The following is a 57671-nucleotide window of genomic DNA, read 5'->3' on the forward strand; positions in this document are numbered from 1 at the left end:
CTCTTCCGGGGAAATTTCGTAGAAGCGCTGTTCGATCTGGGTGTCGTCGTGGAACGCCTCGGCTTTCACCGTTTGCGGATCGCGCATGAACTTCGACGCCAGCTGCTTGATGCCCACCGGGTAGGTGGCCGAGAACAGCAGGGTCTGACGGCGGGCCGGGGTCTGTTCGATGATGTCTTCGATGGCGTCGTAGAAACCCATGTCGAGCATGCGGTCGGCTTCGTCGAGGATCAGCGTGTTGAGGCCGTCGAGAACCAGCGAACCCTTGCGCAGGTGCTGCTGGATGCGGCCCGGCGTACCGACGATGATGTGCGCGCCGTGCTCCAGCGAGCCGATCTGCGGGCCGAAGGATACGCCGCCGCACAGGGTCAGGACCTTGATGTTGTCTTCGGCGCGGGCCAGACGACGGATTTCCTTGGCGACCTGGTCGGCCAGCTCGCGGGTCGGGCAGATCACCAGCGCCTGGCAACCGAAGTAGCGCGGATTGATCGGGTTCAGCAGGCCGATGCCGAACGCGGCGGTCTTGCCGCTGCCGGTCTTGGCCTGGGCGATCAGGTCCATCCCCTTGAGGATCACCGGCAAGCTCTGCGCCTGGATCGGCGTCATCTGGGCATAACCGAGGGAGTCGAGGTTAGCCAGCATGGCGGCGGACAGCGGCAAAGTATTAAAAGCGGTGGCGATGGTGGTCACGGGACTGGCCTGCAAAACAAAATGTCGCGCAGTGTAGCAGCCTCTGGCCACTTTCCTCGAAAGTTCTGGACGAACGCAAAGCCTGTGACGAGGGCCGGTCCCCTCGCCACGCAGACCCCGGTCAATGCTCGATGTGTTCCTCCCGGCGCTTGGCGCGCCGTCCGTCCTCTTTCGAGAGCTGCGAGAAAATCGTCGCCGCCAGCATCGCCATGATCCCGACGGTCACGAACGTGAGCTGGAAAGCGCCCAATACGGTCTCGACGCCATCGTTGCCGATCTCCGCCGTAAAGCCGCCGAGCAGCGCACCGGCACACGCCACGCCAAGGCTCAGCGACAACTGCGCCACCACCGACAGCAAACTGTTGCCGCTGCTGGCGCTGGCGTCGTCGAGGTCGATCAGGGTCACGGTGTTCATCGCGGTGAATTGCAGCGAGTTGATCGCCCCGAGAACCGCCAGCAGGCACAGCAGCAGCCAGTACGGCGTCTGCTCGCTGACCAGCCCCATGCTCGCCAGCATGATCCCCAGAAACAGCGTGTTGCCGGTCAGCACGATGCGATAGCCCAGACGCTCGATCAGCGGCCGCGCGCCCCATTTGGCGACCATCGCGGCCGCCGCCAGCGGCAGCATGCTCATCCCGGCCTGGGACGGCGAATAACCCAGCGCCACTTGCAGCAGCAACGGCACCAGAAACGGCAGGGCGCCGCTGCCCAGGCGGGCGAACAGGTTGCCGAGGATGCCGACCGCGAAGGTGCGGGTCTTGAACAGCGACGGCGCGAACAGCGGGTTTTCAATGTGCCCGGCGCGCAACCAGTACGCTGCCAGACACGCCATGCCGCCGAACAGCAACAGCATCACCCGTAGGTGCGGCAGGTGCAGTTCGCCGAGGCCTTCCATGGCGATGGTGATCAGTACCATCGCCGCGCCGAACAGCAGGAACCCCAGGCTATCGAAACGCGTGCGCTCGGTACCGCGCAGGTCGGGGATGAACTTCCACACCGCATAGCAACCGATGACGCCGACCGGCAGGTTGATCAGGAAGATCCAGTGCCACGTCAGGTATTCCACCATCCAGCCGCCCATGGTCGGGCCGATCAGCGGGCCGAGCAGGCCGGGAATGGTGATGAAGCCCATGATCCGCACCAGTTCCGAGCGCGGGTAGGCGCGCAGCACCACCAAACGTCCGACCGGCAGCATCAGGGCACCGCCGAGGCCCTGGATCACGCGCGCGCCGATCAGCATGCTCAGGCTGCTCGACAAGGCGCAGAGCAGCGAGCCCAGGCTGAACAGCAGGATCGCGCCGAAGAAGATTTTCTTGGTGCCGAAGCGGTCGGCGATCCAGCCCGACGCCGGGATCAGCAAGGCCACGGTGAGCATGTAGGCGATGATCACGCCCTGCATGCGCAGCGGGTCTTCGGCCAGGTCCCGGGCCATGGCCGGCAGGGCGGTGTTGAGGATGGTCCCGTCGAGGGACTGCATGAAGAAAGCGATGGCGACGACCCATGGCAACCAGCGGGCGGTGATGGCGTCGAGAGGCGGGCGGTTGGGCATGGAACCTCTTGTGGGTTGTTGGATGATCGTTCCCACGTCGAACCGTCCGCGTGGGAATGCCGCCATGGACGCTGTGCGTCCGCTGTAAAGTGACGCGGAGCGTCACGGGATGCATTCCCACGCAGAGCGTGGGAACGATCAGGTCCGGGATTTACAGGGTCAAGGTCAATCGGCTCACCAGCGCCCCCGGCAACAACGCCGACGAGGTATTGCGCTGGCTATAGGTGCTCGCCGACAGCAGCAACTCACGCTCGGCAGTCAACGCTTCCAGCTGCGAACCCAGCAGGCTGTAGGCGCTGTCGTCGAAGCGCATGGTGCTGACCGGCGCCTGAATCTCGCCGTTTTCCACCCAGAACGTGGCAAACCGGGTCATGCCGGTCAGGCGCGCCGCCGGTTGATCCGAGAAGTTCAGGTACCAAAGGTTGCTGATATACAACCCGGTACCCAACTGCTTGAGGATCTCGGCCTGGGACAAGTCGCCGGCGGCCATGTTCAGCGCGCTGGGCGATTCACCGCCGCCGGCGCCGTTGGCGGTGAGGCCGTATTCGGCTGCGCTGCGCGAGCCGACCAGTTGCTCGCCGGCCTGGCCTTCGATGATCAGCCGCAGATCGCTGCGCGGGTAACCCTCGCCGGAAAACGCCGGACTCAGCGAACCACTGACTTTTTCGTCGAGGGACACCAGCGGGCTGAACGCCTGATCGCCGGCATACAGCTTCTGCAACGGGCTGCTCTTGCTGGCAATCGACTGCGCCGAGAAACCGCCCCAGCACAACATGCCCATGATTTCTTCCAGAGCGGCCGGCGCCAGATAGGCGCGGTATTGGCCGGGCGGCAGGGTGCGCAGCGGGCGACCGAGAAACTCGAGTTGTTCGCGGGCCTGCTGGATACGTTTGGCGAAGTCTTCGCTGTTCCAGTCATGCCCGGCGTAGCTGGCCTTCACCGCTTCGCCGTTCTCGTGGAACAGGCTGAAGTCGAAGTTGAAGCTGTTGGCCTGATGCCAGCCGAACGCCCCGGAAGAACTGGCAAAACCACGGCTGATCGGGCCGGCGGCATAGAAGCCGACCAGATCCAGACCTTCGGCCGCTTGAGCGATTTCAGCGACAACTTGCTCGGTGTCCGGCAGCGGATGCTCCTGTACACTCTGGCTCTGCCAGCCGTTGTGGTTGAGCAACAGGTACGGATCCTGCGGCAGCAGCGGCAGGGTTTCACGCAGCTGTTGCAGGCCTTCGGCAAGGCGTTGCAGGTCGGCTTCCTGATCGCCGGACAAGGTGATCTGCAGGTCGGCATGGCGACCGTCGTCGATCAGTTTCAGACCGATACCGGCTTGCTGAACTTGCCCGGCCTGACGCACCTTGGCGTGGTTGAAGCGCACGAAGGCCGATGATTCGGCGTCGTAACTCAGGGTGAACTGTTCCGGCTCGCGCACGGCATCGCGCAGCCAGTTGACCAGCAGCTTGAACGCCTCGGACTGGCTCTTGGAAATACTCATCAGGCGTCTCCCCCAAACACATCAACATTGCTGAACACGCAGGCCGGTGAAGCGTGGCCGACGCGGATCACCTGGTTCGGTTCGCCCTTGCCGCAGTTCGGCGTGCCCAGCACCTGGGTGGTGGCGGCGTTGCCGACGGCGCGCAGACTCTTCCAGAAGTGCGCGGAAATGCCCCGGTAGTTCGGGTTTTTCACCACGCCCTTGAGTTCGCCGTTTTCAATCAACTGGCCCCATTCGCAGCCGAACTGGAATTTGTTGCGTGCATCGTCGATCGACCATGAGCGGTTGGTGCTCATCAGAATGCCGTTTTCGATACCGCCAATCAGTTGCTCCAGTGGCTGGTCGCCCGGCTCGATGTTGAGGTTGGCCATGCGGTCGATCGGCGGTCGGTTCCAGCTGCAGGCGCGGCTGTTGGCAACGCCGTCCAGACCTGCGCGGAACTGTGACAGGGCTCCGCCCAATGGCCGGACCAGCAGGCCTTCGCGAATCAGGAATTGTTTGCTGGCCTTGGAGCCGTCGTCATCGTGACCGTAACTCGCCAGTTCTTCGGGAATGCCCGGATCGAACGTCACGTTGAGCATTTTCGAGCCGTATTGCAGGCTGCCGAAATCCGCGGCTTTGACGAAACTGGTGCCGGCGTAATTGCGCTCGTCGCCGAGAATCCGGTCGAGCTCCAGCGGGTGGCCGATGGATTCGTGGATCTGCAGCATCATCTGGTCGGGCATCAGCAGCAGGTCGCGCGGGCCTTGCGGGGTGTTCGGCGCGAGCAGCAATTGCAGCGCCTGATCGGCGACTTGCGGGCCGGCACCGATCAGGCCGCAACGGTTGATTACGTCGGCGCCGCCCTGCTGGCCGAAGTTCTCGCGGCCGAGGCTGCGGGTCTGGCTGTCGTTACCGTCGTAGGCAGTAACGTCAAGGCCCGGGTAGACGAAGCGTTGAGCCTGACGCAATTCAGCGCCGGCGCTGCTCAGGTAGATCTGTTCGACGTGGGTGATGCCGATGCTCACTTCCCAATTCACCAGGCGCTCATCCTTGGGCACAGAGGCGGATTCCGCGCCGAGCAGCTCGAAGCATTCGCTCAGGGACGGGAAGGGTTGTTCCAGATTGGGTGAAAAGTAATCGGCGCGGTCGCTGGACACCGGCTGCTGGCTCAGGTCGAGCAGGGCGTGCGGTTTGATCCGCCGGGCCTGCTGTTCGGCGCGCTCGAGGGCGGCTTGCAGGCCTTGTTGCGACAGGTCATTGGTCGCGGCGTAGGCTTCGACGCCGTTGATGCGAACGGTGAGCATCGCGCCTTCGTCGCGGCTCAGGCTCGGCGGTTCGGCGACGTTCTTGCGCACCGACAGGTACTGGCCGGATTCGCGCACATACCGCAGTGAAAAAAATTCGGCGCCCGTGCGCAAGGCAGCGAAGCGCTGCTTGAGCTGGGGGTGGAAATCGAACATCAGGGAACCTCCTTGTCATGGGAGCAGCGGCGAAGCGGATTCGGCGGGGAGGGATGAAGCGATCAGGCGAGGACTAGAGTAGGCCTGCGTGGGGTGTAGGATCAAGTGAAGAGGGGGTGTAGGGGGATTTACTCTGATAACAGCAGATCGTTCCCATGCTCCGCGTGGGAACGCCGCCATGGACGCTCCGCGTCCGCTTTGTGACGCGGAGCGTCACGGGATGCATTCCCACGCAGACGGTTCGACGCCTCGACGTGGGAACGATCCGAAGAGGTATTACGGCTTACTGAGCAACAGCACTCACATCACGCATCGGCTTGCCTTTCACCGGCGCATCGCCAGCGACGTAGTAAGGTGCGTTGCTGCGCGGCAACGGCTTGCGGCCACGGATCTTGTCGGCGATTTTCTCGGCGATCATGATCGTCGGCGCGTTCAGGTTGCCGGTGGTGATGATCGGCATGATCGAGGCATCGACCACACGCAGACCCTGCATGCCATGCACGCGGCCTTCGCCATCCACTACCGCCATGTCGTCGGTGCCCATCTTGCACGAGCAGGACGGGTGGAACGCGGTTTCGGCGTGCTCGCGGATGAACTTGTCCAGCTGCTCATCGGTTTGCACTTCGATGCCCGGGCTGATTTCACGGCCACGGAACGCGTCCAGTGCAGGCTGTTGCATGATTTCACGGGTCAGGCGGATGCCGTCGCGGAATTCCTGCCAGTCCTGCTCGGTGGCCATGTAGTTGAACAGGATGCTCGGGTGCTGGCGCGGATCCTTGGATTTGACCTGGATGCGACCGCGGCTCGGCGAACGCATGGAACCCATGTGCGCCTGGAAGCCGTGCTCTTTCACACCGTTGCTGCCGTTGTAGTTAATCGCGACCGGCAGGAAGTGATACTGGATGTTCGGCCACTCGAATTCCGGACGGGTGCGGATGAAACCGCCGGCTTCGAACTGGTTGCTGGCGCCGATGCCCGTGCCGTTGAACAGCCACTCGGCACCGATGGCCGGCTGGTTGTACCAGAGCAGCGACGGGTACAGCGAGACCGGTTGGGTGCAAGCGTATTGCAGGTACAGCTCAAGGTGATCCTGCAGGTTTTCGCCGACGCCCGGCAGATCGTGAACCACCGGGATGTCGAGGCTTTCCAGCAGTTTCGCCGGGCCGACGCCGGAGCGTTGCAGCAGTTGCGGCGAAGCGATCGCGCCGGAGCAGACGATGACTTCTTTACGGGCACGGGCTTCGACGCGTTCTTCAGCGGCGCCGACCAGGTAACGCACGCCAACGGCACGCTTGCCTTCGAACAGAACCTTGTCGGTCAGGGCGTGGGTGACGATGGTCAGGGTCGAACGCTTCTTGGCCACGTCCAGGTAACCACGGGCGGTGGAAGCACGACGGCCGTTCGGCGTCACGGTGCGGTCCATCGGGCCGAAGCCTTCCTGCTGGTAGCCGTTGAGGTCTTCGGTGCGCGGGTAACCGGCCTGTACGCCAGCTTCGACCATGGCGTGGAACAGCGGGTTGTTGCCCGCCTTCGGCGTGGTCACGCTGACCGGGCCGTCGCCACCGTGGTAGTCGTTCGGGCCGATGTCGCGGGTTTCCGCTTTGCGGAAATACGGCAGGCAGTCGAGGTACGACCAGTCTTCCAGGCCTGGCAGTTTCGCCCAGCCGTCGTAGTCCATTGCGTTGCCACGGATGTAGCACATGCCGTTGATCAGCGAGGAACCGCCGAGGCCCTTGCCGCGACCGCATTCCATCCGGCGGCCGTCCATGTGTGGCTCCGGATCGGTTTCGTACGCCCAGTTGTAGCGACGGCCTTGCAGCGGGAATGCGAGAGCGGCCGGCATCTGCGTGCGGAAATCGAGACGGTAGTCCGGGCCACCGGCTTCGAGCAGCAGGACGGTGACGCCTTCGTCTTCAGTCAGACGGGTCGCCAGGGTGTTACCGGCAGAGCCGGCACCGACGATGATGTAATCGAATTCTTGGGACATAGGTCCTCCGGGAGTTTCAAGCTGCAAGCTTCAAGCTGCAAGAGAGCAGCGAGCGGTGCTGAGATAGAGCGGCAAACCAAGCTGCTTTTACTTGCAGCTTGAAGCTTGCCGCTTGTCGCTGGATCAGCTGATCAAAATACCGAAACGTACTCGCCCAGCTCGACTTGCACGGACTTGATGCGCGTGAAGTTATTGAGAGAGCTGATCCCGTTCTCACGGCCGACGCCCGACTGCTTGTAACCGCCAACCGGCATTTTTGCGTCGGACTCGCCCCAGGCGTTGATCCAGCAGATACCGGCTTCCAGTTGATGAATCACGCGGTGGGCGCGGTTCAGGTCGCGGGTGACGATGCCGGCGGCCAGGCCGAAGTCGGTGTCGTTGGCGCGGCGGATCACTTCTTCTTCGGTTTCGTAGCTCAGGATCGCCATCACCGGGCCGAAGATTTCTTCACGGACGATGGTCATGTCGTCGGTGCAGTCGGTGAACACGGTCGGGGCCACGAACGCGCCCTTGGCGAATTCGCCGTCGGTCAGACGTTCGCCGCCGCACAGCACGCGGGCGCCTTCTTCTTTACCCTTGGCGATGTAGCCCAGCACGCTTTCCATGTGCGGGAAGCTGACCAGCGGGCCGAAGTTGGTGTTTTCGTCTTCCGGGTTGCCAACGCGGATGCGGGCAACGCGCTCGACGATCTTGGCTTCGAAAGCGGCTTTCAGGTGGCTCGGCACGAACACGCGAGTGCCGTTGGTGCAGACCTGACCGGAGCTGTAGAAGTTGGCCATCATGGCGGTGTCGGCGGCGCGATCCAGGTCGGCGTCGTCGCAGATGATCAGCGGGGACTTGCCGCCCAGTTCCATGGTCACATCTTTGAGCGACGAAGCCGAAGCGCTGGCCATGACCTTCTTGCCGGTGTCGGTGCCGCCGGTGAAGGAGATCTTCTCGATGCGCGGGTGCTCGGTCAGCCAGGTGCCGACTTCACGGCCGCTGCCGGTCAGAACGTTGAACACGCCATTCGGAACGCCGGCTTCGGTGTAGATTTCGGCCAGTTTCAGGGTGGTCAGCGAGGTGACTTCGCTTGGCTTGAAGATCATCGCGTTACCGGCCGCCAGGGCTGGAGCGGATTTCCACAGGGCGATCTGGATCGGGTAGTTCCACGCGCCGATACCGGCGACAACGCCCAGCGGCTCGCGACGGGTGTAGACGAAGGAAGTGTCACGCAGCGGGATCTGCTCGCCTTCGATGGCGGGTACCAGGCCTGCGTAGTATTCCAGCACGTCGGCGCCGGTGACGATGTCGACGTACTTGGTTTCGGAGAAGGCTTTACCGGTGTCCAGGGTTTCCAGGGCCGCCAGTTCATCGTTGCGCTCGCGCAGGATGTCGACGGCGCGACGCAGGATGCGCGAACGCTCCATGGCGGTCATCGCGGCCCAGATTTTCTGGCCCTTTTCGGCGCTGACCACAGCACGCTCGACGTCTTCCTTGGTCGCACGTTGCACCAGTGCGAGGACTTCACCGTTAGCCGGGTTGATGGCTTCGAAGGTGGCATCGCTGCCGGCGTCGGAGTACGCGCCATCGATGTAGAGTTTTTGCAGTTCGAAACGGGCCATAGTGTCCTCGCAAGTGCATTAGTGGTTGGCGTTGGTCACCGGGTGAGCCATATAGCTGTGGCATCGCGGGTCGGTGACAGTTCAGGGGCCGAGCGTTTTCTCTGTGCTCTAGCTCACCTGCTTGGCCAATTGGAAATCCATGTATTCGTAAGCGATCTGTTGCGCCTGCGCAGTGTCGAAAGCGTCTCCCGACAGCGCGCCGCGCAACCACAAGCCGTCGATCAGAGCTGCCAGTCCACGGGCGGCGGTGCGCGCATCTTCGAGCGGCAACACACGGCGGAACTCGCAGCACAGGTTGGAATACAGACGGTGATCGTTGATCCGCTGCAACCTGTGCAAAGACGGCTGGTGCATGCTGGTGGCCCAGAAGGCCAGCCAGGTTTTCATTGCCGGGCCATTGACCTGGCTGGCGTCGAAGTTGCCTTCGATGATCACCTGCAGATGCGCCCGGGGGCTGCTGTCTGCCAGCGCCTGACGGCGCGCGGTGACGTTCTCGCTGAGGACGCTCATCAGATACCGCATCGTGGCGGCGATCAGGCCATTCTTGTCCTGAAAATAGTGACTGATGATGCCATTCGAGACACCGGCCAAACGGGCGATCAGCGCAATGCTGGCGTCCCCCATTCCGACCTGATCAACCGCCTGCAATGTGGCTTCGATCAGTTGTTGGCGGCGGATGGGTTGCATACCGACCTTGGGCATCTTGCACATCTCCTTAGGCCTTCCGACGGGCGAATGACGCCTATCGGATTGAGGGCCAGTCTATTTTGTTTTGATTGAACGTTCAATCAACAAAGAATAAGATCTGCGACAAATCGTCGCTGCCTACAGAATTTTCTTACGTGTAAGTGGCGATAAAACCGACATCCGAAAAGGCTCGAAACCTGCGCGCGGCAAGGCGCGGTTCGACGTTCGACGGACGTGTTGAATGGGCAAGACGCTCAAGGCCAGGTTTCGGATGAACGTCCATGCCTCGGCCACGACGGCGATTCGCGATGCCATCTCTGCAGGTTCGGGCTTTTTTCGGGGTGTCTTTATATCACCCGCCGGTCGGCTGCCAACTAACCGATTGGTCGGGTTCCGTGTTGCCTTGTGTTCTTCTCTCGCACTGCCTGGAGCATTTGTGCCATGAGTTCTGCCTCGCTAATAAAGACCCCGCCCGAGAAGGTGACGGTCAACGGTTGGGTGTTCTACACCTCTACCGCGCTGATTCTGTTGTTGACCGCCATTCTGATCATCGCCCCGCAAGAGGCCGGCAGAATGCTGGGAGTGGCTCAGGCCTGGTTGTCCCGCAGCTTCGGCTGGTACTACATGGTGGTGATCGCCGCTTACCTGGTGTTTGTGGTGGGCCTGGCGTTTTCCTCGTACGGCAAACTCAAACTGGGCAGCAAGGACGACACCCCGGATTTCAGCTACGGCGCCTGGGCCGGGATGCTGTTCTCGTCGGGTATCGGTATTTCGCTGCTGTACTTCGGTGCATCCGAGCCGCTGGATCACTACTTCAATCCGCCGGAAGGTGCGTCGGCTACCAACATGGCGGCACGTCAGGCTGTTCAGCTGACTTTCCTGCACTGGGGACTGCACGGCTGGGCGATCTACGCACTGGTCGGTCTGGCCGTGGCCTATTTCGCTTACCGTCATAACCAGCCGCTGGCCCTGCGTTCGGCGCTGTATCCGCTGGTGGGCGAGCGTTGGGTCAAGGGCGCTGCCGGTCATGCGGTGGACGGCTTCGGCATGTTCGTGACCCTGCTGGGTCTGGTGACCAACCTGGGGATCGGCTCGCTGCAAGTGTCCTCGGGCCTGGAAAACCTGTTCGGCATGGAACACAGCAACACCAATCTGCTGATCGTGATCATCGTGATGAGCACCGTGGCCACCATCGCCGCCGTGTCCGGTGTGGAAAACGGCATCCGTCGTCTGTCCAACCTCAACATCATCCTGTTCAGCGGCCTGCTGATTTTCGTCCTGCTGTTCGGCCCGACCCTGCACTTGCTCAACGGCTTCGTGCAGAACATCGGCGACTACCTTAACGGCGTGGTGCTGAAGACGTTCGACCTGTACGTCTATGAAGGCGACAGTGAGAAGTCCGACCGCTGGCTGGGTCTGTGGACGCTGTTCTACTGGGCGTGGTGGATTTCCTGGGCCCCATTCGTCGGCATGTTCATCGCGCGTATTTCCCGTGGTCGTACCGTGCGTGAACTGGTGGCTGGCGTGCTGCTGATTCCGCTGGGTTTCACCCTGGCGTGGCTGTCGATCTTCGGTAACTCGGCGCTGGATCTGGTGATGAACCAGGGCGCGGTGGAACTCGGCAAGACGGCGCTGGAACAGCCGTCGATGGCGATCTATCAGTTGCTGGAACACTACCCGGCGTCGAAAGTCGTGATCGGCGTGTCGATCTTCGTTGGTTTCGTGCTGTTCCTGACCCCGGCCGACTCCGGCGCGGTGATGATGGCGAACCTGTCCTGCAAGGGCGGCAACGTCGACGAAGACGCTCCGCACTGGCTGCGGATCTTCTGGTCGGTCGTGATCACCCTGGTGACCATCGGCCTGCTGTTCGCCGGTAACTTCGAAGCCATGCAGACCATGGTGGTGCTGGCCGGCCTGCCGTTCTCGGTGGTGCTGGTGTGCTTCATGTTCGGCCTGCACAAGGCGATGCGCCAGGACATGCAGATCGAACAGGAGCAGGCGCAACTGGCTGAACGCGGTCGTCGTGGTTTCAGCGAGCGCCTGACCCAGCTGGATCTGCAACCGAGCCAGTCGGTGGTGCAGCGCTTCATGGACAAACACGTCAGCCCGGCGCTGGAAGATGCCGCGGCGCAGATGCGTGCACAGGGTCTGGAAGTGCAGACGCTGCTGGGCAAGTCCAAGCGCTGCATGGGCGTGCGGGTCGAGATGGAAGAGGGCAACCCTTTTGTCTACGAAGTGAGCCTGGACGGCTACCTGGCCACCCCGAGCGAGTCGGTCCAGTCCGATGAAGCGCGTCAGCGTTTCTACCGCGCCGAGGTGTACCTGCACAACGGCAGCCAGGACTACGACCTGATGGGCTTCACACAGGATCAGATCACACGTGATGTGCTCGATCAGTTTGAAAGCCATCGGCAGCTCCTTGGCCGGGTCTATAGCTGAGTTGTGAAGTGATCTTTCCTGCACGTTGTGCGGGAATACAAAGGGGCTCAAGTTGAGCCCCTTTTTTGTGTCTGATCGTTCCCACGCTCTGCGTGGGAATGCCTCAACGGACGCTCCGCGTTCGGCTTTTGATTTGGGACGCGGAGCGTCCCGGGCTGCATTCCCACGCGGACGGTTCGACGCCTCGACGTGGGAACGATCACGCCGCGATCCTCTCGCGGCGTTTTTGTGTCTGCTCTCTTTACCCCAGGTTCTTCCCGAGCAGCGCGTGATACAGCTCGCTGTCGCCGAGAATCCCCACCACATGATTGTTGTCGTGCAGCACCAGTTTGTTGCCGGTCTGGTAACGGATCTGCAACGCGTCGCGCATGCCGATGTTCGAGTCCACCAGCGTCGGTTTGCGCTCCAGGCCTTCCACGGCTTGCCCCGGTGCCCAGTTCTGCAGGTTCAGCACCGAACCGTTCTGCCGCGCACCCTTGATGGTGTTGCCTTCGGCCAGATCCAGCCACGAATCGCCGCCCGGATCCAGACACACCGAACCGTTGATGCGTTTGCAGTTGTCCAGGGTGCGCATCAGGCTGCGACCGCACAGCACGTTCAGCGGGTTGGTGTGGGCGACGAAGGTGCGCACGTAATCGTCCGCCGGGTTGAGCACGATCTCTTCCGGCACGCTGTACTGGATGATCCGGCCGTCTTTCATGATCGCGATGCGGCTACCGAGTTTCAGCGCTTCGTCGAGGTCGTGGCTCACGAACACGATGGTCTTGCTCAGCTTGCGTTGCAGTTCCAGCAGTTCATCCTGCAGGCCCTGACGGATCAGCGGGTCGAGCGCGGAGAAGGGTTCGTCCATCAGCAGAATGTCGGCGTCCATCGCCAGCGCGCGGGCCAGGCCGACACGCTGCTGCATGCCGCCGGACAGTTCGTCGGGCTTCTTGTTGCGCCATTGGGTCAGGCCAACCAGTTCGAGTTTGTCATCGACCAGTTTGCGCCGTTCCTTCTCCGGACGACCCTGCATTTCCAGACCGAAACTGATGTTCTCGCGCACCGTCAGCCAGGGCATCAGGGCGAACTTCTGGAACACCATCGCGATGCGTTTGGTGCGCATCATTTTCAGCTCGGCCGGGGAGCAGGAAGCGATGTCGATCTGCTTGCCTTCATGTTCGACGAACAGCTTGCCGCGGCTCACGGTGTTGAGGCCGTTGATGCAGCGCAGCAGGCTCGACTTGCCGGAGCCGGAGAGGCCCATCAGCACGCAGATCTCGCCTTTGTTGATGTCCAGGCTGGCCTTTTCAACGCCGACGATCTGCCCGGTCTTTTTCAGGATCTCACTGCGAGTCAGGCCTTGATCGAGAAGTTTCAGTGCTTCGCGCGGATCCTTGGTGAAGATAACGTCAACGTTATCGAAGCGAATTATGCTCATGCGTCACCCCCTGCTTTGGCGTCGGGTTGTTTGCAGATACGGTCGAGCATGATCGCCAGCAGTACGATCGCCAGGCCCGCTTCGAAGCCGAGGGCGATATCAGCAGTGTTCAGTGCGTTGACCACCGGTTTGCCGAGTCCGTCGGCCCCCACCAGTGCCGCGATCACCACCATCGACAGCGACAGCATGATGCACTGGGTGATGCCGGCCGCGATGCTCGGCATGGCGTGAGGCAGTTCGATCCTTGAAAGCAGTTGGCGACGCGAGCAGCCGAAGGCCTTGCCGGCGTCCATCAGTTCTTGCGGGACATCGCGGATGCCCAGGTAGGTCAGGCGGATCGGCGCGGCGATGGCGAACACCACCGTCGAGATCAGGCCCGGCACCACACCCAGCCCGAAGAGGGTCAGGGTAGGAATGAGGTAAACGAAGGTCGGTACGGTCTGCATCAGATCGAGTACCGGCCTCATCAAAGTGTAGAACATCGGTTTGTGCGCGGCGACGATGCCCAGCGGCACGCCGATGACCACGCAGACCAGGGTCGCGAACATGACCTGGGCGAGGGTTTCCATGGTTTCCTGCCAGTACCCCAGGTTGAGGATCAGCAGGAAGGAGGCGACCACGAACGCGGTCAGGCCCCATTTGCGTTGAATGAAGTGGGCCAGCAGGGCGATGAGGCCGATCAGCACCAGCGGGTTGAACCAGGTCAGCGCAAACGTCACGCCGTGGATCATCGTTTCCAGTGTCACGGCGATTGCGTCGAAGGTGTTGGCGCCGTGTTGCGTCAACCATTCAACGAAGCCCGCGATGTACTGGCCTAAAGGGATTTTCTGATCAATCAGCATGGTAGTGAACGTCCGCATGCAAGGAATAAACAGCCCGGGCGGTTAGCCCGCCCGGCATAAGCGATGCCTCTTTAATTCAAGGCTGTGCGAGTTTGGCTTTCACGGCCTCCAGGCCTGGTTTACCGTCAATGGTGGTCACGCCAGCGAGCCAGGTATCGAGCACCTGTGGATTCTTTTTCAGCCAGGCCTTGGCGGCCGCGTCAGGCTTCATCTTGTCGTCCAGGATGTTGCCCATCAGTTCGCTTTCCATGTCGACGGTGAACTCCAGGTTTTTCAGCAGTTGGCCAACGTTGCTGCATTCCTCGGCGTAGCCCTTGCGGGTGTTGGTCGCCACGGTGGCGGCGCCGAAATCCGGGCCGAAGAAGTCATCGCCGCCGGTCAGGTACTGAATCTTGAAGCGCTTGTTCATCGGGTGCGGCGCCCAGCCGAGGAACACCACGGCGGTGTCGCGTTTTTGCGCGCGGTCGACCTGCGACAGCATGCCCGCCTCGCTGGATTCGACTACCTTGAAGCCGGCGTCTTTCAGGCCGAAGGCGTTCTTGTCGATCATGCTCTGGATCAGACGGTTGCCGTCGTTGCCCGGCTCGATCCCGTAGATCTTGCCGTCGAGTTCCTTCTTGAATTTGGCGATGTCGGCGAAGTCGTGCAGGCCCTTGTCATACAAGGCCTGCGGAACGGCGAGGGTGTACTTGGCGCCCTTGAGGTTGGTGCGCACGGTTTCCACGGTGCCGGCGTCGCGGTAGGCCTTGATGTCGTTTTCCATGGTCGGCATCCAGTTGCCGAGGAACACGTCCATGTTCTTGCCGTCGGCCAGCGACTTGTAGGTCACGGGTACGGAAATCATGGTGGTCTTGGTCTTGTAGCCGAGGGCCTGAAGCACGACGGAGGTGGTGGCGGTGGTTGCGGTGATGTCGGTCCAGCCGACATCGGAGAAGTTCACGGTATTGCACTGCGCCGGTTCTGCGGCTTGAGCCAGTAACGGCAGACTCAGCATGGCGGCCAACAACAACGACGGGGAACCTTTCATGAATGGACTCCTTGGTGTTTTTTTTGGCAGTGTTCCGATTGGACCACCGCACTTATGGGTTGCGGTTGGATGGCGTTCTGGAGACAGCTCTACCGCAGCGCCTTGCAATCGAGTCGATACGATCATGTACCAGTGAAAATCTGACGCCTACAGGGTGCGTCGTATCCAGTACAGGGATGGTCGCATCCAGTGTCAGTGACGTCGTTTACAGCTTTTTTCTGCCCTTTCTGGCCATCTGAACCGCATAAAAACGGCGAAAACACGGGCTGAAACCGGCACGGCGTTAGTGGGCATGAGTACGTCGGTGTCAGACGCCGAACGACCCGGGAAAAGCCCGATGATGCGGGCATTCCGGCGGATCGCAGCTTGAGCGTAGCAGCTCCCCCAGCGGGCGTTTCATGCCCCGGACCGGCACTTTCAGGAGCTCTGCAGCAATGGCTATCAGCGTTTTCGACCTGTTCAAAATCGGCATTGGCCCCTCCAGTTCCCACACCGTCGGGCCCATGCGCGCCGCGGCCCTGTTCGTCGAGTCGTTGCGCGACAAACATCTACTGGAGCAGGTGCGTCGCATCGAGGTGCAGTTGTTCGGTTCGCTGTCGGCCACCGGTGTCGGTCACGGCAGCGACAACGCGGTGATCATGGGTCTGATGGGCGAGTGGCCGGACGCGATCGACCCGTCGCAGATCGGCCCGCGGATCCAGGCCCTGCGTGAAACCCATACGCTGTTGCTCGACGGTCGTTTGTCGGTGCCCTTTATATGGGCCCGCGACATGCGCCTGATCGACGAGAACCTGCCGTTCCACCCCAACGCCATGACCCTGGTTGCCGAAGGCGATCACGGCGAGCTGCATCGCGACACCTACTATTCGGTCGGCGGCGGTTTTGTGGTGGACGAGGCGCAAGCCTCCAGCGGTGTGGTGGATCTGGATCGCACCGAGTTGCCTTACGACTTTTCCAGCGCGGTGGAGCTGCTGGAACTGTGCAAGACCCACAACCTGCGCGTGGCCGAATTGATGATGGCCAACGAGAAGGTCTGGCGCAGCGAAGAGGAAATTCGCGCCGGCCTGATGAAGCTCTGGCGGGCGATGCAGGATTGCGTCGAGCAGGGCCTCAAGCACGAAGGCATCCTGCCGGGCGGCCTCAACGTGCGCCGCCGCGCGGCGAAGTTGCACCGCAGTCTTCAGGAATTGAACAAGCCCAACGTGATCGGCTCGACCCTCAGCGCGATGGAGTGGGTCAACCTGTTCGCCCTGGCGGTGAACGAGGAAAACGCCGCCGGCGGGCGCATGGTCACGGCGCCCACCAACGGCGCGGCGGGGATCATTCCGGCGGTGCTGCATTACTTCATGAAATTCAGCGAGGCGGTGACCGACGCCAACGTGGTCGACTACTTCCTCGGGGCGGCGGCGGTGGGGATTCTGTGCAAGAAGAACGCCTCGATCTCCGGTGCCGAAGTCGGGTGTCAGGGGGAAGTCGGTTCGGCCTGCGCAATGGCGGCAGCTGGTCTGGCGGAAATCCTCGGCGCAAGCCCCGAGCAGTTGTGCAACGCGGCGGAAATCGGCCTGGAACACAACCTGGGTCTGACCTGCGATCCGGTGGGCGGCCTGGTGCAAGTGCCGTGCATCGAACGCAATGCGATTGCGGCGGTGAAGGCGATCAATGCCGCGCAGATGGCCTTGCGTGGGGACGGTCAGCACTTCATCTCGCTGGACCGGGTGATCCGGACCATGCGCGATACCGGCGCGGATATGCATGACAAATATAAAGAGACTTCGCGGGGCGGGTTGGCGGTCAGCGCGGTGGAGTGCTGATACCTGGTCGCCCCAATCGCTGGCTTGCCAGCGACGGGGCCGGACCAGTCAAAACTGCGCACCAAGTGAGCACCGGATATCAAACGCGCCACCTTTTGGCGCGTCGCTATCGGATAAGAGTCTTTCCTGCCTCCAGCGCCTGATTCGCAGGCGCTACCGTCCGTCACCCGTGCCTGCGGTGACACTGTAGGACAATCGCGCGCAGGCCAGTTCCCACAAGTGCTACCGATTTGCTCACACGCTCCGGGGCAGGGCTTTCGCGGCCACTGATGGCACTTCGAATTACCCTTCGTCGGAGCGCTTGTATAGACGCGTCGCGACGTCGTTTTCAGGAGTTATTGAACAGCCATTCAATTTTAGGCATGGCAATTGCTCTGTCATAACAAAGCCCGTCTCACGCAAGAGAACGATGGCAATAACAAGAGCCTCCGCCTGAGGCCATCACCCGCTTTGTGTGAGGAGATACCGCGATGACGTCGTTCAACTCCGGGGCTCAACCCCAGAACCGTGCGCCTCAATCCATCGGCTTTCTGCTGCTGGACAATTTCACGCTGATTTCCCTGGCATCCGCAGTCGAACCGCTGCGCATGGCCAACCAGTTGTCCGGTCGCGAGCTGTATCGCTGGACCACCCTCACCGTCGACGGCGGCCAGGTCTGGGCCAGTGACGGTCTGCAGATCACCCCCGACGCTTCCATGCATAAAGCCCCGGCCCTCGACACCGTCATCGTGTGCGGCGGGATCGGCATTCAACGTACCGTTACCCGTGAACACGTGTCGTGGCTGCAAAGCCAGGCGCGGCAGTCACGCCGCCTCGGTGCCGTGTGCACCGGCAGTTGGGCCCTGGCCTGCGCCGGCCTGCTCGACGGCTTCGATTGCAGCGTGCACTGGGAATGTCTGGCGGCGATGCAGGAAGCTTTCCCGCGTGTTGCGATGAGCACCCGCCTGTTTACCCTCGACCGTAACCGTTTCACCAGCTCCGGCGGCACCGCGCCGCTGGACATGATGCTGCACCTGATCAGCCGCGATCACGGTCGTGAACTGTCCGCCGCGATCTCCGAGATGTTCGTCTACGAGCGCATCCGCAACGAGCAGGATCACCAGCGTGTGCCGCTCAAGCACATGCTCGGCACCAACCAGCCGAAACTGCAGGAAATCGTTGCGCTGATGGAAGCCAACCTGGAAGAGCCGATCGACCTCGACGAACTGGCGGTGTACGTCGCCGTGTCCCGTCGCCAGCTCGAACGCCTGTTCCAGAAATACCTGCACTGCTCGCCGTCGCGCTACTACCTCAAGCTGCGCCTGATCCGTGCGCGGCAACTGCTCAAGCAGACGCCGATGTCGATCATCGAAGTGGCGTCGGTCTGCGGGTTTGTGTCGACGCCGCACTTCTCCAAGTGCTACCGCGAATACTTCGGCATTCCGCCGCGTGACGAGCGCGTCGGCTCCAACACCACCCAGCAGGTGGCAATGATGCCGCTGCCGCAGGCCATTGTGATGTCGCCGCTGTCCGGGCCCATGTCGGCGCTGAGCCAGGCACGCAACGAATCCACATTCGCCAGTGTAAGGCTCTGATAAGTATCGTTCCCACGTCGAGGTGTCGAACCGTCTGCGTGGGAACGCAGCCCGGGACGCTCTGCGTCCCAAAAGGCCGAACGCGGAGCGTCCGTTGAGGCATTCCCACGCAGAGCGTGGGAACGATCAGGTGAGTAACGTCAGGCGCTATGGGTTTGTTGGTATTGCGCCAATGCCGGCAACAATTGTTTGTCGATGGCCTGACGCACTGCAGGCTGGATGCTGGCGCCGCTGGTGTACATGTCCTTGACCATCTTGCGCAGTTCAAAGGCGCGAACGTTATCCAGACCGCGCACCGCATACTCACAGGCCTGCTCGGCAGTTGAACCGCTCGGCACTTGAAAACCCAACGACTTGAGTTGGCCCAACAGGTCTTCCTGATCGATCAAATCGGCATACATCATGACGCGAATCCTTCTTCGGCAACGGAGGTCGTGGCTCGATTCTGGTAGGCCTGCCCAGGCACGGCAAGGGCGATTTGTCGCAGTGGCCGCGACGGCTATGAACAGGTCGTTTTCGGCTAACTCGCCGTCAAGGGGAGTGGGCACACTGGCCTCAGCTCGCTTCACGAAGGTTTGGTCACCCTCGCCACGGCAGCTCCTCAACAGTACCCTCGCCCCGATCCTGTCACGGCTTGTATCGGGGTTTTTTTTGCCTGTGTGTGAGGTAAATCGAGGTGCATTCATCGCCAGCAGGCTGGCTCCCACATTGAAATGCGCTCTTTGTGGGAGCCAGCCTGCTGGCGATGAACGATGACGCGGTTTAGCGCTGCAACACCAGAATCCGCGACAGCAATTCATCCCGATCGATGTAGCAGCCCTGAAAATGCCGGGCCCCGGTGGTCGGGTCGAACGCATTTCGCGCGTGCAAAGTGCGGCGGTTGTCGAAGCACCACAACTCGCCCGGATTGAGCCGCTGCATCACCCGAAAGCGTGGCTCGCGGGTCATGGCGATGAAGCGCCGATAAGCGCGATACAGCAGGGGCATTTGCTCCACGGACGTGTCGAACGCCCCGCGCAAAAAGTTGGCCATGCGGATTTCCGCGACCCGGCCCAACGCGTCCAGGGCGATGACCGGCGCGAGGCAGCGATAGTCGCTGTGGCGGTCCTTGTTGCGAAACTCCACCGGGATCTCGCACAGCGCCTGAAACGACGCGGGATCTTCCTGGCGCAACGCTTCGGCAATCGCAAAACCGTCGACGAAAATGCTCTCGCCACCCTCGGCGTCGTTCACCAGGCAATGCAGAAATTGCAGGCCCGGTTGCAGCTCGCGGGTCGGCAGGTCGGTGTGCAATGGCAGGTTGAAAGCGGTGTAGGCGTTGCTGTCGGCGTCGGCCTTGGATTGCACGTTGAACAGCACGCCGAAGTTGCTCTCGCGGATGAACGAAATGCGCTGGGCGATCAGCTTCAGCGAACCGGGTTCGGTGGGTACGCCGCGCACTTGGGTCAGGCCGATGTCGCGTACCGCCAGCAACCATTGCAGCAGTGCGGCGTTGTCGTTCATCAGCGCCGCATAGTCGAACACCGGCAACTGCAAATCACTGCGCCACAGGAAGGGTTTCGGCCTGGAGGCGAGGCGTTCGGTGCGCGATTCATCATCGTAGGCGTGGGCGCGCAACCAGCCGGCATCGAAGCGGCTGAGGTGGCCGTCCTGCCAGTCGATACGCAGGCAGCCATCGGTGTCGATGTGCACCGCGGATGGCATCAGGTCGGGAGCCGCATCGACGATCTCGAACACCTGCTCACGGGTGACGCTGTAGACGCAGTGCGGACACGGACAGTTGTCACGCAGCCACACGTGGTGAAACGGGCTGACACGCCCGTCGGCCCATTCGATCAGGACGCGATCCGCCAGGTTCTGCACGCCGTTCAGCGCGCTGATCAACGGATAAGTACGGAAATCGGCAACGGCAACGGCGGTTTGCATGGCGGCTCCTTGTGAGGGATGGATTTACCGGGCTGGGGGCAGGGCGATGACCCGGCCGATGTAAGCCGGGGCGGGCAGATCGGCCTGCTCGGCGACGATGGCTTGCAGACGGCCCAGGGTGTCCGGGGTAAACGGCGCGGAACGCGGCCCGGCCAGGTCGACGTGCAGCAGCATCTGTTCGTTGCCGGCCAGCTCCTTGTCACCGCCGGCCAGATGCAGGCTGTGATAGAGGTGCAGGCGTTTCTGGTCGTGACCGATGATCTGCGTGCGCACTTCGACTTCGGCATCGAGCTTCACTTCGTGCAGGTAGTTGAGGTGCAGTTCGAGGGTGAACAGCGAGTGGCCGCTGGCTTCGCGGTTGTTGCTGTCCATGCCGAGACGATCCATCAGGGCGTCGGTGGCGTAGCTGAAAATCAGCAGATAAAAGGCGTCGCGCAGGTGGCCGTTGTAGTCGACCCAGTCGCGGATGATGCGGGTTTGGTAGGTGGTGAGGGTGGGCATATTTTCTCCTGATGCGATCGTTCCCACGCTCTGCGTGGGAACGCCTCCTGTGACGCTCTGCGTCACGCTTCTGGGACGCAGAGCGTCCCGGGCTGCATTCCCACGCAGACGGTTCGACGCCTCGACGTGGGAGCGATCGGTTACTCGCTGAAACTCATCCCATGCTTCTCTTTGGTGGTCTTCACCGCCTCAAGCACCGCCAGCAGGCAATCATCACGATAGCGCTCCAGCGCCGAAATACTGTGCCGGCCCAGTTGATCGCTGGTGCCGTCCACCACATCGTCGATCAACTTGTCGGTCAGTTCCGGTGCCGGCAGGTACGTCCACGGCAACTGCAACGCCGGGCCGAACTGCGACATGAAGTGGCGCATGCCGGCATCACCTCCGGCCAGGGTGTAGGTCAAAAACGTGCCCATGAACGACCAGCGCAGACCGGCACCAAAGCGGATCGCATCGTCGATTTCACCGGTGGTCGCCACGCCGTCGTTGACCAGGTGCAGCGCCTCGCGCCACAGCGCTTCGAGCAGGCGGTCGGCGATGAATCCCGGCACTTCCTTGCGCACATGCAGCGGGCGCATGCCGAGGGATTCGTAGACGTTCATCGCCGCTTGAACCGCTTCCGGCGCGGTGTTCTTGCCGCCGACCACTTCCACCAATGGCAGCAGGTAAACCGGGTTGAACGGGTGACCGACCACGCAACGTTCCGGGTGGGTCGAGCTCTCGTAGAACTCGCTCGGCAACAGGCCGGAAGTACTGGAACCAATCAACGCATTCGGCTTGGCCGCCGCACTGATTTTGCTGTGCAGATCCAGTTTCAGTTCGAGGCGTTCCGGGGCGCTTTCCTGGATGAAATCCGCATCGCGCACGCACTCTTCAATGGTCGCCACAAAGCGCAGGCGATCCTGCGACGCGCCCGGCGCCAGACCGTTTTTCTCCAGCGCGCCCCAGGCGTTGGCCACGCGTTTGCGCAGCGCCGCTTCGGCACCCGGCGCCGGGTCCCAGGCCACCACGTCGAGGCCGTGGGCGAGGGCGCGGGCGACCCAGCCGCTGCCGATGACGCCGCTGCCCAGTGCTGCGAAGGTTTTGATTTCGGTGATAAAGCTCATGGTCACTTCCTGGAATGAGGCAAAAAAACGGTGGGCGTCAATGGCCCGCCCACCGGGGGAAAGGGTGATTTCAGCCGCGCTGGGTCAGACCCATCTTCTTGCGACCTTCAGCCGGGGTCAGCACGCGGGCGCCGAGGCGGCTGAGGATTTCGGTGGCGCGTTCGACCAGTTGGCCGTTGGTCGCCAGCACGCCTTTGTCCAGCCACAGGTTGTCTTCCAGGCCGACCCGCACGTTGCCGCCAAGCAGCACCGCTTGCGCCGCCATCGGCATCTGCATCCGGCCGATGCCGAACCCGGCCCACACCGCGTCGGCGGGCAGGTTGTCGACCATGGCTTTCATGGTGGTGGTGTCGGCCGGCGCACCCCACGGGATGCCCAGGCACAGCTGGAACAACGGGTTGTCGAGCAGGCCTTCCTTGATCATCTGTTTGGCGAACCACAGGTGGCCAGTGTCGAAAATCTCCAGCTCCGCCTTCACGCCCAGCTCGGTGATGCGCTTGGCACCGGCCCGCAGTTGGGCCGGGGTGGAAACGTAAATGGTGTCGCCGTCGCCGAAGTTCAGGGTGCCGCAATCCAGGGTGCAGATTTCCGGAAGCAGTTCTTCGACGTGGGCCAGACGGGTCAGCGGGCCGACCAGATCGGTGTTCGGACCGAACTCCATCGGGCTCTCGCCAGGGCCGATTTCCAGGTCGCCGCCCATGCCGGCGGTGAGGTTGACGATGATGTCGACGTCGGCTTCGCGGATGCGCTCCATGACTTCGCGGTACAGCGCCACGTCACGGCTGAACTTGCCGGTCTGCGGGTCACGAACGTGGCAGTGCACGACCGTGGCGCCGGCCTTGGCCGCTTCCACCGCAGCTGCGGCGATCTGTTTCGGGGTGACCGGCACGTGTGGGCTTTTGGCGGTCGTGTCGCCAGCACCGGTGAGTGCGCAGGTGATGATGACGTCGTGATTCATGGTGCGTTTTCCTTCAGGCGTGATGGGTCTGTTCGCAGCCCGTGGCGGGCTGCGAAGTGGTTCGTTCGTTGCGGTTTATTTGCTGGTGAGCTGGAGGTTTTCAGCCGCCGGTTTGCCATCGAAAGTGGTGACGCCTTCGAGCCAGCGCTGTTTGTCCTGCGGGTGATCCTTGAGCCATTGTTTGGCCGATTCGAAAGCGTCCTTGTGATCGAGCAGCGGCTGCATCATCCGGCTCTCGTCTTCGGCGGTGAACGTCAGGTTGCTCAGCAGGCGACTGACGTTCGGGCATTGTTCGGCGTATTTCGGCGCGGTGACGGTCCATACGGTGGCCATGCCTTCGTTCGGGCCGAGGGCGTCGTCGCTGCCGGTCAGATAAGTCATCTGCACGTTGACGTTCATCGGGTGCGGCGCCCAGCCGAAGAACACCACGGCCTCCTTGCGGCGCACGGCGCGATCGACGGCGGCGAGCATGCCGGCCTCGCTGGATTCCACGAGCTGGAACTTGCCGAGGCCGAACTGGTTCTTGGCGATCATCGCCTTGATCTGGGTGTTGGCGCCCGAGCCGGGCTCGATGCCGTAGATCTTGCCGCCCAGTTCTTTCTCGAATTTGGCGATGTCGGCGAAGGTTTTCAGGCCTTTGTCCGCCAGGTAGGTCGGCACGGCGAGGGTGGCGCGGGCGTCCTTGAGGCTTGGCGCTTCAAGCACCTTGACCTGGTTGGCCTCGACGAACGGGGTGATGGTCTGGGTCATCAGCGGGTTCCAGTAGCCGAGGAACAGGTCCAGACGCTGGTCGCGGATGCCGGCGAAGACGATCTGCTGGGAGGCGCTGGTCTGTTTGGTGCTGTAGCCGAGGCCGTCGAGCAGAACCTGGGCCATGGCACTGGTGGCGATCACGTCGGTCCAGTTCACCACGCCCATGCGCACGTTCTGACACGATGCGGAATCGGCCGCCATGACACTGGCGCTTAAAAACGCGGTACCGCTGAGTGCGAGAACACAGCTGCTGATCAGTCGTTTCATGTCGGGTTCCTCGGCAGGTCGTTATTGTGGGTTCCGGTGTCTGTGCGCCGGTGATGCTCAAATTACGCAGCAATGCCCCCGTAAAAACGCACTGCGGCGACCAGCTCTTGCACTGCAGCGACCTGTGCTCTTGAATGCCGCCGACAACTGGCGTATCAACGTTGCACGCTACCCGCTGACCGAGTGCGCGCCATGTCCCAGGATTTCTACTTTCTGTTGATGCCGGGTTTTTCCGCCATCGGTTTCATCTCTGCGATCGAACCGCTGCGGGTGGCCAACCGCTTTCGCGGCGAGCTGTACCGCTGGCACGTCTTGAGCGCCGATGGCGGGGCGGTGCTGGCGAGTAACGGGATGTCGGTCAACGCCGATGCGGCGCTGGAGCCTCTGAAGAAAGGGGCGACGTTGCTGGTGGTCGCCGGTTTTGAACCGCTGAAGTTCGCCACCCCGGCGCTGGAGCACTGGCTGCGACGGCTGGACAACGAAGGCGTGACCCTCGGCGCCATCGACACCGGCAGCTTCGTCCTCGCCGAAGCCGGTCTGCTCGATGGCCATCGCCTGACCCTGCACTGGGAGGCCATCGACGCCTTCAAGGAATCTTATCCACAGCTCAGCGTCACCCAGGAGCTGTTCGAGATCGACCGTCGGCGCATCACTTCTGCCGGCGGTACCGCATCCATCGACCTGATGCTCGACCTGATTGCCCAGGCCCACGGCCCGCAGCTGGCGATCCAGGTCAGCGAGCAGTTTGTATTGGGGCGGATTCGTCCGCGCAAGGACCACCAGCGCATGGAAGTTGCCACGCGCTACGGCATCAGCAACAAGAAGCTGGTGCATGTGATCGGCGAGATGGAGCAGCACAGCGAACCGCCGCTGACCACCCTGGAACTGGCGGAATCGATCAAGGTGACGCGGCGGCAACTGGAGCGGTTGTTCCGCCTGCACCTGAACGACACACCGAGCAATTTCTATCTGCGCTTAAGGCTGGAAAAGGCCCGGCAGCTGTTGCGCCAGACCGACATGAGCGTGCTGGAAGTCAGCATCGCCTGCGGGTTTGAATCCCCGTCGTATTTCACCCGCAGCTACCGGGCGAAGTTTGCCCGGTGTCCACGGGAGGATCGGCGACGGGAGGCCGTTTGACGGACGATTATAGTTAATTATACTTTCAGGTATAAATTACAGTCGTTTGAATAATTGAGTGTAAAACCATGTCCCGAAACAACGGCTTCGTCTTCCGCCGCCCCGCTCTGGCCCGCAGCGTTGCCGATGGTCTGGTGGGTGCAGGTCTGCAGGATTTCACCTCCGGTCTTTTTCTGGCTGCGCCGCGTCGCACAGGCAAAAGTACCTTTCTGCGCGAGGATCTGATCCCGGAATGCCAGGCCCGAGGCTGGCTGACGGTTTACGTCGACCTGTGGGCCGACAAGGAAAAAGACCCTGCTGACTTGATCGCCAATGCCATTGCAGGTGCGTTGGTCCCCTTTGAAAAGGGCATCCGCAAACTGGCGAAGAATATCGGCATCGAAAAACTCAGCTTTCTGCGCACCTTGTCCTGGGATTTCACCAAGCCGCAACTGCCGGCCGGCGCGACCCTGACGCAAGCGCTGGAACTGCTCCACAGCGCCGCCGAAAAATCCGTAGTGCTGGTGATCGATGAGGCCCAGCACGCACTCACCACCGCCGCAGGCATCAACGCGATGTTTGCCCTTAAGGCTGCACGGGATCAGCTCAACCAGGGACGGGAAGGCGAGGGCAGCGGTTTGCATCTGGTGTTCACCGGTTCCAATCGCGACAAACTCGCCCATCTGGTGCTGGGCAAGAGCCAACCGTTTTTCGGCTCGAGCATCACGCCCTTTCCGCTGCTGGGAAAAGAGTTCACCCAAGCGTACACCTTGCACCTCAACGCCCATCTGGCCGAGACCAACCAGTTCAGCGCGGCCGATATCGACGACGCCTTTGAATTGGTGGGGCGACGCCCGGAAATGTTGCGCACCATCATCGGCGAAGTCGCGCTGGAGCTGGGCGAGGCCAGCAATCTGGGGCAACTGCTGCAAAGCCGTGCCGAATTGTTGCGCGCAGGCGTATGGACCGAGTTCGAGAGCGCGTGGAACGCTCTGACCATCCCTCAGCGCGCCGTGCTGGAGGTGATGGTGGAGCGCTCACAGAACAACGAGCCATTCGCGCCGTTCACAGACAGCACGCTCACGGCCGTCAGCAAGGCACTGGAAAACCTGGGCAGCGACGTGGTGCCGGGCACCCAGACCATTCAGGCCTGCATCGATGCCCTGCGCGACAAGGAGCTGGTGTGGAAGTCGAGCCGTGGTGGCTATGCGCTGGAAGACAAGTCCTTCGGCGACTGGCTGAGCACGCGTAAAGCGCGCTAGCTACTTCTTCACCAACGCCGAGCACGCTGCCTTGTAGGCTTCATGCTGATACTTGTTCAGCGTGCCCGGCAGCTCGAAATTGTGCTTCTTGGCCTGGGCATTGATCGTCTGCGGCGACAGCAGCGTCACCTCGCAACCGTCCAGCAACTGAAACACACCCTCGATCTTGAACGTGGTCGGCCCACCGGCAAACTCGCCCTTCTTGCTGCGCTTCTTGATCGCGATGCGATCGATGGAGTTCTCGCGCACGAACGATGCGACCTGCGCGGCGAACAGTTTGACGTTGGCCGCCTCGTCGTCATCGTCCAGCGCGATTTTCTTGGTGTTCAGCGCCACATGGCTCAGCACCGAACCGTCGAGGGACGCCACGGCGATGATCGCTTCACTGCCTTTGATTTCGATACCGCAGATGTTCATGTGAATCCCTTGATTGGCTGAAGAGGTGCAGCTTACAGCTCAAGCTGGTTGGCAGTGATACCAAACGCCGCTGCAATCTTCTCGCGAGTGGCCTTGCGCGGCTTCGCAACGGTTTCCTGCTGGGCAAAAGCCGGCTGCGAAATGCCCATTCGCCGAGCCACTTCTTCCTGGGTCAGGTTGAGATGTTCGCGCCAGGCCCTGATTGGAGTTGCCCCGTCGACAATGCGACTGACCACCTCATGGGGAATCAGGTCAGGCTCCATTTTCTGCGCCACATATTGCGCGTACGGAATGACTACGAAAGCGGGTTTGCCCTCGGAATCATTGATGATTTGGATGTCAGTAAGTGCGTTCATCGCGTTTTTTTACCTCTTGAATACTGACCACTTTGATCGCGCCATCCCAGTCGAACATGACGCGGTAATTACCGACACGCAGCCGATAGGCGTAGTCATGACCAACCAGTGCTTTCACATTGCCCACATCAGGCATGTCAGTAAGCACCGTGATGGCATCTCTGACCTGACGCTGATGAGCGGAATGCAATTTCAGGAGTTGCTTAACGGCCTTTCGAGTCCAGTGGATGCTGTTCATGGCAGAATATAAGTCTTTTATAAGATTTGCGAATCTTTGCTTATATTTTTCAGGTGGCCAATAAACAAAACTTGACGCTATGTTTCATGAAAAGCCCCGAGAACAGAGGCTTCAGACAGGATTTGTGGGGCAAATCTGAACGCTTTGTGGGAAAAGGTTCTTTTGCATCAGAAAGCTGAAAATACTTCCAGCTTTCTCCGGTGAATAAGCGATTACTCCTGTCCGATCGACTCCAAAAACTCCGACCGCTCGTCACTCATCCGCGCCACGCAGTCATTCTGCGCAATCTTGAACGCCTTGCTGCCGTCCGTCGCCGGGAAGGCTTCGACGGCGCAGTCGGCGTCGCGGGTCTTCAGCCATTGTTGCTGGGCGGCTTTGAGTTTGGCGGTGATGTCGGCCAGTTGCGCCGGGTTCTTGCCGTAGGCCGTCTGCATGCGCTCGTTCAGGCTGGCGTAGTTGTCCTTGAGCAGGTCCTCGGCGGTGGTGCGGCTGTAGGTCGAGCATTCCAGGGTCTGGATGTCGTTTTCCACCGCGTCGCACGGGTTGTTGTCGGACTCTTCGGCGGCGTGTACGCCGGTCGCAATCAGGGCCAGGGCCAGGAAGATCGATTTCATTGATGTCGCCGCTCTAATCCAGTGGTGTTTCCGGGATGCGGCAGATTCTGGCTCAAGCTCGCGGGCTTGAACAGGTGGCCGGTCGGACCGGTTGGCGACCCTTTGTCGCGGATTGACGCTTTCGGCAATTCCCCTGTCGTTTTTGCACCCGGCTGGTCGCGCACCGAGGCATATGCTGGCCCCAAAGCGCCGGCAGACGATTCGGCGCATGAATCGCCAATAAGGGGACGCCTGATGAGCCCAGCCGAATTACACGCCGACAGCATCGTTATCGACGGTCTGATCATTGCCAAATGGAACCGCGAGCTGTTCGAAGACATGCGCAAGGGCGGTCTGACGGCGGCCAACTGCACCGTGTCGGTGTGGGAGGGCTTTCAGGCCACGGTCAACAATATTGCTGCCAGCCAGAAACTGATTCGTGAAAACAGCGACCTGGTGATCCCCGTCCGCACCACCGCCGACATCCGCAAAGCCAAGGAGCAGGGCAAGACCGGCATTCTCTTCGGCTTCCAGAACGCCCATGCGTTCGAAGACCAGATCGGCTATGTCGAGGTGTTCAAGCAGCTCGGCGTCGGCATCGTGCAGTTGTGCTACAACACCCAGAATCTGGTGGGCACCGGTTGCTATGAACGTGACGGCGGTCTGTCGGGTTTCGGTCGCGAAATCGTTGCCGAGATGAACCGTGTCGGCGTCATGTGCGACCTGTCCCACGTCGGCTCCAAGACCTCCGAGGAAGTCATCCTCGAATCGAAAAAACCGGTCTGCTATTCCCACTGCCTGCCGTCGGGGCTGAAAGAGCACCCGCGCAACAAATCCGATGAAGAGCTTAAGTTCATTGCCGACCACGGCGGTTTCGTCGGCGTGACCATGTTCGCGCCGTTCCTGGCCAAGGGCATTGATTCGACCATCGACGACTACGCCGAAGCCATCGAATACACCATGAACCTGGTCGGCGAAGACGCCATCGGCATCGGCACCGACTTCACCCAGGGTCACGGTCAGGACTTCTTCGAATACCTGACCCACGACAAGGGCTACGCCCGCCGTCTGACCAACTTCGGCAAGATCATCAACCCGCTGGGCATCCGCACCGTCGGCGAGTTCCCGAACCTGACCGAAACCCTGCTCAAGCGCGGCCACTCCGAGCGCGTGGTACGCAAGATCATGGGCGAAAACTGGGTGAACGTCCTCAAAGACGTCTGGGGCGAATAAGCCGCCGCTTCCCGAATACTTTCCCCCGGCCGTCCGCGCCGGGGGCAACACCAAAATTTTTCTGGAGTTAAGTTTCCATGGCCAAGATCGCCCCGCAATTGCCAATCGAAGTCGACAGCGAGACCGGTGTCTGGACCTCCGACGCCCTGCCAATGCTGTACGTGCCGCGCCATTTCTTCGTCAACAACCACATGGGCATCGAGGAAGTGCTGGGCGCTGACGCCTATGCCGAAATCCTCTACAAGGCTGGCTACAAGTCCGCCTGGCATTGGTGTGAAAAAGAAGCCGAGTGCCACGGCCTCGAAGGCGTCGCGGTGTTCGAACACTACATGAAGCGCCTGTCGCAGCGCGGCTGGGGCCTGTTCAAGATCCAGGACATCGACCTCGACAAAGGCACCGCCAGCGTCAAGCTCGAACACTCGGCGTTCGTCTACGTCTACGGCAAGGTCGGGCGCAAGGTCGACTACATGTTCACCGGCTGGTTTGCCGGTGCCATGGACCAGATTCTCGCCGCTCGCGGCAGCCAGATCCGCACCGTGGCCGAGCAGGTTTACGGTGGCTCCGAAGAAGGCCACGACGACGGCCTGTTCACCGTCAAGCCGTTGTAAGTCGAGGAACCCGCCATGGCTTTCGAAGCAATGTTCCAGCCGATCCAGATCGGCAAACTGACCATCCGCAACCGCGTGCTCAGCACCGCGCACGCCGAGGTGTACGCGACCGACGGCGGCATGACCACCGAGCGGTACGTCAAGTATTACGAAGAGAAAGCCAAGGGCGGCATCGGCCTGGCGATCTGTGGCGGTTCGTCCGTGGTGGCGATCGACAGCCCGCAGCAATGGTGGAGTTCGGTGAACCTGTCCACCGACCGGATCATCCCGCACTTCCAGAATCTCGCCGACGCCATGCACAAGCATGGCGCCAAGATCATGATCCAGATTACCCACATGGGCCGTCGCTCCCGTTGGGACGGTTTCCACTGGCCGACCCTGATGTCGCCGTCGGGCATCCGTGAACCGGTACACCGCGCCACTTGCAAAACGATTGAGCCGGAAGAGATCTGGCGGGTGATCGGCAACTACGCGCAAGCCGCGCGCCGCGCCAAGGCCGGTGGCCTGGACGGCGTCGAACTGTCAGCCGTGCACCAGCACATGATCGACCAGTTCTGGAGCCCGCGCGTCAACAAGCGGACCGACGAATGGGGCGGCACTTTCGAGGGCCGGATGAAGTTCGGTCTGGAAGTCCTGAAAGCCGTGCGTGCCGAGGTCGGTGACGATTTCTGCGTCGGCATGCGCATCTGCGGTGACGAGTTCCACCCGGACGGTCTGTCCCACGAAGACATGAAGCAGATCGCCAAGTATTACGACGACACCGGCATGCTCGATTTCATCGGCGTCGTCGGCTCGGGTTGCGACACCCACAACACCCTGGCCAACGTGATTCCGAACATGAGTTATCCGCCGGAGCCGTTCCTGCACCTGGCGGCCGGGATCAAGGAAGTGGTCAAGGTTCCGGTGCTGCACGCGCAGAACATCAAGGACCCGAACCAGGCCACGCGGATCCTGGAGGGCGGTTACGTCGACATGGTCGGCATGACCCGCGCCCACATCGCCGACCCGCACCTGATCGCCAAGATCAAGATGGGCCAGGTCGACCAGATCAAGCAGTGCGTCGGCGCCAACTACTGCATCGACCGTCAGTATCAAGGTCTGGACGTGCTGTGCATCCAGAACGCCGCGACCTCCCGTGAATACATGGGCGTGCCGCACATCATCGAGAAATCCACCGGGCCGAAACGCAAGGTGGTGATCGTCGGTGCCGGCCCGGCGGGGATGGAAGCGGCCCGTGTGGCGGCCGAACGTGGCCACGACGTGACCCTGTTCGAGAAGAAAGAATTCATCGGCGGCCAGATCACTACCGCCTCGAAAGCGCCGCAGCGTGACCAGATCGCCGGCATCACCCGCTGGTTCCAGCTGGAACTGGCGCGGCTGAAAGTCGACCTGCGTCTGGGCACTGCGGCGGACGCCGACACCATCATGGACCTGCGTCCGGACATCGTGGTGCTGGCGGTCGGCGGCCACCCGTACCTGGAACAGAACGAACACTGGGGCGCCGCTGAAGGGCTGGTCGTCAGCAGCTGGGACGTGCTCGACGGCAAGGTCGCGCCGGGCAAGAACGTGCTGGTCTACGACACCATTTGCGAGTTCACCGGGATGTCGGTGGCCGACTTCCTCGCCGACAAGGGCAGCCAAGTCGAGATCGTCACCGACGACATCAAGCCGGGCGTGGCCATCGGTGGTACGTCGTTCCCGACCTACTACCGCAGCATGTACCCGAAAGAAGTGATCATGACCGGCGACATGATGCTGGAGAAGGTCTACCGCGAAGGCGACAAACTCGTCGCCGTGCTGGAGAACGAATACACCGGCGCCAAAGAGGAGCGGGTGGTGGATCAGGTGGTCGTCGAGAACGGTGTGCGCCCGGACGAGGAAATCTACTACGCCCTCAAGGACGGCTCGCGCAACAAGGGCCAGATCGACGTCGAGGCGCTGTTCGCGATCCAGCCGCAACCTTCGTTGAGCAGCACCGGCGACGGTTATCTGCTGTTCCGCATCGGTGACTGCGTGGCGCAGCGTAATACCCACGCCGCCATCTACGACGCCCTGCGGTTGTGCAAAGACTTCTAAACGCTCTAGGCCTGATCGTTCCCACGCTCTGCGTGGGAACGCATCAATGGACGCTCTGCGTCCGCTCTTGGGACGCAGAGCGTCCCGGGCTGCATTCCCACGCAGAGCGTGGGAACGATCACTGACCCTGCGGTCTTTGGGAGCTTCACCATGTTGAACACCCTTCTTCCAATCCTGTTGTTCGCAGCCCTGGCCCTCGCGGTGCTGGGAGCGTTGCGGCGGGTGGCCATGTGGCGCCGGGGCCGGGCCTCGAAGGTCGATCTGATCGGCGGCCTGTTCGCCATGCCCAAGCGTTACATGGTCGATCTGCACCACGTGGTGGCGCGGGACAAATACATCGCCAACACCCACGTCGCCACGGCGGGCGGTGCGGTGGCGTCGATCGTGCTGGCGATTCTGGTGCATGGTTTCGGCCTGCATAACCGGATCCTTGGCTACGCGTTGCTGCTGATGACGGCGGTGATGTTCGTCGGGGCGATCTTCGTTTATCGGCGTCGGCTCAACCCGCCGTCGCGGCTGTCGAAAGGCCCGTGGATGCGCCTGCCGAAAAGCCTGCTGGCGTTCTCGGCCTCGTTCTTCCTGGTGACCTTGCCGGTGGCGGGGATCCTGCCGGAGAACTTCGGCGGCTGGGTGCTGGCAGCGATTCTCGGGATCGGTGTGCTGTGGGGCGTGTCGGAACTGTTCTTCGGCATGACCTGGGGCGGCCCGATGAAACACGCCTTCGCCGGTGCCCTGCACCTGGCCTGGCACCGTCGCGCCGAACGCTTTGGCGGCGGCCGTTCCACCGGTTTGAAACCGCTGGACCTGAATGATCCGACCGCGCCGCTGGGCGTGGAGAAACCCAAGGATTTCACCTGGAACCAGTTGCTTGGTTTCGACGCCTGCGTGCAGTGCGGCAAGTGCGAAGCGGCGTGCCCGGCGTTCGCCGCCGGCCAGCCGCTGAACCCGAAAAAACTGATTCAGGACATGGTCGTCGGCCTCGCCGGCGGCACCGATGCCAAGTTCGCCGGCAGCCCTTATCCCGGCAAACCGGTGGGCGAACACGGCGGCAATCCGCATCAACCGATCGTCAACGGCCTGGTCGATGCCGAAACCCTGTGGTCGTGCACCACCTGCCGCGCCTGCGTCGAGGAATGCCCGATGATGATCGAGCACGTCGATGCCATCGTCGACATGCGCCGCCACCTGACTCTGGAAAAAGGCGCTACCCCGAACAAGGGCGCCGAAGTCCTGGAAAACCTGATTGCCACCGACAACCCTGGCGGTTTCGCTCCGGGCGGGCGGATGAACTGGGCGGCGGACCTGAACCTCAATCTGCTCAGCGAGAAGAAGTCCACCGACGTGCTGTTCTGGGTTGGCGACGGTGCCTTCGACATGCGTAACCAGCGCACTCTGCGTGCGTTTGTCAAAGTGCTGAAAGCGGCCAAGGTCGACTTCGCGGTACTGGGGCTGGAAGAACGCGACAGCGGCGACGTGGCCCGGCGTCTTGGCGACGAAGCGACTTTCCAGCTGCTCGCCAAACGCAATATCCAGACCCTGGCCAAATACAGCTTCAACCGCATCGTCACCTGCGATCCGCACAGTTTTCATGTGCTGAAAAACGAGTACGGCGCGTTCGATGGCAACTACCTCGTGCAGCACCACAGCACTTATCTGGCGGAAATCATCCAGGCCGGCGCGCTGAACCTCGGACAGCACAAAGGCAACAGCGTGACCTATCACGATCCTTGCTACCTCGGCCGCTACAACGGCGAGTACGAGGCACCGCGCGAAGTGCTGCGCGCCCTCGGCATCGAGATCAAGGAAATGCAACGTTCCGGCTTCCGTTCGCGCTGTTGCGGCGGCGGTGGCGGGGCGCCGATCACTGACATTCCGGGCAAGCAGCGGATCCCCGACATGCGCATGGAAGACATTCGCGAGACCGGCGCCGAGCTGGTGGCCGTGGGTTGTCCACAGTGCACGGCGATGCTCGAAGGCGTGGTTGAACCGCGTCCGCTGATCAAGGACATCGCCGAACTGGTGGCCGACGCGCTGCTCGAAGACGCCGCGCCGAACAAGCCTGCCACCCCGGCCAAACGTGAACCTGCGGAGGCCCACTGATGAGCGACATTATCCGCCGCGACCCCCGCGCCGAATGGATCGCACGCAACCGTCTGCACCCGCTGCACGCGGCCATGCAACCGGCGCAACACAGCTGGATGGGCCCTAACGGGATCATCCGCAAGAACCTGCACGGCATCGGCTTCATCGGGCCGAACGGCATCAAGCGCATCGACCGCAGCGGCGCCCAGCAGGGCGGGGCGGTCAAACGTTCGGCCGCGGTCGAAGTGCAATTGCCGCTGCATCAGGTGCCGGCCCCGGCGTTCTATATCAGCGTGGTGCCCGACATGGTCGGTGGCCGCTTGAGCAGCCATGACCGTGACCTGCTCGGTCTGGCTCATCAGCTGGCCGGCAGCGACGGCGCGGTGCTGGCCGTGGTGTTCGGCGAGCACAAGGAAAACGCTTTCGCCACCGCAGGCGTTGACCGCTTGCTGGTACTGGAAGGCGAAGAATTCAGCGGTTATGCACCGGAGCAACGGATCCAGGGTCTGCGGGCTGTGGATAACCAGTTCAACCCGCGTCACTGGCTGCTGCCGGACAGTCGCAGCGGTGGCGGCGAACTCGGGCGGCGCTTCGCGGCTGCGCTGGGCGAGCGCCCGGCGACACGGGTGTGGCAGGTCAAGGATCAGGAGTGCATCGGCCGCGCCGGTGCGGGGTTGCAGGATCTGGCCCGCCCGGTGGCGCGTTTGATTCTGGCGTCCGCCGAATGTGCCGAACCGGTCAGCGAAACCCGTCACGAAGCGCTGCCGGTTGAGTTATCCACACCCGTCGCGCGCAGCCTGTCGCGGATCGAGGATCTGGGCGCGGTGGCGGTGGATCCGGCGGCGATTCCGATGGCCGAGGCCGAGTTCATTTTCTCCGGCGGTAACGGGGTCAAGGACTGGGAGCTTTTCCACAGGACCGCTGCGGCCCTCGGTGCCACCGAAGGCGCTTCGCGGGTGGCGGTGGACGATGGCTTCATGGCCCGCGACCGTCAAGTCGGCGCGTCCGGCACCTGGGTCACCGCGCGGGTTTACGTGGCCGTCGGGATTTCCGGGGCGATCCAGCACCTGCAAGGCATCGGTGCCTGCGACAAGGTGGTGGCGATCAACCTTGATCCGGGTTGCGACATGATCAAGCGTGCCGATCTGTCGGTGATCGGCGAAAGCGCGGAAATTCTTCAGGCCTTGATCGCGGCGGTAGAGGCTTACCGCAACGAAGCCAAGCGCGATGCGGCTTAAGGAACGGTTATGAGCACAAAGATCATCAGTCTGGTTTCAATCGGCGCCCACCCGACCTCCGGCCGCCCGCGCCGCGCCGATCAGGACGCCCGCGCGGTAGAACTCGGCCTGCAACTGGCGGGGGACAATCTGCAAGTGCTGCACGCCGGCGACATCGCGGAACCGGCGCTGCGCGCCTATCTGGGCATGGGGCTTGCGCAGATGCATGTGCTGGAACAACCGGCGGGCGCCGATGCGCTGCCGGCGTTGACCGACTATCTGCGTGATGCTGGCGCGCAAGTCGTACTGACCGGCAGTCAGGCGGAAACCGGAGAAGGTTCGGGGATGCTGCCGTTTCTGCTGGCCGAAGGACTGGGCTGGCCGTTGGTGGTGGGGCTGGCGCAGGTCGAATCGATTAACGACGGCTCGGCGCTGGTGCTGCAAGCGTTGCCCCGTGGGCAGCGGCGCCGGTTGAAGGTGCGCCTGCCGTTTCTGGCGACTGTGGATAACGCTGCGCCCAAGCCTCGGCAGAGTGCTTACGGCCCGGCGCGGCGTGGCGTTCTGCAGGCAGAAGATGTGGAAGTGGTGGACGACGAATTGCTTGCGGTGGCGACCCTGCAACCGGCCAAGCCTCGGCCGAAACGGTTGAAGGTGATCAAGGCCAAGAGCGGGGCGGACCGGATGAAGGCGGCGACGGCCAAGGCCAGTGGCGGTGGGGGGCAGGTGCTCAAGGGTGTGACTGCTGAGGCCGGAGCTGAAGCGATTTTGAAGTTGCTGATTGAAGAAGGTGTTGTCCGCTAGAAGCCCCCTCACCCTAGCCCTCTCCCGGAGGGAGAGGGGACTGACCGAGTTGAGCTGGCTATTTACATCGACCTGCGACTTCAGCGGTGACCTTGGTTTGGCCAAGCCTGAGAACACATTGATCTTTCAGGTCGATGTAGTTCAGAAGGGCAACTCGGTCGGCTCCCTCTCCCCCCGGGAGAGGGCTGGGGTGAGGGCAGCGGTCACAAGCCATCCACTCCTCAGAATTTACACACAATCCCTGTTAACCACTCTGTGGATAACATGTTCGCCCCTCTCCCAACCCCATACAAACCAAGCCCTCCAGCCCTCAGATCAAAAAACAACCAGCCTAACTCGCGGTTTTTTCTGAGTTTTTCCCCAGAACAACTCCCAGACTTGCCCCCAATCTCTGTTGGCGCTTCTGTGGATAAGATGTTCGCTATCCGCTGCAAGCCATATAAAACGTGGCTTACAAAGATCTGATCAAAAAACGTTCAATTCAATCTTTTAACCCACCAATCCCCACGCAAACCCCGATTTATCAACGCCCCCAGCGCTTTTCCACAGCACCCGCCAAGTTACCCCCGAACTCTGTTGGCGCTTCTGTGGATAAGGTGTTCGCCATCCTCTGCAAGCCACGTAATACTTGCCATGTAGCGATTTGATCAAAAAACAGTCAATCGCTAATGGAAACCCTGCTTCTGGATAAGTCACGGTTTTTCTTCACAAAACCGCGACTATTTTTCCAGATCATCCACAGTTGTCCCCATTAGCTGTGGGTGGCTATGTGGATAACTTGTTTGCCAAACCTTGAAACCCCCGACGTGCTTAGTCCAAAAGGCAATTGATCAGATTTCATACAGTTCTAAGAACCCGCCTTGACTTCGATCCGGTGCCTGTCTTCACTGCAATGGCACAAGGACAGCTGTCACTTATCCACATCTGGTTCAGGGAGAACGCGTGATGGATACCCAGCCACACCGCTTACCCCCCAATCCCTGCACGCTCCGTGCTCTGCCGGCACCTTCGCCGCGCAAGCGCACGTTGCGTCGTGCCGCCAATCAGCACGCCCGTCTGTAGCGCCTGATTCCTGCCCAAACCGCTGTACTGCCGTCGGGATTTCCCGGAGGCCAGGTGCCCGTTCGCCCATTGATTGCAGGCAACCGCAGAGTTGCCCCATCTGCCTGAGAGAGGAACCACCTCATGACACGGATCGCAACGCCCATCAGCGACATCAAGGAACACTACGACGTGATCGTCATCGGCTCCGGGTACGGCGGCGGCATTGCCGCGTCGCGCCTGTCCAGGGCCGGTAAAAGGGTCTGTCTGCTGGAACGCGGCCGGGAAATCCAGCCCGGCGAATACCCCAACACCATGATCGCCGCGACCGAAGAATTGCAGGTGCACGACCCGGACGGCCACATCGGCTCGCGCACCGGGTTGTTCGACCTGCACGTCAACGCGCAGCAGAACGTGGTGGTCGGTTGTGGCCTCGGCGGCACGTCGCTGATCAATGCCAACGTTTCCCTGGAGCCGACTGTCGATGTGTTTCAGGATCCGCGCTGGCCATTGGCGGTGCGCGAAGACCACGACGGCTTGCTCCAGTTGGGTTACCAAAAGGCCCGGGAGATGCTCAAACCCAATCCCTACCCGAGCACCTCGCCGAACCTGCCGAAACTCGATGCCAACAAAAAATCCGCAGATTTCCTCAAGCAAGGCGCGCACTTCTACAAGCCGCCGATCAACGTGACCTTCGACAAACTGCCCAATAACCTCAACCACGTCGGCGTCGAGCAACTGCCGTGCAACCACTGCGGCGACTGCGTTTCGGGTTGTAACAACAAGGCCAAGAACACCACGCTGATGAACTATCTGCCGGACGCCACCAATCACGGCGCGGAGATTTTCTGTCAGGCCCAGGTGCGGCATCTGGAGCGCGACGGCAATGGCTGGATCGTGCACTTCCAGTACCTCGATAGCGGCCGCGAGAAGTTCGATGCGCCGACGCTGTTCGTGAAGGCCGACATCGTCGTGGTGTCCGCCGGCACCCTCGGCTCCACTGAAATTCTGCTGCGTTCGCGGGACAAAGGCCTGGCGATGTCCGGCCAGCTCGGCGAGAACATGAGCGGCAACGGCGACATCCTCGGCTTCGGCCACAACTGTGAGCAGACCATCAACGGCATCGGTTTCGGCCCGCATTCGGCCAAGGAACTGCAACCGGTCGGCCCGTGCATCACCTCGATCATCGACATGCGCACCGAGGGTGACCGCAGCAGTCGCATGGTCATCGAGGAAGGCTCGATCCCCGGCGCGCTCGGCCGGCCGATGGTGCCGGCGATGGCCGGGTTCGCCGAAATGATCGGCAAGCCCACCGACGACAGCTTCAGTGGCAAGGTGAAGTACAAGGAGCGCGAAGCCGAAAGCTTCCTGCGCGGCCCGTATCACGGCGCGCTGCACAACATGCAGACGTACCTGATCATGAGCCACGACAGCGGCCAGGGACGCATGGTTCTCGACAGCAAGGATCAACTGCGCATCGACTGGCCGGGTGTCGGCGAGCAGGAAAACTTCAAGATCGGCAACCAACGGCTGTATCAGAGCACCAAAGCCCTGGGCGGGATCTGGGTCGAGAATCCGATCTGGACCAAACTGCTCAAGCACAGCATCGTCTCGGTGCATCCGCTGGGTGGTTGCGTGATGGGCGAAGACGCCGCACAAGGCGTGGTCAACCACAAGGGCCAGGTGTTCAGCGGCGCCAGTGGCACCGATGTCTACGCCAACCTGTACGTGACCGACGGCGCGGTGATCCCGACGTCACTGGCGGTCAATCCGCTGCTGACCATTTCCGCCGTGAGCGAGCGCAACATGGGATTGCTGGCGGCAGACCGAGGCTGGACGATCGACTACACGCTGCCGTCGGCGCCGCGCAAACAGACCGCGCCGCCGACCCTCGGCGTGCAGTTCACCGAAACCATGAAGGGCTACTTCTCCCGCGCTTTCACCGCCGCGCAAAGCACCGACCTGAAGGTTTATGAGGCGGCCGCCAAACGCGGCGAGGCGGACAACTCGCCGATCGACTTCACCCTGACCATCACCGCCAACGACCTCAACCGGATGATCAAGGAGCCGGAACACGCCGCGACCATCGTCGGCACGGTGATCGCCCCGGCGCTGTCGCCGGAACCGCTGACCGCCAGCAACGGTGTGTTCAACCTGTTCGAGCAGTTCGAGCAGCAGGTCGATACGCGCCACATGAAGTACGACATGAAACTGACCGCCGAGGACGGCAACGACTACTTCTTCAGTGCCTTCAAGACCGTGCCGGAAGACAACGGCGTGCTGAATATCTGGCATGACACCAGCACCCTCTACGTCACGCTGTATCGCGGGCCGGACAAGACCGGCGAGGTGATCGGCTCCGGAGTGATGCACATCAAACCGACCGATTTCGCCAAGCAGATGACCACCATGAAAGTCCTCAATGCGCGCAACGAGCGTGAGCGCATCGAAGGGCTGGCGCGGTTCGGCAAGTTCTTCGCCGGGATTCTCTGGGAGAGTTACGGCGGGGTGTTCGCCGGTGACAAATATTTCAACCCCGACGCGCCGCCACGGCTGAAACGGCCACTGGATGCACCGACGCCTGCCGTGCATTTCTTCTCCACCGAAGACGGCGTGCAGTTGCGCCTGACCCGTTATCAGGCCGGCAGCAAAGGACCGGTGATGCTGGTGCATGGTCTGGGGGTGGGCTCGAATATCTTTTCCACCGATACGATCCAGACCAACCTGCTCGAATTTCTGTGCAAGCACGACTACGACGTGTGGCTGCTGGATTTCCGGGTGAGCATCCTGCTGCCGGCAAGCAAGAAAGAATGGAACGGCGACCAGATCGCCCAGTACGACTTCAAGGCCGCCATCGCACAGATCCAGCAGGAAACCAAAGCCAAAGACGTGCAGTGCGTGGTGCATTGCTACGGCGCGACGACCTTCTTCATGTCGCTGCTCGCCGGTTTGCAGGGCGTGCGTTCGGTGGTCTGCTCACAGATTGCCGCCGACACGGTGGTCGCGACGGCAACGGGGCTGAAGGCCGGTCTGCACTTGCCGGGGATGCTTGACGCAATCGGCATCAAATCCATGACTGCCTACGCCGACAGCAAGGAGAACTGGTTCAACCGGCTCTACGACAAGGCGCTCAACGGCTACGCGCGGATCGAAGCCCAGGGCTATTGCACCAACCCGGTGTGTCACCGCATCACCTTCATGTACGCCTCGCTGTATCGCCACGACACCCTCAACGAGACGCTGCACGACAATCTGCACGAGCTGTTCGGCGAGTCGAACATCGAGACCTTCGAGCACCTGGCGCTGATCGTGCGCAAAGGGCATCTGGTGGATTTCAAAGGGCACGACGTGTACATGCCGCACTTTGATCGGCTGACCATGCCGATCTGCTTCATCAGCGGCGCCGACAACCAGTGTTATCTGCCGGAGAGCACGCTCAAGACCTATCAGCGGGTTTGCGAGAAGCACGGGCCGGAACGCTACAGCCGGCATGTGGTGCCGGGTTACGGCCACATCGATTGCATGTTCGGCAAGAACGCGGTGGTCGATGTGTACCCGATCATCCTTGAACACCTGGAGAAAACAGCCCTCGGATAGCCCCCGATCGTATCGATCGTTCCCACGCTCTGCGTGGGAACGCCGCCATGGACGCTCTGCGTCCGCTTTTGTGACGCGGAGCGTCACGAGATGCATTCCCCCGCGGACGGTTCGACGCTTCGACGGGGGAACGATCTGGGGAACTGATATGGACAGCTACATCCGCTGGTTTCAACGCTTCATCTGGCTCGGCATTGCGATGAACATGGTGTTCGCGATCCCGGCGCTGTTTGCGCCGGGGTTGCTGACATCGGTGGTCGGCCTGCCGCCGCAACTCTCCGACCCGTGGCTGGAAAACGCCGGGATGCTGCTGGTCGGCATCAGCGTGTTCTACATGCCTTCGGGCTTCAACGCGCCGCGCTACGTGGTGCATTCCTGGTTGTGCGTGCTGACGCGGCTGATCGCCGTAGCGTTCTGGATCTACCTGATCAACACCAGCAGCCAGGGTTCGGTGTTCGTGCCGATGCTGATGGGCGACCTGAGCTTTTTCCTGATCCTCGGCATCCTGCTGTACCTCGGCACCCCCCCTGAAAACCGACCCTTGGCGCTGCTCTGTGACGGCTGGCGCGAATGGCGGGCGGCGTGGGCGCGGCACTGGCAGAGCCACGGGTTCAAGGTCGGCACGCTGGTCGTGGTGGCGCTGCTGGCGTTCATCGGTTACCAGACCTGGTATCAGATGCTGCGCGTGGTGCCGGAGCAGGATTACGCCTCCGACGAAGACCACTACAAATACGCCGCGATTGGCTTGGGCATCGAAGCGCGAATCCCGTATTACCTGTTCTCGGTGCTGCCGCAGATGTGCCCGGAAAAGCTGCCGAAACCCGGTGGCTGGGAAGTCTTCGGTTTCCTGTTCGAGAACGGCAAGGACCTGCCGATCGGCATGGCCAAGCGGCAGATCGGCTACCCGACCGTCGAGCCGAACTGCGCGCTGTGCCACACCGGTTCCTACCGGGCGAATGCCAGCGACGTCGCGGTGAATGTGCCGAGCGCACCGGCCAACACCCTGCAACTGCAAGCCTTCCAGTGGTTCGCCTACGATTGCGCCAGCGATCCGAAATTCACCACCGACGCGGTGATGGCGGCGATCAACAGCAAGTTCCAGCTCGGCTTCTTCGAGAAGATCTACAACCGTTACCTGATCATCCCGATGGCCAAGACCGCGCTGCTCAAACAGAAGCAGGCCTACGCCTGGCAGAAGCTGCGCCCGCAACAGGGACCGGGGCGTACCGACACCTTCAACCCGACGAAGATGGTGGTGTTCGGCTTCCCGGATGACTCGACCATCGGCACCGTCGACCTGCCGCAAGTGTGGAACCAGAAACCCCGGGAATCGATGTACCTGCACTGGGACGGCAATAACAACAAGATCCACGAGCGCAACTACGCCGCCGCGATGGCCGTGGGCGCGACGCCGGAGTCGGTGCTGCCGCCGAGCTTCAATCGGGTGACCAACTGGCTGCTCGGGCACAAGGCGCCGGCGTGGCCGTGGGCACTGGATCAGGCCAAGGTCGCTCAGGGCAAACCGGTGTGGGAGGCTAACTGCGCGGGTTGTCACGATTTCGGTCGCGTCGACACCGGGCAGGTCACCACCAACATCGACCAGCTCGGCACCGATCCGCACCGGCTGAACTCGTTCACCACCGGGCTGGTGGCGGCGTTCCACACCTTCAAGAAACCGCCGTTCGATTTCGGTGCCTACCGCAAGACCCAGAGCTACAGCAACACGCCCACCGACGGCATCTGGCTGCGCGCGCCGTATCTGCACAACGGCTCGGTGCCGACCCTGTGGGACTTGCTGCAACCGCCGGAAAAACGCCCGCAGGTGTTCATCACCGGCTCCGATGTCTACGACCCGGTCAACGTCGGCTTCGTGACCAGTGGCGCCCAGGCCAAAGCCTCGGCGGACTTCACCTACGACACGCGCCTGGAGGGCAACCACAACAGCGGTCACCTGTACGGCACGACGCTGTCGGACGCCGACAAGCGTGCGCTGATCGAATTCATGAAAACCCTGTGAACCCCTACGGATAGAGGATTACGCCATGTCAGCGGTTGGTCATCTGAAACACGAATACGACAAGGTCAAGCTGCGCCTGCACGGCTTGTTCACGCGCATCGAAATGGCCTGGATGAAGCTCATCAGCGAGCTGGAGCCGCAGGAGTTTCAAGCCATCATCAAGTTGCTCCAGCGCGGTCACGATCAGGCGCAATACGTGCTCAAGCACGGCGAGCTGCCGACCGACGAGCCGGCGGTGCCGTGGGAGTTGTCCCACGGCCTGTCGATCCTGCGTATCGGCAACGCGACGCCGTTGCCGCAATCGCCCGATCAACTGCAGACCAAGGTGCTCAAGGACGGCACGCTGCTGGGCTGCCGCAAATGGGAGCTGCTGGATCTGCTGTGGAGCGAGGCGCTGCTGAAGTGGATCGAGAACCTGCGCCATCACGCGACCTTCGGCACCGATCCGGCACTGGTGAAAATGGATCGCGAAGTGACGCTGGCGATTGCCGGCGACTGGGGCACCGGGCCGTTCAACAGCCATGCGCCGGCGGTGTCGGTGGCCAACCAGATGCAATTGGCCAATGCCGATTTCACCATTCACCTGGGGGATGTCTATTACGCCGGCACCCACTCCCAGGAAGACACCGACATGGCCGGCTGGCCGATGGGCACCCACGGTTCGTTCACCCTCAACTCCAATCACGAGATGTACAGCGGCGCCCACGGCTATTTCAAGGAGCTGGCCGCGCGTTTTCCGGGGCAGCAGGGCACCAGCTACTTTGCGCTGATCAATGACGACTGGCTGATTGTCGGTCTGGACACCGCGTACGCCTCGGATGTCATGAACCTGTACATGGACGGCACACTCAACAAACCGCAGATCGAGTGGATGAAAAGCCTGCCCAAACGCAAGAAGCTCATGGTGCTCAGCCACCATCAGGGCTTCGACATCACCGGGCACAACAAGACCGCGCTGTATCAACCGGTGTGCGATGCACTGGGGCGCGAGCCGGATTACTGGTACTGGGGGCATCTGCACAATGGCATCGTCTATGCGCCGCAGGGTGGGCTACACGCGCGCTGTGCCGGGCATGGAGCGATTCCCTACGGCACCACCAGCGAGCTGAACGGGCATTCGCGGGTGCTGTTTTCGGAGACGCAGGATGCCAACGATCCGGACTATCCGCTGCGGGTGTTGAACGGGTACGCGAAGATCAGGTTGGTGGGGGAGGAGATTTTCGAGGAGTTTATCGGGGAGGATGGATCGGTAAGGTGGTCATCGCAATGATCGTTCCCACCCTCCGCGTGGGAACGCCTCAATGGACGCTCTGCGTCCGCTTTTGGGACGCAGAGCGTCCCGGGCTGCATTCCCACGCAGAGCGTGGGAACGATCTGTCACTTGCCAGCGATGCTTTTTAGCCTTGGACCGGCACGCCTTTGAGGTACGGCGCAGGCTCGGCGCCGAGGTTGCTCAGCATCCGCTCGCTGTACCAGTCCACGAAGTTGACTACGCCGAATTCATAGGTCTTGGAGTACGGCCCCGGCTGGTACGCGGTGGAGTTGATCCCGCGCTGGTTCTCTTCGGCCAGACGACGGTCCTGATCGTTGGTCGCGTCCCACACCTGGCGCATGCGTTCGACGTCGTAATCCACGCCTTCGACCGCATCCTTGTGCACCAGCCATTTGGTGGTGACCATGGTTTCCTGAGCGCTGATCGGCCACACCGTGAACACGATGATGTGGTCGCCCATGCAGTGGTTCCACGAGTGCGGCAGGTGCAGGATGCGCATCGAGCCCAGGTCCGGGTTCTTGATCCGGCCCATCAGCTTGGCGCAGCCCTGTTTACCGTCCATGGTCATCGACACGGTGCCCTTGAGCAGCGGCATGCGCACGATACGGTTGCGCAGGCCGAAACTGGCGTGGGCGTAAGGGATCTTCTCGGCTTCCCAGGCAGCGGCGGAGGCGGCGACGTGGTCCTTGAACGCCTGATCGGCGCGCGGGTCGGTGACGTCGTCCCATTCCAGCAGGGTTTTCAGCAGTTCCGGGTGCGAACCGTTGCAGTGGTAGCACTCGCGGTTGTTTTCCAGCACCAGTTTCCAGTTGGCCTTTTCCATCAAGGTGGTTTGCACCGCCACCTTGGTGTTTTCCATGTCGTACGGTTCCATGTAGTGGTTCAGCGTCGACAGGAAGTCATCGATGGCCGGCGGGTTCTCCGCCAGACTGATGAAGATGTAGCCGCCGGCAGTCTTCACGTTCACCGGTTTGAGGCCGTACTGCTTCATGTCGAAGTCGGCGCCCATCTCGGTGCCGGCGAACAGCAGGCGACCGTCCAGCTCATACGTCCACTGGTGGTAATGGCAGACCAGTTTGGCGACCTTGCCCTTGTCGCTGGTGCACAGGCGCGAGCCACGGTGGCGGCAGACGTTGTGGAACGCGTGCACCACGCCTTCGGCACCGCGAATGACGATGATCGGGTTCTTGCCGATCTGCAGCGTGATGTAGTTGCCCTTGGCCGGGATCTCGCAGGTCATGCCGGCGATCAACCACTCTTTCTGGAAGATCTCCTGCATGTCGATATCGAACAGGCGCTCGTCACTGTAGAACGGTTGCGGCAGCGAATAGGTGCGCTCGCGTTCCTGGAGCATTTGTGCGGTGGCCTTGCGTGCGGGTTCCAGCGGGTCGCCCAGGCTGATTTTTGCGGTGTCCATCGATGAATTCCTCAAGGCCATCTGCGTGGCCGCGAAAGTGGCTGATCGGGTGTGCGGCTAAAGGGTGCAACGCAAGGTGTAAAGAATCTGTTTGTGTTGGGGCGAGTGTGGGGCCGCCGCTGCCCGGAACCTTATCCATGGGCGACATGGTGCAATCTGTTCCCGACGCGCAACCCCCGGTGGTTGGGGGCTGGTCGCGATAAGTATGTCAATGTCGCGGATAGGTAAACGGGGCGTTCGCGCTATACGCAGAATCGCCACATGAAGGCCGACAGTCGGCCGTGGAGAACAGCATGTCGAACAGCTTCCTGAATCCGGTCACCACCCAGACCTGGGCCAATGGCCGACACATCGTCCGTTGCGTCAAAGTCATCCAGGAAACCTGGGATGTGCGTACCTTCTGCTTCATGGCCGACCAGCCGATCCTGTTCTTCTTCAAGCCCGGGCAGTTCGTGACCCTGGAGCTGGAAATCGAAGGCCAGCCGATCATGCGTTCGTACACCATCTCCAGCTCGCCGTCGGTGCCGTACAGCTTTTCGGTAACCATCAAGCGCGTGCCGGGGGGCAAGGTGTCCAACTGGCTGCACGACACGCTGCATGAAGGCCAGGAGCTGGCGGTGCACGGGCCGGTCGGGCTGTTCAACGCCATCGACTTCCCGAGCCCGAAAGTGCTGTACCTGAGCGGCGGTGTCGGCATCACCCCGGTGATGTCGATGGCGCGCTGGTTCTACGACACCAACGGCAACGTCGACATGACGTTTATCCACAGCGCCCGCTCGCCGAAAGACATCATTTACCACCGCGAGCTGGAACACATGGCGTCGCGGATCGACAACTTCAGTCTGCACCTGATCTGCGAGAAGCATGGACTGGGCGAACCGTGGGCCGGTTATCGCGGCTACCTCAACCATAAGATGCTGGAACTGATGGTGCCGGACTTCCTCGAGCGCGAAGTCTTCTGCTGCGGCCCGACGCCGTACATGACCGCGGTCAAGCGCCTGCTGGAAAACGCCGGCTACGACATGAAGCGCTATCACGAGGAATCCTTCGGCGCCACGCCGCCGGAAGCTCGTGCCGATGCGGTGGAGCAGGCCGAACAGGCGGCGGAAGCACCGGAAGTCCCGGCGGCTGATCTGCACCTGGTGGAATTCACCTCTTCGGACAAGAGCATCCGTGTTGCGCCGGGCGAGACCGTGCATGCGGCGGCTGCCAAGGTCGGCCTGATGATCCCGAAAGCCTGCGGCATGGGGATTTGCGGGACGTGCAAGGTGCTCAAACTGGGTGGCGAAGTGGAGATGGATCACAACGGCGGGATCACCGAGGACGACGAGGCGGAGGGGTACATTCTTTCTTGCTGCAGTGTGCCGAAGGGGGATGTTCGGATCGAATATTGAGTGGTTCTTCAAAAGCCCCCTCACCCCAGCCCTCCCGAAACGTCGGACCGCCCGGAGGGAGAGGGAGCTGATTGGGGGATGTTCAAGGAATACGCCGACCTGAATCTTCTTTGCCGAATCCATAATCGATAAGGTCTTGCAGGTCGATGTGGCTCGCCAAAACAACTCGGTCGATTCCCTCTCCCTCTGGGAGAGGGCTAGGGTGAGGGGGATTTCACAGACTTGCTGATCAATCCACAAACAAATCCGTCATCAACTTCGCATCACTCCCCGGCTCAAAACGGTAATGATCGAATTCGGTCACACCGCTTTCGCGCAAAATCTCCTCATCAATCAACAACCGTCCGGTAATTCGCCGTCCGCTGCTGTCCAGAATCACATGTGCCGCATCCGCCATGATCGCTGGCGTGCGCGCATGCTTGAACGACTCGCGATTGCCCAGCTGAAATTCGATCGCCGCCGTGGCGATCATGGTCTGCGGCCACAGCGAATTGACGCTGATCCCGTAGTTGGCGAATTCCTCGCTCATCCCGACCGTCAGCATGCTCATGCCGTACTTGGTCACGGTGTAGGGGCTGTATTGCGCGAACCATTTGCTGGCCAGATTCAGCGGCGGTGACAGGTTGAGAATGTGCCCGGAGGATTTCTTCAGGTAGGGCAGGGCCGCCTGGCTGCACAGCAAAACCGCGCGAGTGTTGATCTGGTGCATCAGGTCGAAACGCTTGAGCTCGATGTGCTGCACACCGGTCAACTTGATCGCCCCGGCGTTGTTCACCAGCGCATCGATCCCGCCGAAATGTTCATTGGCCTGGGCCAGCGCCTGACGCACCGCGTCTTCATCACGCACATCCAGTTGCAGCGCCAAAGCCTTGCCGCCGGCCGCTTCGACTTCGGCGGCGACACTGTGGATGGTGCCGGGCAACTTGGCGTGCGGCTCGGCGCTCTTGGCCGCGATTACGATATTGGCCCCGTCCCGCGCGGCCCGCAGCGCAATCTCACGCCCGATGCCACGGCTGGCGCCAGTGATGAACAGGGTTTTGTCTTTCAGCGACATGCGGATGCTCCTGCTTATTGTTATGTGAGCGATGGCTCGACAGACAATGTAGACGATGGAGCTGAAACGATAGGGAGCCAGATCGTTCCCATGCTCCGCGTGGGAATGCAGCCTTTGACGCTCCGCGTCATGGCGATGCCTGGCGTTGCATCAGTGGTGGGGCAGGAACGCGGAGCGTTCCGGTATGCATTCCCACGCGGAGCGTGGGAACGAGAAGGGTAAGGAGGTCGATGTGACCTAGCGTCAGGAGGCGACTGTGGCGGCGGTAAGAGAGTCAGTTGTCGCTTTGAGTGGTGATCGTTCCCACGCTCCGCGTGGGAATGCAGCCCTTGACGCTCCGCGTCATGACGATGCCTGGCGTTGCATCGGTGGTGCGGCAGGAACGCGGAGCGTCCCGGTATGCATTCCCACGCAGAGCGTGGGAACGATCTGCGTGTGGGATACCGGGAGCTTCAGTACCAGCGCTGAACCTCGATCAACCCATCCAGCCCTGCATAGTTTCGGGCGCTTGAATACCGCCAGTGTTCCGGTAACTCCACATAACCACGCTTTACCGGGTTGTTATGGATGTAATCGAGTTTCTGGCGCATGACTTCTTCGCTGTAGACCATCTCCGCGTGAGCACCTTCCTGCCACATCTGATACACCCGATCTTCCTTGTGTGCCCGTTTGCTGAAGCGAAGGCGCTTCAATGCTCTTTCGGCGCCCCTGTTTTGCAGGTCATCAATGATCTGTCGGGCGGTGAAGGATTTGAATTGGCTCAGGCATTTGCTCAGGTCAGGCGCCTGGGCGACGAAGTGCAGGTGGTTTTCCAGGATCACGTAGCCGTAGAGCTTCAGTTGCTGGTGGGATTGTTGATAGCGCCAACAGTTGAGCAGGTGGTCGACGAGGTAAGGGCGGACGAACAGTGGCAGCCACTCCACCAGCGTGCAGGTCAGGAAGTGAGGCTTTTCAGATTCGGTGATGGTGTAGCGGCTTCGGCCCATGGGATTCATCCTTGAATCTTGCGGTGCTGCTGAGAGGAACGCGGAGCGTCCCCGGATGCATTCCCACGTGGACGGTTCGACGCCTCGACGGGGGGACGAGCAGAGTGGGGTGGTCGGAGTGATCGCGCTAGAGGCGAAGTCTGTAGCGGCGGTGGGAAAAGTCATCTGTAGCTTTTGATCGTTCCCACGCTCCGCGTGGGAATGCAGCCATTGACGCTCCGCGTCATGACGGTGCCTGGCGTTACATCAGCGGTGGGGCAGGAACGCGGAGCGTCCCGGTATGCATTCCCACGCGGAGCGTGGGAACGATCAGGAGAAGGGGGAGGAAGGGATAAATCAGGCCGACATGACTTCGCGGATGTCGCGCGCCAGTTCGCGTACGCGTTCTTCTTCGGTGTCCCACGAGCACATGAAGCGGGCGCCGCCCTTGCCGATGAAGGTGTAGAAGCGCCAGTTCCTGGCGGTCAGGGCGGCAATCGCCGGTTCTGAGAGCTGCAGGAACACGCCGTTGGCCTGGACCGGGAACATCAGTTCCACGCCCGGGATGTCGCTGACCAGTTCGGCCAGCAGTTGCGCGCAGTGGTTGGCGTGGCGGGCGTATTTGAGCCAGGCGTCGTTTTCCAGGATGCCGACCCACGGCGCCGACAGGAAGCGCATCTTCGACGCCAGTTGCCCGGCCTGTTTGCAGCGGTAGTCGAAGTCTTCGGCCAGTTTGTGGTTGAAGAACAGGATTGCCTCACCCACCGCCATGCCGTTTTTCGTGCCACCGAAGCACAGCACGTCGACGCCGGCCTTCCAGGTCAGGTCCGCCGGCGAGCAGCCGAGGAAGGCGCAGGCGTTGGAGAAACGCGCGCCGTCCATGTGCAGGTTCAGGCCCAGCTCCTTGCAGGTGTCGCTGATGGCGCGGACTTCTTCCGGGGTGTAGACGCTGCCGACTTCGGTGGCCTGGGTCAGGGTCACGACGCGCGGTTTCGGGTAGTGGATGTCCTGGCGCTTGAGGGCGACTTCGCGGATCGAGGCCGGGGTGATCTTGCCGTTTTCAGTACCGGCGATCAGCAGTTTCGAACCGTTGGAGAAAAATTCCGGTGCGCCGCATTCGTCGGTTTCGACGTGGGCGGTTTCCGAGCAGATCACGCTGTGGTAACTCTGGCACAGCGACGACAGCGCGAGGGAGTTGGCGGCGGTGCCGTTGAAGGCGAAGAACACTTCGCAGTCGGTCTCGAACAGCTTGCGGAAATCATCCGAGGCGCGGGCTGTCCATTCATCGTCGCCATAGGCGCGCTGGTGGCCGTGGTTGGCCTGTTCCATGGCAGCCCAGGCTTCAGGGCAGATACCGGAGTAGTTGTCGCTGGCGAATTGTTGGCTCTTGTCGGTCATGGCCGGCTTCCGTGATCGAGGCGCTTGTGGCGCTTCGTGGGGTCAATGATGGTGCGCACTGTACCGAAGATCATCCGGGGAGCACACGGGATGTCGCTGTCAGAACATTACAGGGATGCGAGCCGATTATGCACCTGAGCCGGCGCGACGGCGCACTCGATCTGCTCAAGTGGCTGGCGCTGCTGAGCATGCTGCTCGATCACTTGCGATATGTCGGGATCAGCGCCGATTGGCTGTATGTGCCGGGGCGGCTGGCGTTCCCCTGGTTCTGTCTGGCGATGGCGGCAAATCTGGCGCGGGACGGCGCGCGCAAGACCGAGTGGCGCTATCTGGGCTGGTTGCTGCTGTTCAGCCTGCTCAGCGAGATTCCCTACCGCTTGTACATTCCCGAGCCCGACACCTTGAACGTAATGCCCACCCTGGCGCTGGGCCTGCTGGTGGCGCGGGGCTGGCAGGATCGAGCGCTGATTTCGCGACTGCTGGGCGTCAGTGCTTTGCTGGTGGCCGCGCTGTTCCCGGAGCGACTGATGTTCGGTCTGTTCGGCGTCCTGCTGCCGCTGGCGATGTTGCTGGTGTTTCGCAAACCCTGGTATTTCAGCCTGCTGCCGGGGCTGGTGTGTCTGGCGGCGAATCAATGGCGGGTGCTCTACGAATCCGCGCAGTTCGGTAACCTGGTCGCCATCCTCGGGATTGCGACCTGCCTGATCGCGCCACTGCTCGGAATGTTCCTATTGCGACACGCCACTTGCCTCCACGCGCCACCCATGCGGCGCTGGGCGTATGCGCTCTATCCCGCGCATTTCGTGGTTCTTCTGGCCCTGCGCCAGCTGCTTGTTTGAGTCCGTCGTCCCTGCCATGTCGTAAACGCACCTTTGCGTGGCGTCCGTAGGCATTTGACCTCCCTGCGCCGGCCATACCATCGCATCAAAGGGCATTGGCTGAACGCCGTGCCTTACCGAGACGAATGGCGCACAGATGCCGCTGGGAGAGACGCGATGTTCAGCAAGCAAGACCAGATCCAGGGTTACGACGATGCACTGCTGGCGGCGATGAATGCCGAGGAGCAACGTCAGGAAGATCACATCGAGCTGATCGCGTCGGAGAACTACACCAGCAAACGCGTGATGCAAGCGCAAGGCAGCGGCCTGACCAACAAATACGCCGAAGGCTATCCGGGCAAGCGCTACTACGGTGGCTGCGAGCACGTCGACAAGGTCGAAGCGCTGGCCATCGAACGCGCCAAGCAGCTGTTCGGCGCCGATTACGCCAACGTCCAGCCGCACTCCGGTTCCTCGGCCAACAGCGCCGTGTACCTGGCCCTGCTGCAAGCGGGCGACACCATCCTCGGCATGAGCCTGGCCCACGGCGGTCACCTGACCCACGGCGCCAAGGTCTCGTCCTCGGGCAAGCTGTACAACGCCGTGCAGTACGGCATCGACACCAAAACCGGCCTGATCGATTACGACGAAGTCGAGCGGCTGGCTGTCGAGTGCAAGCCGAAAATGATCGTCGCCGGTTTCTCGGCCTACTCGAAAACCCTCGACTTCCCGCGCTTCCGTCAGATCGCCGACAAGGTCGGTGCGCTGCTGTTCGTCGACATGGCCCACGTCGCCGGTCTGGTGGCTGCCGGTCTGTACCCGAACCCGCTGCCGTACGCCGACGTGGTCACCACCACCACCCACAAGACCCTGCGCGGTCCCCGTGGCGGCCTGATCCTGGCCAAGGCCAACGAAGAAATCGAGAAGAAACTCAACGCGGCGGTATTCCCCGGCGCCCAGGGCGGCCCGCTGATGCACGTTATCGCCGGTAAAGCCGTCTGCTTCAAAGAAGCGCTGGAGCCAGGCTTCAAGGCCTATCAGCAACAAGTGATCGACAACGCCCAGGCGATGGCGAGCGTATTTATCAAACGTGGCTACGATGTAGTGTCCGGCGGCACCGACAACCACCTGTTCCTGGTCAGCCTGATCCGTCAGGGCCTCACCGGTAAGGACGCCGACGCCGCCCTCGGTCGCGCGCACATCACCGTCAACAAGAACGCCGTACCGAACGACCCGCAGTCGCCGTTCGTGACCTCCGGCCTGCGCATCGGCACTCCGGCGGTGACCACTCGCGGCTTCAAGGTGACCCAGTGCGTGACGCTGGCCGGCTGGATCTGCGACATCCTCGACAACCTCGGCGATGCCGATGTCGAGGCCAACGTCGCCCAGCAGGTTTCGGCCCTGTGTGCTGACTTCCCGGTTTATCGCTGAGCGTTCTGGAGTACATGACTATGCAACGCTATTCGGGCTTCGGCCTCTTCAAACACTCCCTCAGCCACCACGAAAACTGGCAGCGCATGTGGCGCACGCCGACCCCGAAAAAGGTCTACGACGTGGTCATCGTCGGCGGCGGCGGGCACGGTCTGGCGACGGCCTACTATCTGGCCAAAGAGCACGGCATCACCAACGTGGCCGTGGTCGAGAAGGGCTGGTTGGGTGGCGGTAACACCGCGCGCAACACCACCATCGTTCGCTCCAACTACCTGTGGGACGAGTCGGCTCACCTGTACGAACACGCGATGAAACTGTGGGAAGGCCTGTCTCAGGACCTGAACTACAACGTGATGTTCTCCCAGCGCGGCGTCTACAACCTGTGTCACACCCTGCAGGACATCCGTGATTCCGAGCGTCGGGTCAGCGCCAACCGTCTCAACGGCGTCGACGGCGAACTGCTCAACGCCAAGCAGGTCGCGGACGAAATCCCGTACCTCGATTGCTCGAAAAATACCCGCTACCCCGTGATGGGCGCGACCGTTCAGCGTCGCGGTGGCGTGGCCCGTCACGATGCCGTGGCGTGGGGTTTTGCCCGTGCCGCCGACGCCTTGGGCGTGGACCTGATCCAGCAGACCGAAGTGATCGGTTTCCGCAAGGAAAACGGCGTGTGCATCGGTGTTGAAACCAACAAGGGCTTCATCGGCGCCAAACGCGTCGGCGTGGTCACCGCCGGTAACTCCGGGCACATGGCCAAGCTTGCCGGTTTCCGTCTGCCGATCGAATCCCACCCGCTGCAGGCGCTGGTGTCAGAGCCGATCAAACCGATCATCGACAGCGTGATCATGTCCAACGCCGTGCACGGTTACATCAGCCAGTCCGACAAGGGCGACCTGGTGATCGGCGCCGGTATCGACGGCTACAACGGCTACGGCCAGCGCGGTTCGTACCCGGTGATCGAGCACACCATCCAGGCCATCGTCGAGATGTTCCCGGTGCTGTCGCGAGTGCGCATGAACCGTCAGTGGGGCGGCATCGTCGACACCACGCCGGACGCCTGCCCGATCATTTCGAAAACCCCGGTACCGAACATGTTCTTCAACTGCGGTTGGGGCACCGGTGGCTTCAAGGCCACACCTGGCTCGGGCAACGTGTTTGCCGCGAGTCTGGCCAAGGGTGAAATGCACCCGCTGGCCGCTCCTTTCTCCATCGACCGTTTCCACAACGGTGCGTTGATCGACGAACACGGCGCTGCGGCTGTCGCCCACTAACAGGAGAAATCCCCATGTTGCATATCTTCTGTCCTCACTGCGGCGAACTGCGCTCCGAAGAGGAATTCCACGCATCCGGCCAGGCGCACATCCCGCGTCCGCTGGATCCGAACAGCTGCACCGACGAGGAGTGGGGCGACTACATGTTCTTCCGCGACAACCCGCGCGGTCTGCACCACGAGTTGTGGGATCACGTCGCCGGTTGCCGCCAGTACTTCAACGTCACCCGCGACACCGTGACCTACGAGATTCTCGAAACCTACAAGATCGGCACCAAGCCGCAATTCACCGACAAGGCTGACACTGCGAAAACAGCCACGACGGCGCTGGGAGAGAAGGTATGAGCCAGACCAATCGCCTGTCCAACGGTGGACGGATCGACCGCAACAAAGTGCTGAGCTTCACCTTCAACGGCCAGACCTATAAAGGTTTTGAAGGCGACTCGCTGGCCGCAGCTCTGCTGGCCAACGGCGTCGACATCATTGGCCGCAGCTTCAAGTATTCGCGTCCGCGCGGCATCTTCGCCGCCGGTGCCGAAGAGCCGAACGCGGTGCTGCAGATCGGTGCTACCGAAGCCACCCAGATCCCTAACGTGCGCGCCACGCAACAGGCGTTGTACCAGGGCCTGGTCGCCACCAGCACCAACGGCTGGCCGAGCGTCAACAACGACATGATGGGGATTCTCGGCAAGGTCGGCGGCAAGCTGATGCCGCCGGGTTTCTACTACAAAACCTTCATGTACCCGCAATCGTTCTGGATGACTTACGAGAAGTACATTCGCAAGGCTGCCGGCCTGGGCCGTTCGCCGACCGAAGTCGATCCGGACACCTACGACTACATGAACCAGCACTGCGACGTGCTGATCGTCGGCGCCGGCCCGGCCGGTCTGGCCGCTGCACTGGCGGCTGCGCGCAGCGGTGCGCGGGTGATCATCGCCGACGAGCAGGAAGAGTTCGGCGGCAGCCTGCTCGATTCCCGCGAAAGCCTCGACGGCAAACCGGCGATGGAATGGGTGGCCGGCGTCATCGCTGAATTGAAGAGCACTCCGGACGTGCTGCTGTTGCCGCGCGCCACGGTCAACGGCTACCACGACCACAACTTCCTGACCATTCACGAACGCCTCACCGATCACCTCGGTGACCGCGCGCCGATCGGCCAGGTGCGTCAGCGCATCCACCGCGTCCGCGCCAAACGTGTGGTGCTGGCGACCGGCGCTCACGAGCGTCCGCTGGTCTACGGCAACAACGACGTGCCGGGCAACATGCTCGCTGGCGCAGTCTCGACTTACGTGCGCCGTTATGGCGTGGCACCGGGCAAAAAACTGGTGCTGTCGACCAACAACGATCACGCCTACCGAGTGGCGCTGGACTGGCTCGACGCCAGCCTGCAAGTGGTCGCCATCGCCGACGCCCGCAGCAATCCGCGTGGCGCATTGGTCGAAGAAGCGCGCGCCAAAGGCATTCGTATCCTCACCGGCAGCGCCGTGATCGAGGCCCGTGGCAGCAAGCACGTGACCGCTGCCCGCGTGGCGGCGATCGATGTCAAAGGCCACAAGGTCACCAGCCCGGGCGAATGGCTCGACTGCGACCTGATCGCCAGCTCCGGCGGTTACAGCCCGGTGGTTCACCTGGCGTCGCACCTCGGCGGCAAGCCGATCTGGCGCGAAGACATCCTCGGTTTCGTACCGGGCGAAGCACCGCAGAAACGTGTGTGCGTCGGTGGCATCAATGGCGTCTACGGTCTTGGCGATTCTCTGGCTGACGGTTTTGAAGGCGGCGTGCGCGCTGCGTCCGAAGCCGGTTTCCAGGCCGTTGAAGCCGTGTTGCCGAAAGCCCTGAGCCGTCTCGAAGAACCAACCCTGGCGCTGTTCCAGGTGCCCCACGAGAAGGGCACTTCGCGGGCACCGAAGCAATTCGTCGACCTGCAGAACGACGTGACCGCCGCCGCCATCGAACTGGCGACCCGCGAAGGTTTCGAGTCGGTCGAGCACGTCAAACGCTACACGGCGCTGGGCTTCGGCACCGATCAGGGCAAGCTCGGCAACGTCAACGGCCTGGCGATTGCCGCCCGCTCGCTGAACGTGACCATCCCGCAGATGGGCACCACGATGTTCCGTCCGAACTACACGCCGGTCACTTTCGGCGCGGTAGCCGGCCGTCACTGCGGGCACATCTTTGAACCGGTGCGTTACACCGCACTGCATCAATGGCACCTGAAAAACGGCGCCGAGTTCGAAGACGTCGGCCAGTGGAAACGTCCGTGGTACTTCCCGAAAAACGGCGAAGACATGCATGCCGCCGTCAAACGCGAATGCAAGGCTGTGCGCGACAGCGTCGGTCTGCTGGACGCTTCGACCCTGGGCAAGATCGACATCCAGGGCCCGGACGCCCGCGAGTTCCTCAACCGCGTGTACACCAACGCCTGGACCAAGCTCGACGTGGGCAAGGCCCGTTACGGCCTGATGTGCAAGGAAGACGGCATGGTCTTCGACGACGGGGTGACGGCGTGTCTGGCCGACAACCATTTCGTCATGACCACCACCACCGGCGGCGCGGCTCGCGTCCTGCAGTGGCTGGAGCTGTACCACCAGACCGAATGGCCGGACCTGAAGGTGTATTTCACCTCCGTCACCGACCACTGGGCGACCATGACCCTGTCCGGCCCGAACAGCCGCAAGCTGCTCAGCGCCGTGACCGACATCGACCTGGCCAACGAAGCGTTCCCGTTCATGACCTGGAAGGAAGGTCTGGTCGGCGGTGTGCCGGCGCGGGTGTTCCGTATCTCGTTCACCGGTGAGCTGTCGTACGAAGTCAACGTCCAGGCCGATTACGCGATGGGCGTGCTGGAAAAAATCGTCGAGGCGGGCAAGCAGTACAACCTGACCCCGTACGGCACCGAAACCATGCACGTGCTGCGGGCCGAGAAGGGCTTCATCATCGTCGGCCAGGACACCGACGGCTCGATGACCCCGGACGACCTGAACATGGGCTGGTGCGTCGGTCGCACCAAACCGTTCTCGTGGATCGGCCAGCGCGGCATGAACCGTGAAGACTGCGTGCGTGACCAGCGTAAGCAGCTGGTGGGCCTGAAGCCGATCGATCCGAACGTCTGGCTGCCGGAAGGTGCACAGCTGGTGTTCAACACCAAGCAGTCGATCCCGATGACCATGGTCGGCCACGTGACCTCCAGCTACGCGCACAACTCCCTCGGCTATTCGTTTGCCATGGGCGTGGTGAAGGGCGGTCTGAAGCGCATGGGCGAGCGGGTGTTCGCACCGCTGGCGGACGGCAGCGTGATCGAGGCGGAAATCGTTTCTTCGGTGTTCTTCGATCCGAAAGGCGATCGCCAGAACATTTGACACTGATCGTTCCCACGTCGAACCGTCTGCGTGGGAATGCATCCCGGGACGCTCCGCGTCCCAAGAGCGGACGCAGAGCGTCCATGGCGGCATTCCCACGCAGAGCGTGGGAACGATCAAACAAAAGAATAGGTGCTTTATGACCGCAGCCAACGTTTACCAACAACGCCCGACCACCGGGGCCAAGGCCGAGTCGTCGCTGCATCACGCCGACCTCGCCAGCCTGGTCGGCAAGGGCCGCAAGACCGCCGGTGTGACCGTGCGCGAAAAGAAACTCCTCGGCCATCTGACCATCCGCGGCGACGGCCACGATGCCGCGTTCGCCGCCGGTGTGCACAAGGCGCTGGGCATCGAGTTGCCGGGCGCCCTGAGCGTCATCGTCAAAGGTGAAACCAGCCTGCAATGGATGGGCCCGGATGAGTGGCTGCTGATCGTGCCGAGCGGTGAAGAGTTCGCCGCCGAGCAGAAACTGCGCGAAGCGCTGGGCGATCTGCACATCGCAATCGTCAATGTCAGCGGCGGCCAGCAGATTCTCGAACTGAGCGGCCCGAACGTGCGTCAGGTGC

General features: G+C 61.8%; 45 protein-coding genes (2 of these 45 only partly in view). 21 read left to right on the plus strand and 24 right to left on the minus strand.

Annotated elements, in window-relative coordinates:
• The 7 genes from dbpA to betI form a co-directional block, all read right to left on the minus strand.
• Positions 1 to 690 carry the 5' end (the start) of an ATP-dependent RNA helicase DbpA gene (gene dbpA, locus CAF80_RS12550; RefSeq protein WP_085667408.1) on the minus strand. Its footprint begins 696 nt before the window's first position, so the window shows 690 of its 1386 coding nt (coding positions 1-690); it begins with the start codon at positions 688 to 690; its stop codon lies off the left edge, out of view.
• A 121-nt stretch (positions 691 to 811) separates the two neighbouring features.
• Positions 812 to 2239, minus strand: coding sequence for a multidrug transporter subunit MdtD (mdtD, locus tag CAF80_RS12555; protein ID WP_039767988.1), 1428 nt, complete (start codon positions 2237 to 2239; stop codon positions 812 to 814).
• A gap of 151 nt (positions 2240 to 2390) precedes the next feature.
• The gene (locus tag CAF80_RS12560) at positions 2391 to 3728 is read right to left on the minus strand and encodes a TldD/PmbA family protein (RefSeq protein WP_085667409.1); all 1338 of its coding nucleotides are present in this window, start codon (positions 3726 to 3728) and stop codon (positions 2391 to 2393) included.
• Positions 3728 to 5170, minus strand: a complete 1443-nt coding sequence (locus CAF80_RS12565) for a TldD/PmbA family protein (RefSeq protein WP_085667410.1) — start codon at positions 5168 to 5170, stop codon at positions 3728 to 3730. Before CAF80_RS12565 ends, CAF80_RS12560 begins: the two co-directional genes overlap by 1 nt.
• A 283-nt stretch (positions 5171 to 5453) precedes the next feature.
• Entirely contained in the window at positions 5454 to 7157 is a 1704-nt protein-coding gene (gene betA / locus CAF80_RS12570) for a choline dehydrogenase (protein ID WP_039767991.1), read from the minus strand.
• Between the two features lie 131 nt (positions 7158 to 7288).
• Positions 7289 to 8761: a betaine-aldehyde dehydrogenase gene (betB, locus tag CAF80_RS12575; RefSeq protein ID WP_039767992.1), complete on the minus strand. Its 1473-nt coding sequence runs from the start codon at positions 8759 to 8761 to the stop codon at positions 7289 to 7291.
• Between the two features lie 108 nt (positions 8762 to 8869).
• Positions 8870 to 9463, minus strand: a complete 594-nt coding sequence (betI, locus tag CAF80_RS12580; RefSeq protein ID WP_011336305.1) for a transcriptional regulator BetI — start codon at positions 9461 to 9463, stop codon at positions 8870 to 8872.
• Between the two features lie 483 nt (positions 9464 to 9946).
• On the opposite strand from betI, the gene CAF80_RS12585 reads away from it, so the two are divergent.
• Entirely contained in the window at positions 9947 to 11887 is a 1941-nt protein-coding gene (locus CAF80_RS12585; RefSeq protein WP_223290698.1) for a BCCT family transporter, read from the plus strand.
• A 241-nt stretch (positions 11888 to 12128) separates the two neighbouring features.
• Here CAF80_RS12585 and choV read toward each other — a convergent pair whose 3' ends face one another.
• From choV to CAF80_RS12600, 3 genes are all read right to left on the minus strand, one after another.
• On the minus strand, positions 12129 to 13307 hold the full coding sequence (gene choV / locus CAF80_RS12590) for a choline ABC transporter ATP-binding protein (protein WP_011336304.1): 1179 nt from the start codon (positions 13305 to 13307) through the stop codon (positions 12129 to 12131).
• Positions 13304 to 14149, minus strand: coding sequence for a choline ABC transporter permease subunit (choW, locus tag CAF80_RS12595; RefSeq protein ID WP_039767993.1), 846 nt, complete (start codon positions 14147 to 14149; stop codon positions 13304 to 13306). Before choW ends, choV begins: the two co-directional genes overlap by 4 nt.
• 76 nt (positions 14150 to 14225) lie before the next feature.
• A complete protein-coding gene (locus CAF80_RS12600; RefSeq protein ID WP_074692109.1) occupies positions 14226 to 15176 on the minus strand; it encodes a choline ABC transporter substrate-binding protein in 951 nt (316 codons plus the stop codon).
• Between the two features lie 434 nt (positions 15177 to 15610).
• Here CAF80_RS12600 and CAF80_RS12605 point away from each other — a divergent pair, with 434 nt between their 5' ends.
• Positions 15611 to 16987, plus strand: coding sequence for an L-serine ammonia-lyase (locus CAF80_RS12605; protein ID WP_039767995.1), 1377 nt, complete (start codon positions 15611 to 15613; stop codon positions 16985 to 16987).
• A gap of 470 nt (positions 16988 to 17457) precedes the next feature.
• Positions 17458 to 18561 (plus strand): GlxA family transcriptional regulator, encoded by a 1104-nt coding sequence (locus CAF80_RS12610; protein WP_011336300.1) that lies wholly within the window; start codon positions 17458 to 17460, stop codon positions 18559 to 18561.
• Positions 18562 to 18701: 140 nt separating this feature from the next.
• Here the strand turns inward: CAF80_RS12610 and CAF80_RS12615 are convergent, their stop codons facing one another.
• From CAF80_RS12615 to choX, 6 genes are all read right to left on the minus strand, one after another.
• On the minus strand, positions 18702 to 18965 hold the full coding sequence (locus CAF80_RS12615) for a hypothetical protein (protein ID WP_039767996.1): 264 nt from the start codon (positions 18963 to 18965) through the stop codon (positions 18702 to 18704).
• A 358-nt stretch (positions 18966 to 19323) separates the two neighbouring features.
• Positions 19324 to 20487, minus strand: coding sequence for a gamma-butyrobetaine dioxygenase (locus CAF80_RS12620; protein ID WP_074692112.1), 1164 nt, complete (start codon positions 20485 to 20487; stop codon positions 19324 to 19326).
• A gap of 24 nt (positions 20488 to 20511) precedes the next feature.
• Complete coding sequence (locus tag CAF80_RS12625; protein ID WP_074692115.1) at positions 20512 to 20988, minus strand: thioesterase family protein; 477 nt, start codon at positions 20986 to 20988, stop codon at positions 20512 to 20514.
• 140 nt (positions 20989 to 21128) lie between these two features.
• Positions 21129 to 22094, minus strand: coding sequence for an L-carnitine dehydrogenase (locus tag CAF80_RS12630; protein WP_039767999.1), 966 nt, complete (start codon positions 22092 to 22094; stop codon positions 21129 to 21131).
• A gap of 70 nt (positions 22095 to 22164) precedes the next feature.
• Positions 22165 to 23052: a 3-keto-5-aminohexanoate cleavage protein gene (locus CAF80_RS12635; RefSeq protein ID WP_039768000.1), complete on the minus strand. Its 888-nt coding sequence runs from the start codon at positions 23050 to 23052 to the stop codon at positions 22165 to 22167.
• 75 nt (positions 23053 to 23127) lie between these two features.
• A complete protein-coding gene (gene choX, locus CAF80_RS12640; RefSeq protein ID WP_039768001.1) occupies positions 23128 to 24072 on the minus strand; it encodes a choline ABC transporter substrate-binding protein in 945 nt (314 codons plus the stop codon).
• A 192-nt stretch (positions 24073 to 24264) separates the two neighbouring features.
• Here choX and CAF80_RS12645 point away from each other — a divergent pair, with 192 nt between their 5' ends.
• Positions 24265 to 25209 (plus strand): GlxA family transcriptional regulator, encoded by a 945-nt coding sequence (locus CAF80_RS12645; RefSeq protein WP_011336294.1) that lies wholly within the window; start codon positions 24265 to 24267, stop codon positions 25207 to 25209.
• Between the two features lie 68 nt (positions 25210 to 25277).
• A complete protein-coding gene (locus CAF80_RS12650; protein WP_085667411.1) occupies positions 25278 to 26450 on the plus strand; it encodes a hypothetical protein in 1173 nt (390 codons plus the stop codon).
• Here CAF80_RS12650 and CAF80_RS12655 read toward each other — a convergent pair whose 3' ends face one another.
• The 4 genes from CAF80_RS12655 to CAF80_RS12670 form a co-directional block, all read right to left on the minus strand.
• Positions 26451 to 26867 carry a DUF3010 family protein gene (locus tag CAF80_RS12655; protein ID WP_007959772.1) on the minus strand — a complete coding sequence of 139 codons (417 nt, stop codon included), beginning with the start codon at positions 26865 to 26867 and terminating at the stop codon, positions 26451 to 26453. It lies immediately after the preceding gene.
• Positions 26868 to 26899: 32 nt separating this feature from the next.
• Positions 26900 to 27223, minus strand: coding sequence for a helix-turn-helix domain-containing protein (locus CAF80_RS12660; RefSeq protein WP_085608908.1), 324 nt, complete (start codon positions 27221 to 27223; stop codon positions 26900 to 26902).
• The gene (locus CAF80_RS12665; protein ID WP_085667412.1) at positions 27207 to 27461 is read right to left on the minus strand and encodes a type II toxin-antitoxin system RelE/ParE family toxin; all 255 of its coding nucleotides are present in this window, start codon (positions 27459 to 27461) and stop codon (positions 27207 to 27209) included. The genes CAF80_RS12660 and CAF80_RS12665 overlap by 17 nt, the downstream gene beginning before the upstream one ends.
• A gap of 212 nt (positions 27462 to 27673) precedes the next feature.
• On the minus strand, positions 27674 to 28075 hold the full coding sequence (locus CAF80_RS12670) for a lysozyme inhibitor LprI family protein (protein WP_039768003.1): 402 nt from the start codon (positions 28073 to 28075) through the stop codon (positions 27674 to 27676).
• A 234-nt stretch (positions 28076 to 28309) separates the two neighbouring features.
• Here CAF80_RS12670 and CAF80_RS12675 point away from each other — a divergent pair, with 234 nt between their 5' ends.
• The 9 genes from CAF80_RS12675 (at position 28310) to CAF80_RS12715 (ending at position 43996) form a co-directional block, all read left to right on the plus strand.
• The gene (locus CAF80_RS12675; protein WP_085667413.1) at positions 28310 to 29287 is read left to right on the plus strand and encodes a dipeptidase; all 978 of its coding nucleotides are present in this window, start codon (positions 28310 to 28312) and stop codon (positions 29285 to 29287) included.
• Between the two features lie 77 nt (positions 29288 to 29364).
• Positions 29365 to 29895 (plus strand): DUF5943 domain-containing protein, encoded by a 531-nt coding sequence (locus CAF80_RS12680; protein WP_011336290.1) that lies wholly within the window; start codon positions 29365 to 29367, stop codon positions 29893 to 29895.
• Between the two features lie 15 nt (positions 29896 to 29910).
• Positions 29911 to 31971: a dimethylglycine demethylation protein DgcA gene (gene dgcA / locus CAF80_RS12685; protein WP_064599960.1), complete on the plus strand. Its 2061-nt coding sequence runs from the start codon at positions 29911 to 29913 to the stop codon at positions 31969 to 31971.
• Between the two features lie 150 nt (positions 31972 to 32121).
• Complete coding sequence (gene dgcB, locus CAF80_RS12690) at positions 32122 to 34071, plus strand: dimethylglycine demethylation protein DgcB (RefSeq protein WP_039768006.1); 1950 nt, start codon at positions 32122 to 32124, stop codon at positions 34069 to 34071.
• Positions 34071 to 35291, plus strand: coding sequence for an electron transfer flavoprotein subunit alpha/FixB family protein (locus CAF80_RS12695; protein WP_007959785.1), 1221 nt, complete (start codon positions 34071 to 34073; stop codon positions 35289 to 35291). Before dgcB ends, CAF80_RS12695 begins: the two co-directional genes overlap by 1 nt.
• A 9-nt stretch (positions 35292 to 35300) precedes the next feature.
• A complete protein-coding gene (locus CAF80_RS12700) occupies positions 35301 to 36071 on the plus strand; it encodes an electron transfer flavoprotein subunit beta (protein ID WP_039768008.1) in 771 nt (256 codons plus the stop codon).
• A 1185-nt stretch (positions 36072 to 37256) separates the two neighbouring features.
• Entirely contained in the window at positions 37257 to 40709 is a 3453-nt protein-coding gene (locus tag CAF80_RS12705; protein WP_085667414.1) for a GMC family oxidoreductase N-terminal domain-containing protein, read from the plus strand.
• A gap of 148 nt (positions 40710 to 40857) precedes the next feature.
• Entirely contained in the window at positions 40858 to 42726 is a 1869-nt protein-coding gene (locus CAF80_RS12710) for a hypothetical protein (RefSeq protein ID WP_085667415.1), read from the plus strand.
• Positions 42727 to 42751: 25 nt separating this feature from the next.
• On the plus strand, positions 42752 to 43996 hold the full coding sequence (locus CAF80_RS12715) for a metallophosphoesterase (RefSeq protein WP_085667416.1): 1245 nt from the start codon (positions 42752 to 42754) through the stop codon (positions 43994 to 43996).
• Between the two features lie 127 nt (positions 43997 to 44123).
• On the opposite strand, the gene gbcA is transcribed toward CAF80_RS12715, so the two are convergent.
• Positions 44124 to 45416 (minus strand): glycine-betaine demethylase subunit GbcA, encoded by a 1293-nt coding sequence (gene gbcA / locus CAF80_RS12720; protein WP_039768012.1) that lies wholly within the window; start codon positions 45414 to 45416, stop codon positions 44124 to 44126.
• A 293-nt stretch (positions 45417 to 45709) separates the two neighbouring features.
• On the opposite strand from gbcA, the gene gbcB reads away from it, so the two are divergent.
• Positions 45710 to 46810, plus strand: coding sequence for a glycine-betaine demethylase subunit GbcB (gene gbcB, locus CAF80_RS12730; RefSeq protein ID WP_011336281.1), 1101 nt, complete (start codon positions 45710 to 45712; stop codon positions 46808 to 46810).
• A gap of 229 nt (positions 46811 to 47039) precedes the next feature.
• Here the strand turns inward: gbcB and CAF80_RS12735 are convergent, their stop codons facing one another.
• The 3 genes from CAF80_RS12735 to CAF80_RS12745 form a co-directional block, all read right to left on the minus strand.
• Complete coding sequence (locus CAF80_RS12735) at positions 47040 to 47864, minus strand: NAD(P)-dependent oxidoreductase (RefSeq protein ID WP_039768013.1); 825 nt, start codon at positions 47862 to 47864, stop codon at positions 47040 to 47042.
• A 452-nt stretch (positions 47865 to 48316) separates the two neighbouring features.
• Positions 48317 to 48850, minus strand: a complete 534-nt coding sequence (locus CAF80_RS12740) for a transposase (protein ID WP_085667417.1) — start codon at positions 48848 to 48850, stop codon at positions 48317 to 48319.
• 336 nt (positions 48851 to 49186) lie between these two features.
• Positions 49187 to 50227, minus strand: a complete 1041-nt coding sequence (locus tag CAF80_RS12745; RefSeq protein ID WP_039768015.1) for a low specificity L-threonine aldolase — start codon at positions 50225 to 50227, stop codon at positions 49187 to 49189.
• 128 nt (positions 50228 to 50355) lie between these two features.
• On the opposite strand from CAF80_RS12745, the gene CAF80_RS12750 reads away from it, so the two are divergent.
• From CAF80_RS12750 to CAF80_RS12775, 6 genes are all read left to right on the plus strand, one after another.
• Positions 50356 to 51066, plus strand: a complete 711-nt coding sequence (locus CAF80_RS12750) for a TraX family protein (protein WP_085667418.1) — start codon at positions 50356 to 50358, stop codon at positions 51064 to 51066.
• Positions 51067 to 51222: 156 nt separating this feature from the next.
• Positions 51223 to 52476, plus strand: a complete 1254-nt coding sequence (glyA, locus tag CAF80_RS12755) for a serine hydroxymethyltransferase (RefSeq protein ID WP_011336274.1) — start codon at positions 51223 to 51225, stop codon at positions 52474 to 52476.
• A 20-nt stretch (positions 52477 to 52496) separates the two neighbouring features.
• A complete protein-coding gene (locus tag CAF80_RS12760) occupies positions 52497 to 53747 on the plus strand; it encodes a sarcosine oxidase subunit beta (RefSeq protein ID WP_003206307.1) in 1251 nt (416 codons plus the stop codon).
• Positions 53748 to 53761: 14 nt separating this feature from the next.
• A complete protein-coding gene (locus tag CAF80_RS12765) occupies positions 53762 to 54091 on the plus strand; it encodes a sarcosine oxidase subunit delta (protein ID WP_011336273.1) in 330 nt (109 codons plus the stop codon).
• A complete protein-coding gene (locus CAF80_RS12770; RefSeq protein WP_074692149.1) occupies positions 54088 to 57105 on the plus strand; it encodes a sarcosine oxidase subunit alpha in 3018 nt (1005 codons plus the stop codon). The genes CAF80_RS12765 and CAF80_RS12770 overlap by 4 nt, the downstream gene beginning before the upstream one ends.
• Positions 57106 to 57244: 139 nt before the next feature.
• Positions 57245 to 57671: the 5' portion of a sarcosine oxidase subunit gamma gene (locus CAF80_RS12775; protein WP_039768018.1), read on the plus strand. It continues 206 nt past the right edge of the window; the window shows 427 of its 633 coding nt (coding positions 1-427); the start codon lies at positions 57245 to 57247; its stop codon lies beyond the right edge, outside the window.

This window comes from Pseudomonas sp. B34(2017) (assembly GCF_002112915.1).
Classification (GTDB): Bacteria; Pseudomonadota; Gammaproteobacteria; order Pseudomonadales; family Pseudomonadaceae; genus Aquipseudomonas; species Aquipseudomonas pharyngis.

Coding starts and splice junctions, on each gene's coding strand:
- betA (WP_039767991.1), bottom strand. CDS start 7,157: ATGTCCCAAGAATTCGATTACATCATCGTCGGTGCCGGCTCTGCCGGT.
- dgcB (WP_039768006.1), top strand. CDS start 32,122: ATGTTGAACACCCTTCTTCCAATCCTGTTGTTCGCAGCCCTGGCCCTC.
- CAF80_RS12760 (WP_003206307.1), top strand. CDS start 52,497: ATGCAACGCTATTCGGGCTTCGGCCTCTTCAAACACTCCCTCAGCCAC.
- gbcB (WP_011336281.1), top strand. CDS start 45,710: ATGTCGAACAGCTTCCTGAATCCGGTCACCACCCAGACCTGGGCCAAT.
- CAF80_RS12610 (WP_011336300.1), top strand. CDS start 17,458: ATGACGTCGTTCAACTCCGGGGCTCAACCCCAGAACCGTGCGCCTCAA.
- CAF80_RS12705 (WP_085667414.1), top strand. CDS start 37,257: ATGACACGGATCGCAACGCCCATCAGCGACATCAAGGAACACTACGAC.
- CAF80_RS12715 (WP_085667416.1), top strand. CDS start 42,752: ATGTCAGCGGTTGGTCATCTGAAACACGAATACGACAAGGTCAAGCTG.
- CAF80_RS12670 (WP_039768003.1), bottom strand. CDS start 28,075: ATGAAATCGATCTTCCTGGCCCTGGCCCTGATTGCGACCGGCGTACAC.
- CAF80_RS12600 (WP_074692109.1), bottom strand. CDS start 15,176: ATGAAAGGTTCCCCGTCGTTGTTGTTGGCCGCCATGCTGAGTCTGCCG.
- CAF80_RS12565 (WP_085667410.1), bottom strand. CDS start 5,170: ATGTTCGATTTCCACCCCCAGCTCAAGCAGCGCTTCGCTGCCTTGCGC.
- CAF80_RS12680 (WP_011336290.1), top strand. CDS start 29,365: ATGGCCAAGATCGCCCCGCAATTGCCAATCGAAGTCGACAGCGAGACC.
- CAF80_RS12740 (WP_085667417.1), bottom strand. CDS start 48,850: ATGGGCCGAAGCCGCTACACCATCACCGAATCTGAAAAGCCTCACTTC.
- CAF80_RS12665 (WP_085667412.1), bottom strand. CDS start 27,461: ATGAACAGCATCCACTGGACTCGAAAGGCCGTTAAGCAACTCCTGAAA.
- CAF80_RS12765 (WP_011336273.1), top strand. CDS start 53,762: ATGTTGCATATCTTCTGTCCTCACTGCGGCGAACTGCGCTCCGAAGAG.
- gbcA (WP_039768012.1), bottom strand. CDS start 45,416: ATGGACACCGCAAAAATCAGCCTGGGCGACCCGCTGGAACCCGCACGC.
- choW (WP_039767993.1), bottom strand. CDS start 14,149: ATGCTGATTGATCAGAAAATCCCTTTAGGCCAGTACATCGCGGGCTTC.
- CAF80_RS12655 (WP_007959772.1), bottom strand. CDS start 26,867: ATGAACATCTGCGGTATCGAAATCAAAGGCAGTGAAGCGATCATCGCC.
- CAF80_RS12645 (WP_011336294.1), top strand. CDS start 24,265: ATGTCCCAGGATTTCTACTTTCTGTTGATGCCGGGTTTTTCCGCCATC.
- CAF80_RS12770 (WP_074692149.1), top strand. CDS start 54,088: ATGAGCCAGACCAATCGCCTGTCCAACGGTGGACGGATCGACCGCAAC.
- glyA (WP_011336274.1), top strand. CDS start 51,223: ATGTTCAGCAAGCAAGACCAGATCCAGGGTTACGACGATGCACTGCTG.
- CAF80_RS12625 (WP_074692115.1), bottom strand. CDS start 20,988: ATGCCCACCCTCACCACCTACCAAACCCGCATCATCCGCGACTGGGTC.
- CAF80_RS12700 (WP_039768008.1), top strand. CDS start 35,301: ATGAGCACAAAGATCATCAGTCTGGTTTCAATCGGCGCCCACCCGACC.
- CAF80_RS12750 (WP_085667418.1), top strand. CDS start 50,356: ATGCACCTGAGCCGGCGCGACGGCGCACTCGATCTGCTCAAGTGGCTG.
- CAF80_RS12560 (WP_085667409.1), bottom strand. CDS start 3,728: ATGAGTATTTCCAAGAGCCAGTCCGAGGCGTTCAAGCTGCTGGTCAAC.
- CAF80_RS12630 (WP_039767999.1), bottom strand. CDS start 22,094: ATGAGCTTTATCACCGAAATCAAAACCTTCGCAGCACTGGGCAGCGGC.
- CAF80_RS12745 (WP_039768015.1), bottom strand. CDS start 50,227: ATGACCGACAAGAGCCAACAATTCGCCAGCGACAACTACTCCGGTATC.
- CAF80_RS12660 (WP_085608908.1), bottom strand. CDS start 27,223: ATGAACGCACTTACTGACATCCAAATCATCAATGATTCCGAGGGCAAA.
- CAF80_RS12605 (WP_039767995.1), top strand. CDS start 15,611: ATGGCTATCAGCGTTTTCGACCTGTTCAAAATCGGCATTGGCCCCTCC.
- dgcA (WP_064599960.1), top strand. CDS start 29,911: ATGGCTTTCGAAGCAATGTTCCAGCCGATCCAGATCGGCAAACTGACC.
- CAF80_RS12710 (WP_085667415.1), top strand. CDS start 40,858: ATGGACAGCTACATCCGCTGGTTTCAACGCTTCATCTGGCTCGGCATT.
- betB (WP_039767992.1), bottom strand. CDS start 8,761: ATGGCCCGTTTCGAACTGCAAAAACTCTACATCGATGGCGCGTACTCC.
- CAF80_RS12650 (WP_085667411.1), top strand. CDS start 25,278: ATGTCCCGAAACAACGGCTTCGTCTTCCGCCGCCCCGCTCTGGCCCGC.
- CAF80_RS12620 (WP_074692112.1), bottom strand. CDS start 20,487: ATGCAAACCGCCGTTGCCGTTGCCGATTTCCGTACTTATCCGTTGATC.
- CAF80_RS12675 (WP_085667413.1), top strand. CDS start 28,310: ATGAGCCCAGCCGAATTACACGCCGACAGCATCGTTATCGACGGTCTG.
- choV (WP_011336304.1), bottom strand. CDS start 13,307: ATGAGCATAATTCGCTTCGATAACGTTGACGTTATCTTCACCAAGGAT.
- CAF80_RS12735 (WP_039768013.1), bottom strand. CDS start 47,864: ATGTCGCTGAAAGACAAAACCCTGTTCATCACTGGCGCCAGCCGTGGC.
- choX (WP_039768001.1), bottom strand. CDS start 24,072: ATGAAACGACTGATCAGCAGCTGTGTTCTCGCACTCAGCGGTACCGCG.
- CAF80_RS12635 (WP_039768000.1), bottom strand. CDS start 23,052: ATGAATCACGACGTCATCATCACCTGCGCACTCACCGGTGCTGGCGAC.
- CAF80_RS12695 (WP_007959785.1), top strand. CDS start 34,071: ATGAGCGACATTATCCGCCGCGACCCCCGCGCCGAATGGATCGCACGC.
- CAF80_RS12615 (WP_039767996.1), bottom strand. CDS start 18,965: ATGATGTATGCCGATTTGATCGATCAGGAAGACCTGTTGGGCCAACTC.
- mdtD (WP_039767988.1), bottom strand. CDS start 2,239: ATGCCCAACCGCCCGCCTCTCGACGCCATCACCGCCCGCTGGTTGCCA.
- betI (WP_011336305.1), bottom strand. CDS start 9,463: ATGCCCAAGGTCGGTATGCAACCCATCCGCCGCCAACAACTGATCGAA.